Raw genomic sequence first — 55,180 nt, 5'->3', positions numbered from 1 at the left:
TCCTCCGGGTCAAGGATGAAGCCCGACTCCGGCGTGGTCGGCACGGGCACCGGCACCGCGCCCGTCAGCGCCACCATCTCCGGGTAGCTCACCCAGTACGGGGCGGGGATCAGCACCTCGTCGCCGGGGTTCAGCAGCGCGAAAAAGGCGTTGAAGAGGGCCTGTTTGCCCCCGCTGGTGACCGTCACGTCGCTCGGCGCGTACTCCAGGCTGTTCTCCCGCGCGAACTTGGCGCTAATCGCTTCCCGCAGCTCGGGGATACCGTTCACAGCGGTGTATTTCGTCTTCCCACTTTCGATGGCCCGGATAGCGGCGGCCTTGATGTGGGGCGGCGTGTCAAAGTCCGGCTCGCCCACGCTCATGCTGATCACGTCCACGCCCGCCCGCCTCAGTTCGAGCGCCCGCGACGAGACTGCCACCGTCGCCGAGGGCTTGAGGCTCCGGGCACGCTCGGACAGGCGGAAGGGGGACGGGGCAGAAGGCGCGCTCATGGGCTGAGGGTACAGGGCCAGGGTGGGGGAGGGGAGAGGCCGGGCTAGGGCGTGTCCTCAAGATCCTGAACCCGGCGCCCACTTCTCTGAGCAGCCTGTCGAGGTGTGAAGCCCCGTCTTACGGAACGGAGAACTGGCAGATGTTGACGCAGCATCCACAGCCCTCGTCTTTCGGGCCGCCAACGTCCAGTCCCGAACTCTGGGTCCATTCCTCGAAAACATGCACCTGACGGGGGTCGTCAACCTCGAGGACGACGCGCAGGGATACCCGCAGTTCGCTCACCCTTGAACTGTCGGCGGGGACGCTGCTTGGGTTCCCAGATGGGCGGCCTGCACCTCAAAAAGGCGAAGAGGCAGCTTTTATGGCTGCCCCTGACCTTTCCACTCTGCCTTGTCAATCCAGAAGCCCAATGGTCCTCGCGCGGCTCACCGCCTCGGTGCGGTCCCCCGCGTCGAGCTTGGCGTACAGGCGGGCGAGGTGGTCCTTCACCGTGTCGGGGCTCACGCCGAGGTTCTTGGCGATCTCCTTGTTGGAGAAGCCCTGGGCGAGCAGGGGCAGCACCTCGGACTCGCGGGGGGTCAGGCGGGGCACGTCGACCTGGGGCAGGCGGTCGATCTCGGGGTGGGCCACGATCTCGCGGATCTGCCGGGCCAGGCTCTCGGGGTCCGTCTCCTTGCTGACGTAGCCGCGCGCCCCGGCCAGCCGTGCGGCCTGCACGATGGCGGGCTCGGCGAAGGTGGTGATCAGGACGCTGGCGATCCGGGGATGGGTCAGGCGCAGCCGCTCGCAGACCTCCACACCGGTCAGGCCGGGCATCTTCACGTCAAGCAGGGCGGCGTCCGGCTGGTGGGTGCGGCAGGCGGCGAGGGCCTGGACGCCGTCGGCGGCCTCGGCCACCACGTCGAACCCCTGGTGCAGCAGGGCGTATTTCAGACCCATGCGGAAAAGGGGGTGGTCATCGGCGATCACGAGTTTCAAGGGGTCACCTCCGGGAGATGCAGGGTGAAGACGGACTGGGGGGAAGAGGCCGGGGGGGAAGGAGGAGTCGGGGAGGACGGGTCGGGGGGTGCGGGCGGAGTGCGGCGGTATGTGAGGCTGCCGCCGTGCGCTTCCGCGATGCGGCGGGCGATGAAGAGGCCCAGCCCGGTCGTTCCGGCGGTGTACTGCTGCCCGGCGATGGTGGCGGGCTGGGCGTTGAAGGGCTGCGCGAGTTCCGAGAGGGGGGCGCACAGGCCGGGACCGTCGTCGCGCACCTCCACCCCGGCGGGAGTGACGGCCAGGGTCACCTCATGGCGGGCGTAGCGCAGGGCATTCTCGGCGAGGTTGCCCACGGCCCGCTCCAGCACGGGTGCGTCGGTGGGCGCCTGGCCCTGGCCCATCACCTGCAGTGTCAGGCCGTGAGCCTGGGGACCCAGTCGGCGGGCCACCCCCTCCACGAGGGCCCGCAGATCGGTGGGCTGGGGCTGCACGCGCACCTCCTCGCGCTCGAAGCGGTGCGCGTCGGCCATCTGCCCGACGAGCGCCAGCAGCCGGGCGTTCTCGGCGAGGATCTGCGCACCCACCTCGCGCCGCTCGGCGTCGGGGAGGGGATGCTCGGTCAGGACGCGCGTGAGGTGCCCGGTGGCAATCAGCGGCGTCTTGAGGTCGTGAACGAGGGTCGCCATAAAGGCGTTGCGGCGGCCCTGCTCGGTCGAGAGCCGCCCCAGCAGATCAGCAAAGGCCCCGCGCAGGGCGAGGATTTCGCCGGGGTCGTCGCGGTGCGGCTGCGCGAAGTCGCCCCGCTGCACCTCCGCCTCCAGGCGGCTGAGGGGCCGCAGCAGCACCCCGCTGAGCAGGTAGCCGATCAGCGCGCACAGCGCGGCGACGACCACCATCCACGTCACGAGCGTGAGGATCGACACGTCGTGGCGCGCGGGCAGCGTCAGCGCCAGGTTGGGCAGGAACGCCAGCAGAAAGATGATCAGCGTGAACTGGGTCCGCAGGGTTCCCTGCTGCCCTCCCCGCTGGGTGGGGCGGGGGGCACTCACCTGGGCTTCACCTCCGTTCACGTCCCGGAGTGTAGGAGGCGGCTTCTAACAGAAACCCCACACCCGCGGCGACAGAGCGCGCCAGCAAAGAGGCGTGCTGGAGGGGCTGGTGGCCATGACGGTTCCTCCTCGCCACAGGACAAGGGGGAGACGGCTGCCCTCTGCCGTGCTCCCCCTTCTGCCTCTTAACCGCGGAGGCGGCCCGATGACATGGAATCAGCGCCGCACGCGGTCCAGCAACAGGAAGACGCCGACGGCGGCGAGCGCGCCCAGAACGATCCGCTTGAGGGGATCGGGTGTCCCCGCCTGCGGGAGCGCGACCGGCACCGGTCGGTTCAGATACCACCCGCGCAGGGGCCGCGCCGCGTCGTCGAAGTTGCGGGCCAGGCGCTGGAGGTTCAGGTCCATCTGCTCCTCGGTCATCGGGTGGCCGTGCCCGGTGGCGGCCAGGGCGGGATTCAGCGCCGCAAGGAGGCGCACCGATTCCCGCGCCGCGTCCCAGTTCGGTGTGTAGTACGCGGGCGGGCGGTGAACGACGGTCGGTTGCAGGGTCAGCGCCCCCACCGCGGACTCCTGCTTGGTCGTCACGAAGGCGTCCCCGGCGATCAGCGTGCGGTCCGAGTCGCGCCACAGCGACACGTGCCCCACGCTGTGGCCCGGCGTGTGCAGCCAGCGCCAGCCGGGGAGGAAGGGGACTTCTCCCGCCGAGGGGAGCGCACGCACGTGAGGCCGGAAGTCGAAGGGGCCGGGTACGAAGGCGGGCGAGAGCATACTCATCACGCCGCCCACCGTCGGGTCGGGGAAGGGATAGGCGACCTGCCCGGTGAGGTGGGGCAGCTCCAGTGGATGGGCGTAGACGGGCACCTGCCACTCGGCGAGCAACTCGTGCAGCGCCCCGATATGGTCAAGGTGCCCGTGCGTCAGCACGATGGCGGAGGGCGGCCTGCCCGCGTGGTATTTGTCCGCCGCCGCGCGGATCAGTCCCGCCGTCATCGGCATGCCCGCGTCCACCAGCACCCAGTCCTCACCGGGCAGGCCCAGCAGGTAGACATTCACCAGCGGCAGCCGCACCCGCACCACGTCGGGCCGCAGCACCTGCGTGCCGCCGAAGGTCGAGACGGGGGGGCCGGGCGGGCGAATCTGCTCGACGCTCTTGGTGAGGGGGCGGTCGGGGTGCGACTCGAAGGGCTGGGTCATGGCGGACGTCCTTTCGGGCGGGTGAGGGGGACGGAGGGTTTCTCACACGCTAGGCAGCCGGGATGAGGAGGCGTCGGTGCCTGCCCTAACCCGGGTTTAAATGGGAGGTCCGCGAGGATGAGCCGGACCACACACGCCGCTAAACTCCCGGGATGGGAGCCCCCGAACTGGCCAGCCGCATCACCGAGCGGATCGAACGTGAGACGGGGGTGCCGGGGCTGGCTGCCTTGCTGGCCGAGCGCCTCACGCCCGCCGACCTGGCCTCCCTGCTGCTGGAGATGTCCCGCCGCCGGGCCGCGGACCGCACGCCCGCGCAGGTGCTCGCCCAGTACGAGCGGGACCGCTTCGTCCGCCCGTCGGGAGTGGCGCCCGCACGGCTGCTCGACTGGGAGCGGGTGGCCCTGACAAGCCTGCCCGCCAGTTTCGAGGCGGTGGCGCTGTCCCCCGTCTGTCCCCTGGGCACAAGTTCCGTCGTCGCGGGAGTGCATCAGGACTGGGCAGTGACGACGAGCCGGGGCACGGAGGTCGTCTCGGACGCCACGAACGTCCTGGCGCTGGAGGCGGCATCGAGGCGGAGGCAACTCCTGCGGCAGGACGCGCGCTCAGCGCAGGCCGTCCACCTCGCCGCCTCCCACCGCCTGCTCCGGCCCCAGTTCTCCGGCGACCCCACCCGCTCGGCGCACTTCGCCCTCTTCGCCCTGGTGAGCGCCGGGCGGGCTGGAAGCGGGAGCACTTTCGAACTGGGAGCACTGGAAACCCACCTGCGCGTTCATCTCACGGCCCTGCGCGCCTTCCTCGGGTCGGAGGTGCCCCTACGGGTGACCATCAGCGATTTTTCAGGACGCGACCGTGAGCGGGAGGTGGAGGCGGTTCTCGCCTCGCTCCGGGCGTCGTTTGAAGGCGTCACTGCCCAGCCCGATCCCGGGCGCACCCACGGGCGGAGGTACTACCCGGGGCTCTGCTTTCACCTCTACGGACAGGCCAATGAACACGAGTATTTCCTCGCGGACGGCGGGGAGGTGGACTGGACGCAGCGCCTGTTGGGCAACGCCAAGGAGCGGCTTTTCGTGAGCGGCTTGGGGAGCGAGCGGGTCTGCACTATCTGGGGCGACGGCTGATCCATCCGCGCTGCCTAAACAAACGCGAACAGCCCCGACAACCGCCAGGGCTGTTCGTCCTCCCTCTACCTACTCCTCCGTGCTCAGCACCGCCAGGAAGGCCTCCTGCGGCACCTCCACCGTGCCGATCTGCTTCATGCGGGCGCGGCCCTTCTTCTGCTTTTCCAGCAGCTTCTTCTTGCGGGTGATGTCGCCGCCGTAGCACTTGGCAAGGACGTCCTTGCGGTACGCCTTCACCGTCGCGCGGGCGATGATCTTGCCGCCGATGGTCGCCTGTACGGGCACGGGGAACATCTGCCTCGGGATCACCTCGGCCATCTTGTCCACGATCTTGCGGCCCAGGGAATACGCCTTGTCCTCGTGGACGATGACCGCGAGCGCGTCGACGACCTCGTTGTTCACCACGATGTCCACCTTGCGGAGTTCGCCCTCGCGGTAGCCGATCTGCTCGTAGTCCATGCTGGCGTACCCGCGCGAGATGGACTTCAGGCGGTCGTGGAAGTCGTAGAGGATTTCCGCGAAGGGCACCTCGTAGATCAGCTCCACCCGCTTGCCGATGTAGTTCATGGTGACCATCGAGCCCCGGCGCTCCTGAAGAAGCTGCATCACCGGCCCCACGTAATCCTCCGGCAGCATGATGGAAAGCTTGATGTACGGCTCCTCCACCTTGTTGATCCGGTCGCGGGTGGGGAACTCGGCGGGGTTCTGGGTCTCGAAGACCTCGCCGTTCGTGAGGGTCACCCGGTACACCACGGCGGGTGCGGTGGCGATCAGGTCGAGGTCGTACTCACGTTCCAGCCGCTCCTGGATGATCTCGGCGTGCAGCAGGCCCAGGAAGCCGCAGCGGAACCCGAAGCCCAGCGCCTCCGACGTTTCCGGCTCGAAGGTGAAGGCCGCGTCGTTGAGCTTGAGCTTTTCCAGGGCGTCGCGCAGCTTGCGGTAGTCCTCGGTGTCGGTGGGGTAGAGGCCACTGAAAACGACGGGCTGCGCGGGCTTGAAGCCGGGGAAGGGCTCGGGGGTGGGGCGGTCCTTTTGCGTAATGGTGTCGCCCACCTGCGCGTCGTGAATGTCCTTGATGCCCGCCGCGACCCAGCCCACCGCACCCGCCGGGAGTGACTCGCCCACGACCAGGCCGGGGGAGAAGGTGCCCACCTTGTCCACCTCGAAGGTCTTGCCCGTCGAGAAGAGCATGATGGGCTGCTTGGGGGTCAGCGTTCCCTCCAGCACCCGCACGAACAGGATCACGCCCTGGTAGGCGTCGTAGAAGGAGTCGAAGATCAGGGCCTTGAGGGGCGCCTCAGGGTCGCCGGGGGGCGGCGGGATGCGCTCGACGATGGCCTCCAGGATCTCGGGGATGCCGAGGCCCGCCTTGCCGGAGGCGAAGACGGCGTCGTCGGCGGGAATACCGATGACCTCCTCCAGCTCCTGCGCGGCGCCCTCGGGATCGGCGGCGGGCAGGTCGATCTTGTTGATGACCGGGATGATCTCCAGGTTGTTGTCGATGGCGAGGTAGGCGTTGACGATGGTCTGCGCCTCCACCCCCTGCGAGGCGTCCACGAGGAGGAGCACGCCCTCGCAGGCCGCAAGCGAGCGGGAGACCTCGTAGTTGAAGTCCACGTGGCCCGGGGTGTCAATCAGGTTGAAGGTGTACTCCTCGCCGCCTGTTCCATCGGCCAGCACAGGCCGCCGGTAGTTCAGGCGGATGGGCGTGGATTTGATCGTGATGCCGCGCTCGCGCTCCAGCTCCAGGGTGTCGAGGGTCTGGTCGCGCTTGTCGCGCTCACCCATCGCGCCCAGCCGTTCCAGGATGCGGTCGGCCAGCGTGGACTTGCCGTGGTCCACGTGGGCGATGATGGAAAAATTTCGGATGTTGGCGGTCGGCCCTTCGGTCACCCCGGCAGTGTAGCGGGGGTCTCCCGGCGGGAATAGGACGCAGCCCTGCTACCCTCCGGGCATGCCCCACACGCCGCAATCCCTCGGGTACCACACCGACCTCGCCCTGCGGGTGCTGGAAGGCGCCCAGGTGGAGGACTGCGGCGCCTACACTATGGTCCGCTCGCCGACGAATCCAACCTTCTGGTGGGGAAATTTTCTGCTGCTGCACGAGGCGCCGCGGCCCGGGAGCCTGGAGGACTGGCTGGCCCGCTTCCGGGAGGCCCACCCCGGCGCCGCCCACATCACCTTCGGGATCGACACGACGGACGGGGAGGCGGGCGCGGCGGTCGAGTTCCAGGCGGCTGGGTTCCGCCTCGACCGGAATACGGTGCTCACCACGGGGCGAACTATCCCCCCCGCCAAGCCCCTGCCGGGTGAAGTGACCCTGCGGCCCCTGGAAACGGGCGCCGACTGGGACGCCGCCCTCCTCCTGCGCCTCGCGGTGAACGCGTCCGACGAGCGGCCCCTCGAGGAGGCGGGCTACCGTACCTTCGCCGTGCAGAAGCTGGCGGGGCTGCGGGCGTCACAGGAGGCCGGGCACGGCGCGTACCTGGGGGCCTTCCTGGAGGAGCAGATGCTCGCGGGGCTGGGCGTGTACGACGCGGGCGGAGGGGTGACCCGCTACCAGAACGTCGAGACGCACCCCGGGTGGCGCTCGCGCGGCCTGGCCGGTCACCTCGTCCACTTTGCCGGGGAGTGGGCGCAAAACCATCTGGCGGCGCAGACTCTGGTGATCGTGGCCGATCCCGAGTACCACGCCCAGCGGCTGTACGAGCGCGTGGGCTTCCGCCCGACTGAGGTGCAGACCGCGCTGGAGAGGCCGCCCGCGGGCTCCTAAACCCGCTCCAGCCGCTGATGCGGTTCCTCGGGCAGGTCCACCCGGATGGCGTCTCCCGGGCGCACCACCCCTCCCAGGCGGACCACGCCCATGACGCCCGCCTTGCGAATCAGGTTGCCCTGCTCGTCGCGGCCCAGGACGGCGGCGAGCAGGCCCGGCTGGAAGTTCTCGATCTGGGCGCAGGGGTTGCGCAGGCCCGTGACCTCCACCACCGCCGTGTCTCCCAGGTAGAGCAGCGTGCCGCCCGGCAGGCCCAGCAGGTCCACGCCACGCGTGGTGACGTTCTCGCCCAGATCACCCGGCCCTACCCGAAAGCCCTGAGCCTGCAAGTCTTCGAGCAGTTCGGCGTGGAGCAGGTGGACCTGGCGCAGGTTGGGCTGACGGGGGTCCTGGGCGACCCGCGAGCGATGCTTGACGGTCACGCCCGCGTGCGCGTCGCCCGCCACACCCACGCCCGAGAGGAGTTCGATCTCCGGCGCGGCAGTCTTGCTGAAGGTGTGGCCTTCACTGCGGCAGACGGCCTCGACGCTGACACTCAGGCGCATGATCGGCCCGTTATACCGTCTCCCGATCCTCCAGGGCGGCGCGGTTGTAGCGGTTGGCGAGGATGAAGAAGGTCGGCGCCCACAGCCCGACGAAGATGCCGAAGCGTTCGCCGTGTGCGCGGTCCTCGGCGGTGCTGCCCCGCCCGCCCTGGGTGGACCAGATGACGATGGAGCCCAGGATCGAGGCAATTCCGGCAAGCGTCAGCAGGTTGGCAAGGTTGCGGTTCATGGGCGCCTCCTTCGTCGGCCATGTTCCCGGCACGACGTGGGCACGGAAAGCCGTCCTGCCCGTCGCAAGGCGGTCCTTCCGCACAGATGGGTTCACTGTGGCCTGGCCCGCCCGCCGACTCTGCGGGATGTGAGACAACTCGGGGCCGGGGAGCGGGGGATAAACGTGCCTTTAAGACTCCTGGGCCACGGGGAAGAGGGAGCCCTCGCGTTCGGCCAGCAGTCGGGCAATCGGGGCGAAGCTGCGGCGGTGAACCCCCGAGACGCCCAGCCGTTCCAGCGCGGCGCGGTGGGCCGGGGCGCCGTATCCCTTGTGCGCCGCGAAGCCGTAGCCGGGGTACTCGGCGTCCAACTCGGTCATCATCCGGTCGCGTGCGGTCTTGGCGAGCAGGCTAGCCGCCGCCACGGAGTAGCTCAGCGCGTCGGCCCGTGGCGGGGCACTGAGGGGAAGCGGCGTGCGCAGCTTCAGGTAGTCGGTGACCAGGGCCTGGGGCTGGGGGTCCAGTTGGGCCAGGGCCCGTAAGGCGGCGGCGTGAGTCGCGCCCAGGATATTCAGCCGGTCAATCTCCTCCGGCCAGGCGTGTTCGACGGCCCAGGCGACGGCCACCCCCCGCACCTGCGCCGCCAGCGTCTCCCGCTGCGCTCCCGAGAGCTGCTTTGAATCCCGGAAGGGGTACTCGGTCGCCAACCCCGGCAGGATCACCGCCGCGACGGTCACCGGCCCAGCCCACGCGCCGCGTCCGGCCTCGTCCACCCCGGCCACGCGGAAGTACCCGCGCCGCCAGTGTTCGCGCTCGAAGGCCCAGTCGGGGGTGACGGCAGCCGTATTGCCGGAAAGGGGGGGCATGGGGGCAAGGTAGCAGCCTCGCCCCCATGCTCCCGCCCTCCGCCCGCCTACTGCGCCGGGTACTCCGTGAGGGCCGGGTAGCGCACGACCCGACCGCTGCCCGGCAGGCCGATGCCGTTCTCGGCCACGTAAGCGTCCCCGGCGGCATTGAAGGCGATGGAGGTGGGGTAGCTCAGGCCGTTCAGAACGGTTTCCTTGTCGCCGTTGGCCTTGAGACGGATCACCGACCCCACGTTCGCCACGAAGGGAACTGGGCCAGCCGCCGGATCGAAGCGCCCGAACGAGACCGCGTACAGGTTGCCGTCGGGCCCGCGCTCCACGTCGGTCAGCATGGTCATCCCGGTGGCGAAGTCGCTCACCGTCCCGCCCGTGATCTTGACGACCTTCGCCGCCCCGCTGGGGAAGGGCCCGCCACTCAGGAGCGAGACGTACATCGTTCCGTCATTGTCAAAGGCGATCCCGGTGGGCACCGACTGCGGCCCCGTCCCGGTGCGGCCTGCCAGCGAGGCGACCAGGCTGATCTGGCCGGTGGACGGGTTGACCTTCAGCACGTCGTTGCCCCCGGCGTCCGCGACGTAGAGCTGTCCGTCCGGCCCGGCGGCCAGCCCGTAGGTGTGCGAGTCGATGCCGCCCTGGTTCTCGGGCACCTTGTCCGGGTTGTTGGCCGCCTCGAAGGCGAAGGTGTTGGCGACCTCGGTGGCCGCGCTCCCGTCGATCCGCAGCACCGCCGAGGCCTGCGCGGGACGCGGGACGGAGAACCCGGCGTTCCAGACGGCGTTCCCGATATACACGTTGCTGCCGATCACGGCGATCTTGCCCCCGCCGCTGGGGCCGATCCCGGGCACGTTGACCGAGAGGGTGGAAGCGACCACACTCTGGGTGCCGTCCGGAGTCACGCGGATCACTCGGGCGCTGGGGCCGTAGTTGCCCTCGAGGGTTCCGCCCTGACCGTTCGCGGCCGTGAACGTCGTCGTGCCCCCCACGCCGTCGTCGGTCACCCACAGTGTGCCGTCCCCGGTCACGAGCACGCCCTGCGGCCCGTTGAGCCCGGTGGCGACGACCTGGGGCAGGGCGATCTGGGTGACCGTCCGGGTACACCCCGTAAGCAGGCCCGCAGTGACGAGGACGGCGAGCGGCAGGCTGCGACGGAACTGTCGGGGCGGGAACCAGTGCATAGCGCCTCCATTTCCAGCGGCAGGTGAGCCTCCTGCCGGGCCGGACGACCTGGGCATCGACTGTGACCAACCCTACGGTACTCCCGCGGGGGTGAGGCGCGTGGAGCCGCCTCTCACCCGCTCCCCGGCCCTGTGATAGACGGTGGGGCGTGACTGGCAGGAGCAAGCAGAAGATCAGACTGAATCGTCCGGCCCGCGCACCCGCGCCGGGGGGGCCGGACCCGGCCGGGGAGGGCGGATACTTCGGCGTGCGGCCCGCCCAGCTTCCCCCCCGCCTGGAAGACCTGCACGCCCTGACCAAGCCGGGGGTCCGCGGTTTTCCCGGGGTGGACGCAGCGCAGGCCCTGCTCGCCCAGACCCTGCGGAAGGACCGGGTGCGCGGCGAGGTGCTCGACCTGGCGGCAATGGGCGGCCTGCTGGGCCGCCTGCCCGGTGTGACCCTGCGCGCGGTGGAGGGGTCGGCGGCGGCCCTGACGGTGCTGAACGCGGCCGGGCTCGACACCGGGGCGGCGGTGCCCGGGGACGACCTGCGGGAGCACTGGCCCGAGCGGGCGCGGACGGTGGCGCTCGTGCTGGCCGGGGACCGGGGTAACGCCTATGCCCTCGCGCAGGTCGCCTGGGCGCACGCCTGCACGCCGCCGGGCGGAACCCTGTACCTGGCCGGGGACCGGGACAAGGGCTTCGACCGGTACGTGCGCGCCGCCGCAAAGGCCTTCGGCACGGGGGAGACCATCGCCCGCGACGGGGGGATGCGGGTGGCGAAGCTCGTGCGCCGCCCCGGCCCCACCCCGGCCTACCCCGAGCCGGAGGGCTACGAGGCGTTCGGCGTGCGGGTGGTGGGCCTGGCGGGCGTGTTCAGTGCCGCCCGGCCGGACAAGGCCACCTCCATCCTCCTGGGGACGCTCGAGAACCCGGACCTGAGCGGCAAGCGGGTGCTCGACCTGGGCTGCGGCACCGGCCTGATCGGGGCCTGGGCCGCCCGCCGGGGCGCGGAGGTCACGCTGGTGGACGGCGACCTCCAGAGTGTCCGCAGCGCGCGGGCGACGCTCGCCGCCAGCGGGTTGACCGCGGACGTTTTCCACAGCGACGTGGACGCCGCGCTGGGCGAGCGAACCTTCGACGTGATTCTCACCAACCCGCCCTTTCACGTCGGGCGTGGCGTGGTGCTCGATGTGGCGCGCGAATTCATCGCGGCGGCGGGGCGGCGCCTGAATCCGGGCGGCACCCTCTACCTCGTCGCCAACGAGCCCCTGCCCTACGAGTTGCCGCTGCGCGCCCTCGGCGAGGTGCGTGAGTTGCGGCGCGAGGGGGGCTTCAAGGTGCTGGCGGTGACGCGGGCGGGCTGAGGCCTACCGACCCGCCCCCAGCACGTGCCGCACCCGCTCGGGCAGGGCTGAGCGGTCCTCGCGCCTCAGGGCGCTGCGGGGCCTGCGGTGCGTCAGCGAGAGGAACACCTCGGCCTGCTGGGCAAGGAAGGCGCGGTAGCCCTCCTCGCCGCCGCTGCGGACGCATTCGAGCGCGAGGAGGTCGAGCTGCTCGCCGAGCAGGCCCAGGGCGATATACCGGGCAGCATTCGCCCCGCTGTCCCCCAGCCCCGCGGGCAGGGCGGCCAGGCGCTCGGGTGCGCGGGTGAGGCCCCGGGCTGCCCGCCGCACGTTGGGGTCCTCCAGCGTGAGGGCGCAGGCGCGGCAGGGCTGCTCCTTGCTCGCCTCCCCGCAGACCGGGCAGGGGCGCCAGCCCTGGGCCTCGCGCCACTTGCGGGCGCGGGTGATCGCCTCGGCAGCCCTCAGCGCCACGTCCTTCAGGTCGCCGTCCACGTTCCGCACCAGGTCCTGCGCGCGGGCACGGTCGGGGGCGGGCAGCGGGCTCAACCGCGGGGCGGGCGCGGGCGCGCGGACGCTGCCCACGCTGAAGCGGATCTCGGTCACCCGCTCCTCGCCCAGCAGGGCATTCAGGCTCTTCAGGAAATGGTGGCGCTGAAGGGTGAGGTGGTGCGCGGTGGCGCTGTCGCGGACCTCCACGAACAGGGTCCCGCCCTGCTGCGAGCGCGGCCGGGTCATCCGCGCGATCTCCGGCCCCACCGCCTGAGGCCAGGCGAGGATCGCGCGGGCCCGCTGCACGCCCTTCGCCAGCCGGGCCGTGCCCAGCGTCGCGCCCAGCAGCTCGGAGACACTGCGGGTGTCCCCGGTGCGGCGGGCCCGGCTCACGCCCCCACCTCCAGCGCGGCGGGCGTCTCCGCCGTGAAGCGGCCCGCGTGTGCCCGCAGCGTCAGCACCGCGCCCGGCGCCCGCTCGGTCCCCGTCACGATGGCCTGCGGGACGCTGGCCGCCAGGTCGAGCAGGAAGCCGCGCCGCCCCGGGTCGAGTTCCGCCGTGAAGTCGTCGATCAGCAGGATCGGTTTTTCCTCGAACTTCTCGGAGAGCAGTTCCAGCTCGGCGCGGCGCAGCGCGAGGGCAATCGTGCGCCCCTCGCCCCGGCTGGCGTACTCGCTGGCGGGGAACTCGCCCAGCGTCAGGGTCAGGTCGTCGCGGTGGGGGCCGGTCACGGTCGCGCCGCGCGCCAACTCCTCCGCGCGGCGGGAGGCGAGGTCCTGCGCGTACGTCTCGGGGGTGGTGGACTCGCTGAGCGTCAGCGTCAGGGGCTTGAGGCTACCCAGTGCCGCGTTCGCCTCACGGGCGAGTTCATCCAACCTTCCCAGGGCGCGGCGGCGAAAGAGCATGATGTCGGCCCCGAGTTTCACCAGCGCGTCGTCCCAGACGTGCAGCGCCCAGTCCTCCCCGGCCCGGAGCGCGGCGTTGCGCTGCGACACCGTGCGGTCGTAGCGGGCGAGCTGCTGCCCGTGGCGGGCGCTCAGCCGCGAGAGCAGCGCGTCGAGGTATGCCCGTCGCCCGGCGGGGGGGCCGAACACGAGGTCGCTGTCCTCGGGGCGAATCCACACGGCGCTCCCGCCCGGCAGGTCGCCCGTCCGCACCCGCACCCCGTCCACCTTGAGCTGCCGCCGCCCGCGCCCCAACCCCACCTCCCGGATGCTGAGGCTGCCGCCCTGCTGCACGTCCGCCCGCACGTACGCCTCGCGCTCGCCCGACTGCACGAGCTGCTCCAGCCGGGTCACCCCGGTCAGGCCAGTCAGGGCCAGGTACGCGGCCTCCAGCAGATTCGTCTTGCCCGCCCCGTTCTCCCCAAACACGCCCGTCACGCCCGCCGGGAAAGTCAGCGTGCCAGGCGCGAGGTTCCGGTAGTTGAGGGTGGAGAGCGACGAGAGCTGCACACCCATCATTCTACCGTCGGGGGGCGGCGCGGGGGTGCGTGGGCCTCAGTTGGATGAAGGTCCCGGCGTCCCCTGCCCCCTTATCCTCGCCCCATGCCCGAGGCCACCGACCGCGACCGCCTGCTCATCCTCACGCCGCACCCGTCCGGGGCCCTTCCTGCCGACGTGCTGCGCGACATGCTGGGCGAGGAGATCTTTGACCCCGGGAAGCGGGCGGCCTTCCTGCACCGCGTCTTTATGGAGGGTGATCCCTATACGGATTTGATCTACGCCGTGCCGGGGGCGCGTTTCCTGCAGGCGCCCTGGAGCCGCTTCGCCGTGGACCTCAACCGCGACCGCGACGACACCGACGACAACGGCGTGGTGAAGCTGATGGACTTCGCCCGGCGCCCCCTCTACCCGGGGGGCTTCGTCCTGACACCGGCCAAGCGGGAGGCCCGGCTGCGGCGAATCTGGGACGCTTTCGACGCGGGGGTGCGGGCGGAATTGGAGGGCGCCCGGCTGATGATCGTGGGACACTCGATGGCTTCGCGTGGCCCGGCGCTCGGCCCCGACACGGGAACGCCCCGCCCGGCCCTCACCTTGATGCTCGGTGCCGAGGACGCCCCCACCTTTCCCCGTGATCGCTGGGACGCCCTGCAAGCCGCCTGCGTGGACGCCTTTGCCCCCGTCCTGATGGGCGACCTCACCCATGTCGCGGTCGGCGACCCCTGGACGACCGACACCCTCAGCGCCCGGCACCACGCCCGCACTGGCATTCCCGCCTTCGGGCTGGAGATCAACGTGGCCCTCTACCTGACCGAGACGGGCGAGCCGAGGCCGGGGGACATTCGCGCCCTGGCCCACGCCTTCGAGCGCTTTGCGGACGCGGCGCTGGGGCTGGTGGAGGGGTAACCGCCAGGGCCGCCTTCCCGGCCGGGGCCGGTGCTGCTCTTCCCCCGGTGCCGGAACGGAGGTGTCCTCCCCCTTGTTCATGAAGGCCGCTGCCGGATATGCGGCGCGGGGTCGAGTGGAAAATGCCACACTCGACCCGAAGCCTGTGCCCATCCCCCTGCGTCCCGGGGCCGGAGGTTCTATGCACCCACGTCAGCGTCTCACCCGTACGCTCGCCTGCCTGAGTCTTCCCCTGCTCCTGTTCGCCTGCGGGGAGGGCCCATCGGCTGACCCCTACGCGAACGGGCAGAGTTACCCGTGGGAGTACCGCGCCGACGGCTCGGTGCAGCCGCAGACCTTGGGTGCGGGCACGAACACCCTTCAGTACGAACCCATCCTGTACGCCAAGAACGGCTGGGGCCCCGCCGAGAAGAACCGCTCCAACGGCGAGCAGGCTGCCGGGGACGGGAAGCCCCTCACCCTGAATGGCAAGACCTACGCGCTGGGCTTCGGCACCCATGCGGGCAGCGAACTCCGGTTCAGCCTGACCGGCGGCAGCACTGTTTCCTGCACGCGCTTTACCGCAGCCGTGGGGGTGGACGACGAGGTGGGCGACCGCGGCAGCGTCGTCTTTCAGGTCTACCTCGATGGGGTCAAAGCCTACGACTCGGGCACCATGACGGGCGCGAGCCTGACGAAGACGGTGGACCTCAGCGTGACCGGCAAGAAGGAATTGCGCCTGGTGGTCACGGACGCCGGAAACGGCATCAGCTATGACCACGCCGACTGGGCCGATCCCAGGGTGTATTGCGACTCCACCCCGCCCCCGGTGGACACCACCACCCACCACCTGGAATACGTGGCAGTGGACCGGGCGATCAAGGTATACGACATCGACCAGGGATACACGCTGGTCAAGACCGTTCCGATGCCCAGCATGTACGGCCTGCGGGGAATCGCGGCCAACGCCGTGACCGACCGGCTGTACATCCCCTACTGGGGCGACCGCAAGGACCCCAAGTACGCCGGACAGCCCACCTTCGGCTACCTCATGGCGTATGACCTCAAGACGGACACCGTGCTCTGGACGCGCAAGTATTCGCCCTCCATCGACAGCCTCTCGATCACCCCCGACGGCCAGAAGCTCTATATGGGCAGCGGCGAGGAGGCGGGCGGCGACTTCTGGTTCGTGCTCGACGGGCCGACCGGGAACGAGATCACCCGCATTCCCGTGTACAAGAACGCCCACAACACCATCGTCGGGGCGAGCGGCAAGCGGGTGTACATGGCGAGCATCTCCTCCAACTACCTGACCGTGGCGGATACGACGACCGACAAGGTGACCTTGAAGGTCGGCCCCTTCTTCACGAGCGGGGCGAACTCCGGCCTGCGGCCCTTCACGGTGAACCATGCCGAGACGCTGACCTTTGTCAACCCGGACCACTTCTCGGGCTTCGAGGTGGGGGACCTGACGACGGGCAAGAAGCTCTACAGCGTGCCGGTGCAGGGCTTCCCCTGGAAGGATGCCGCCTGGCCGGTTACGCAGAGCCACGGGGTCGCCCTGACGCCCGACGAGAAGGAGGTGTGGGTGCTGGACTCGTACAACCGCTACGTCCACATCTTCGACGTGAGCGGGTTGCCGGGTGTGGCCCCGAAGCAGATCGCGGACATCGACGTGCGCGACCCGAACGACGCGAACAACCAGCCCAAGTGGGTGAACTTCACCCGGGACGGGAAATACGCGCAGATTTCGACGGGGCATATCATCGAGGTGGCGACGCGCAAGATCGTCAAGAAGTTGGACAACACCCGCTATTTCCTGCAGGTGGACGTGCAGGGAGGGGAGCCGGTGCAGGCGTACTCCCGCCACGGGGTGGGGTACGGGGGAACGGCGGCGCCTTAAACAAGTGGGTTGAACGGGGCGGCTGGGGTAACCTGGCCGCCCTTTGGTGTGGATGGGATACCGGCACATTCCTGTCGCCGAAGCGGAGCCCTTCAGGCTTCCCGAGTCGCCAGCTCCCGCATCTGGCCGAGCAGTTCCCGCGCGGCCCCCTGGTCGGGTGCATCCGCCAGCGCCTCCTCCAGCAGGCCCAGCCCCTTGCGCGCCTGGGCGTCCGCGTAGTCCTGGGCGTACTGGACGCTCCCGCTCTCCAGCAGCCAGCGGTGGATGTCGGCAATGGCGGCGGGGTCCTTCTCGGCCCGGTCCCGCCCCATCTGTGTCAGGAAGACCCGCCGCTGCTCCTGGGGCGCCTGGGCCAGCCAGTGCAGCACGATCAGGGTACGCTTGCCCTCCAGCAGGTCGCCGCCGATCTCCTTGCCGTACTTGTCGGGATCGCCCCGCAGGTTGAGCACGTCGTCCCGGATCTGGAAGGCCGCGCCCAGAGCGAGCCCCGCCGGGGTGAAGTGTTCGTCCGGCGCGACTCCTGCCGCCCGTGCCCCCAGCCGCAGCGGCACGACGACCGTGTAGTGAGCGGTTTTGAGGCGCACCATCTCCAGGTAGTCGGCCTCCGACAGGTTCCACTCGCGGTGCTGGACCCAGGTGAGGTCGAGGTGCTGGCCCTCGGCGGTGCGGTGGATCATGGCGAGGAATTCCTCCAGGCCGCCCGGCACGCCTGCGCGCTGCACGGCCTCCCACATGTAGACGTGCAGCGCGTCCCCCGCGTTGATGGCGAGCGGCACCCCGTGCAGGCGGTGCAGCGCGGGTTGGCCCCGCCGCTCCTCCGAGTCGTCCTCGATGTCGTCGTGGATCAGGACCCAGTTCTGGAAGAGTTCCAGGGCCGCGGCGAGCCACCGGGCGCCCTCCCAGCCGGTTGAATGGGGGCTCAACCCGTGGGTTCGCGCCGAGGCGAGAAGCAACTCCGAGCGGATACCCTTGCCTCCGCGCCGGGGGTAGTCGCGCAGCATGGCGGCGTAGGCGCGCAGTTCGGGTCGCCCGCCGTCCTGGGGCAGCAGGGACAGCACGCGGTCGAGCAGTTCGGGGCGCATCGGGGGGCAGTCTAGCGGGAGGGGAGGGGCGCGCATGCCCCCGCCCTTCTCACCCGCTCCCCCTAGACTGGGGGGGTGACCCTCGCCGCCCCCCGGAAGGCCCAGCTCGTGCGCGTGCTGCTGCTGGGCGGCACCCTGGCCCTGCTGGTGGGCGTAAGCCTGACCCCGGACGTGCGGGACTTTTTGATGCGCGGCTACGCGGCGCTGACCTCCAGCGACCCCGCCGTCACGCGCGCCTTCGTGGCGGGCCTGGGGTGGGCCGGGCCGCTCGCCCTGATCGCGGGATTCATCTTCCAGGCCGTGCTGCCGGTCCTGCCCGCGCTGGTGATGACCGCTGTGACGGCCCGCGCGTACGGCCCGGTCGAGGGCTTTCTCATCGTGTACCTCGGCACGCTGCTGGGTGCAGCCGCCGGATACGGACTGGGGCGGGCGGTGGGCGACACACTCGTGCGGTTGCTTGCCGGGGAACGCGCGCGGGGCGCGGCCCACGCCTTTGCCGAGCGCTACGGGGTGCAGGGCGTCCTGCTCGTGCGGCTGATGCCCGTGCTTTCGGCGGACGTGATGAACCTGGTCGCGGGGGCGGCCCGCATGGGCTTTCGGCCCTTCATGCTGGCGACCGCTGCCGGGGCGCTCCCGGTCACGGCACTGGTCGTGTGGCTGAGCGGCAGCGCCCGGCGCATGGCCTGGGGGCTGGGCCTGCTCTCGGCGCTCGTGGCGGTGGCGGTCGCCCTCCGCTGGTGGCTCGCGCGCCGGGCGGCCGGAAAAGTCGGGTAGACTGCCCCACGGTCCCGCCTGTGCGGGAGGTTCCGGGAGGATCATGACGCAAGGCAACACGGACGCCGCCGAGGCCAGCACGGGGGCGTCAGCATACGAACGGGCGGGCGTGAGTATCGACGCGGGGCACCGGGCCGTCGCCCTGATGAAAGGCGCGGTGGCCCGCACCCACACACCCGCCGTGCTGGGCGGCCTCGGCGGCTTCGGGGGCCTCTTCCGCGCGGCGTTCGGTGACCTGGCGGACCCGGTGCTCGTTGCCTCCACCGATGGGGTGGGCACCAAGACGAAGGTGGCGGTGCGGACGGGCCGCTTCGCGGGCCTGGGCGCCGACATCGTCAACCACTGCGTGAACGACATCCTGGTGCAGGGCGCGCGGCCCCTCTTCTTCCTCGACTATGTGGCTATGGGGAGGCTCCTGCCCGAACGGGTCGCCGAGGTGGTGACGGGTGCGGCGCAGGCCTGCGAGGCGCTGGGCGTGGCCCTGCTGGGCGGCGAGACCGCCGAGATGCCCGGCGTGTACGTGGAGGACGAACTCGACATCGTGGGAACGATTGTGGGCGTTGTGGACCGTCCCCACCTGATCGACGGCTCGCGCATCGGAATTGGTGACGCCGTGATCGCCCTCCCCAGCACGGGGCTGCACACGAACGGCTACAGCCTGGCACGGATGGCGCTGGATGAGCTGGACTGGGCCAAGCCACGCGCCGACCTGGGTGGCGAGCGGCTGGAGGATCTGCTGACGGTTCCCCACCGGGCTTACCTGGGCGCTTTCGATGCCCTCTCGGCGGCGGGGGTGGACATCCGGGGTATGGCGCACATCACCGGGGGCGGACTCATCGATAACCCCCCGCGCGTGTTCCCGGCCGGGGTGGGGATGCGGGTGGACACCGCCTCCTGGACCGTGCCGCCCCTCTTCGAGCTGATCGTGCGGCGCGCGGGCGTGGAACGGCGGGAGGCCTTCCGGGCGCTGAATATGGGCGTGGGCTTCCTGTTCATCGTGCCTGCGGCTCAGCGGGAGGCCGCCCTCACCGCTCTCCGCACGGCGGGCGAGTCCCCCTGGATAATCGGCGAGATGGTGGCCGGGAGCGGCGTGACCCTGGCGGGGGAGCTTTCTTGACCCGCCGCCGTCCCCCCACCGGATTCCTGCCCCCGGACCGCCGCCGGGCCACAGAATTCTGGGTCGTGCGCCACGGCGAGAGCACCTGGAACGCCGACGGGCGCTACCAGGGGCAGACGGACGTGCCCCTCAGCCACATCGGGATTCTCCAGGCCGCCACCCTCGCCGAGCGGCTGACGGGCATGCACTTCGACGCCGTGTACTCCAGCGACCTCGCCCGCGCCTCACAGACGGCCGAGACGGTCGCCGAGCGTCTGGTGGGGGGGCCGATGGTGCAGCTCGAACCCGGTCTGCGCGAGATCGACGTGGGTGAGCTGAGCGGCCTGGTCGTCGCCGACATCGAGGCCCGCTTCCCCGAGTACCTGCGGGCCCTGCGCGCCGACCCCTGGACCACCCGCCGACCCGGGGGCGAGAGCATGGAGGACCTCTTTGCCCGCTGCGCCGTGGCCTTCGACCGGCTGCGAACTCGGCACGCGGGGGGCCGCGTCCTCGTCTTCACCCACGGGGGCGTGGTGCGGGTGGCAGTTGGCCTGGCGCTAGGTGGAGTGCCCAACCACGCCTGGGCGCGGCTGAGCGTGACAAACACTTCCATCACCCGGGTGCTGCTGGGTGAGAACAGTGGAACGCTCCTCGGCTTCAACGACGACGCCCACTTGGAGGACCTGATCGAGGCGACTGAGGCGGACGACGTGCTGGGGCAGGCGCCGTAGCTGAGAAGGCCCTGACGGATCCACACAACTTGCAGACAGGGACGGCCAGGTCTCCTAAGCTGATTCCAGGATGAAGCCTTTCTCAAGCAGGAGGTTTGTCACCCGCTGGCGGGCGAGGAACCCCGGATGAGCGGGACGGACGCCGTCTACGCTGCCTGGCTCCTCGCGGCGATGCTCACCGCCCTGCTCACGGCGGCGGTCGCCTGGCGGCGCCGGGGGGCGCCCGGGGCGCTGCCGCTGGTGCTGCTGCTGCTGGCGCTCGCCGAGTGGACCGGCACCTACGCCCTGCACTGGCTCGCCGTCTCCCTGCAGGACCGCCGCGACTGGCTGGACGCCACCTTCATCGGCGTGCCCCTCGCCCCGGTGTTCGTATACCTGATGACGCTGGAGCTGACCCGCCGCCCCCCGGGCCGAGTGGCGACCGCCGCCCTGTTCGGGGTGCCGCTGGTGACTCTCCTGCTGGTGCTCACGGGGGACAGGCAGGGCCTGCTGTTCGAGGAGCGGGTGCCCGGCGCGGAGAACCTGCTGCAGGGCGGGCCGTGGTTTCGCGTGCTCGTGGTGTACAGCTACGGCTTGATCCTGCTGAGCGCGGCGCGGCTCGTGCGGTTCGGCTGGCGCGCCCCCTCCCTCTACCGCAGGCAGGCGGGCCTGCTGCTGGCGGGGCTGTGCCTGCCGTGGCTCGTGAACCTCGTCAGCGTGCTGGGCCCGCGGTCCTTTCCGGCGCTGGACCTGACCCCGGTCCTGTTCCTGCTGACCGCGCTGGTGTTCCTGTGGGGCATCCTGGATTTCAGGCTGTTCGACGTGCGGCCCGTCGCCCGGCACCTGCTGGTGGAGCAGATGACCGAGGGCGTCGTCGTGCTCGACGCGCGGGGCCGGGTGATGGACCTCAACCCAGCGGCCCGCGCCCTGTGCTGCCCCCACGGCCCCTCGCCCATCGGCCAGCCCGCCGCCGAGGTCTTCGCCCAGTGGAGGCCCGCCCTGGAGGACGTCTGGGGACTGCGCGAGGCGCACACCGAGATCGTGCTGGCGGGTCCGCCGCCCCGTCACCTGGACCTGCGCGTCTCCCCCCTCTATGATCGCGGGCGCCTGGGGGGGCAACTCGTGGTCTGGCGCGACGTCACCGCCCGCCGTGAGGCTGAGGCCCAGCTCCGGCAGGCGCACGACCAGGTGCAGGCCCGGCTGGCGGACATCGAGCGCTTGCAACTCGCCCTCCAGGAGCAGAGCCTGCGGGACCCCCTGACCGGGCTGCACAACCGCCGCTGTCTCCAGACCGCCTTAGGGGACGCGCTGGTGCAAGCCGCCGCCATCCGGCAGCCGTTCAGCCTGGTGATCCTGGATGTGGACCACTTCAAGGCCATCAACGACGCCGCAGGCCATCTGGGGGGGGACGCAACGCTGCAGGCCATCGCGGGCCTGCTGCGGGGGGAGTTGCGCGCCGGGGAGACGGTTTGCCGCTACGGCGGGGAGGAATTCGTGCTGGTCCTCCCCGGGACCGGTGCCGATGCCGCCCTGCGCCGCGCGGAGGCCTGCCGGGCCGCCATCGAGGCGCACCCGGTGAGCTACCGGGGCCACGAGTTGCGCTGCACCGTCTCGCTGGGGGTGGCCGCCTTTCCCGAGCACGGCACGGACGCCGAGACCCTGCTCGTCGCTGCCGACGGGGCGCTCTACGAGGCCAAGCGCCGGGGCCGCAACCGGGTGGTGCTCGCGGGCGGGGCTGCCCCCTGCCCCCCGGGGTGGGAACAGGCGACCCCTTATCCTGAGACGGCATGACTGGCACGAACCTTGAAGCCCGCTTCCGCGCGGGCGACCCCCGCGCCCTGGCCCGCGCAATCACCCTCGCCGAGAGTGGCCTGGACGCCGCCCGGCCCCTGCTGCGCGCGGCCCGCGAGATCGCCGCCTCGCGGGGGCCGGGCGGCACCGTCGTCCTCGGCGTGACCGGCAGCCCCGGCAGCGGCAAGAGCACCCTGACCGACGCGCTGATCACGGGGTTACGCGGTCAGGACAGGCGGGTCGCGGTGCTCGCCGTGGACCCCAGCAGCCCCTACTCGGGCGGGGCGATCCTGGGCGACCGCATCCGCATGCTGCGCCACCACGCCGACAAGGGCGTTTTCGTGCGCTCGCTGGCGAGCCGGGGGGCGCTGGGCGGCCTGTCGCCGCGCACCCTGCCCGTTCTCGCACTGCTGGAGGGCTTCCAGTTCGACTGGGTCATCCTGGAGACGGTCGGGGTGGGCCAGTCGGAGGTGGACGTGGCCGCCGCCTGCGACCACACCCTGCTCGTGCTGACGCCCGCCGGGGGCGACGGGGTGCAGGCCTTCAAGGCCGGGATCATGGAGATCGCCGACGTGATCGCCGTGAACAAGGCCGACCTGCCGGGCGCCGACCGCACTGTCCGCGAACTGATGGCGGCGCAGGGGCTGGGAGCCCACGACGCCTCGACCTGGCTCGCCCCCGTTCGCCGCACGGTCGCGTCGCGGGGCGAGGGCGTGGACAAGATCGTGGACGCCGTGCTCGCCCACCGGGCGTTTCTCGGTGAGGCCGGACTCCACGCCCGCCGTGAGCGCCGCGCCGAGTTCGAGGTGCGGACGCTGGTGCAGGACCGGGTGCTGAGGCGGGCGCGCGAGATGAGCGGTGACCTTTACGCCCGAGTGGCCCGGGGAGAACTTGATGCCGACGTGGCGGCGAACGCGCTGCTTGCCGGGGGGTAGCCTGACCCATGAGCGAATAGGCCGCGCTGGGCGCTGGATCAGGGGAGGAGACTTCTTCACCGCGAGGACGTCCCCGAGCGCCTGCGCCACACCGGAAGACGGGCGGGGGCCGGGCCGGGTCATGTTCAGCGTGGGAAGCTCGTAAGCTGACGCCCATGCGTGCCCGCACCCTCGCCCCCCTGATCTTCGGCTTCCTGACCGTGCAGCGCCTCCTCGAACTGCGGGTGGCCCGTGCGAACGAACGCTGGGCGCGCGCGCACGGGGCGACCGAGTACGGCCGGGAACACTACCCCCTCTTCTTCCTGCTGCACCCGGGCTGGATGCTCTGCACGCTGCTGGAAGGGCGCCGCTCGGGGAAAGGGGTGAACTGGCCCGCCTTCCTGCTGTTCGTGCTCGCCCAGCCGCTGCGGTACTGGGTGATTCGCACGCTGGGCCGCTACTGGAACACCCGCATCCTGATCGTGCCGGGCGGGAAGCGGGTCACGGGCGGTCCCTTCCGTTTCCTGCGTCACCCGAACTACGCGGTGGTGGCGCTGGAGATGGCTTCCGCCCCCCTCAGCGTGGGGGCGTGGCGCACGGCGATTACCTTTAGCCTGCTCAACGCCGCGCTGATCCTGCTCGTCCGCCTGCCCGCCGAGGAGCGGGCGCTGCGGGCTTACCGCGCCGCGCAGTAGGTCAGGAGGACCGCTGCAGCAGCCCGGGCGGGGTGCGCCGCTCGAAGGTGAGCCCCCCCGGCGTGTCGGCGAGCCCGACGGCGGATTGAACCCGCACGTCGTGCAGTTCCAGCCGGGTGCGGCCCATCGCCCCCGTGCGCTCGATGGCGGCCACGGCCACCAGCACCCGCAGGCCGGAGCGCTCGGCGCGCATCAGGGCCTGCATCTCGGGCAGGCCATCCCGCAGGTGCCCAGTCACCAGGGCCACCTCTCCCGGGAACAGGTTGTGATCGGCGTTCACGGTCTGCAGCACCGGGATGCCGCGTGAGGCGGCGAGCGCCCGCGCGAAGGCCTCGCCCCCTTGCAGGGCGATCACCCCGTCGATCTCGGGCAGGGCCGCCGCGAAGAGCAGCGCCAGGTCCATCCAGGCGCGGTCGGGAAGACGCGCCAGCCGTTCCCGCAACCGCTCCTCCGAGGGGAGGGCGGCGGCGACGGCATCCCGGAACACGAGGGACATACCACAGGGTACTGTGTCGGAAACCTCACGTCATGGGAGCGCGGATGCCCCCCAGTGGGGGAGGGGGCGGCCCGCCCCACTGGACACCTCCCCGCCGGATGCGGAGCAGCGGGGTAGGGTAACCCAATGCAAGTGACCGCTGTCCGCGCCGCTACCCGCCACGCCACCGCCGTCGCCGTGGCGGTCACGGCGGGGCACTTTATCAACGACGCCTACGGCGCGATGCTCACGCCGCTCACCCCCGCCCTGCAAACCCGCTTCGGGGTGTCCATCGCCGCCGTCACCCTGCTCTCCAGCGTGTACAGCCTCACGAGCAGCGTGCTGCAACCCCTGCTGGGCATCCTGGGCGAGCGGGTGGACCGCCGCTACGCCGCCGCGCTCGGCCCGCTGCTGACGGGTCTGGGCCTCACCCTGATGGGCTTCGTGCCGTGGTTCGGGGCGCTCGTGCTGCTGGTCGCCGCCTCGGGCTTCGGGAGCGGCTTCTTCCACCCGGCGGGGGCGGCCTACGTCGCGCTGAACAGTCCGCCGCAAAAGCGCGGGTTGTGGGCCAGCTTATTTAGCGCGGGGGGCACGGCGGGCAGTGCCCTCGGCCCCGTCTTCGCCGGGGTTGGGCTGACACACCTCCCCTGGTTCGGGCTGATCGGGGTGGTGACCGCCGTCCTCACCTTCGCCGTCACGCCCCCCGGTCGGGCGGAGGGGCGCCGGGTGGGCTTGGCCGAGTACGGGCGCATCTTCCGGGGGCCGCTTGTGGGCTTGTGGGCGATGGCCGTGCTGCGCTCGCTTGCCAGCATGGGCTACAACGCCATGTTGCCTTTCATTCTGCTGGCCCGGGGATTCGGGACGCGGGAGGTCGCGGCCACGCTCGCCGTGTACGCCGTCGCCAGCGCCGTGGGCGGCATCATCGGCGGGCGGGCCAGCGACCGGTACGGGCGGGTGCCGGTGCTGCGGGCGGCGATCCTGAGCACCATCCCGTTCTTCGCACTGCTGATCCTGTCGAGTCCGGCGAACTGGTGGTTCTACCCGCTCACGTTTCTGGTGGGGGCGGCAGTCAACGCCAGCATCCCGGTCGGCGTGGTGGCCGCCCAAGAGTACGCGCCGGGGCACGTGGCCGTCGCCAGCTCGATCATGATGGGCTTCTCGTGGGGATTCGCGGGGCTACTGGTGTTTCTGGTCGGGGTCCTGGCAGACGCGACGACGCCGACGGTAGCGGCGCTGGTCAGCGTCACGCTGCTGATTCCCAGCGCGTTGATCGCGTACCGGTTGCCGGAGCCGCGGCGGGCGGAGTTTCAGTAGGAAGGAGTGAGGCCGGGCATCTGGAGGTGATTCGCCCCTGCCCCGGAGGGGGCAGGGGGGAGCTTTCCGCTGCGCTCGGCAAGAAGCTAACCCGCCGCGCCCGTGTCTATCTTCCTTGACGCGGAAGGGTTGATCTTGCCGTGATCTAAATCCCTGGCCCACCGTCTCGCTGCGCGGGCAAGGCAGGGTGAAGACCGCGCGAGAGCGGGCCGCATTCAGGAATGGGCCGTCCACAAGAGGCGGTTTTGAGAAGCAGAAGCTATGGGGCTGTTGCCCCTCTTGCGGGGGAGGCTGGGAGGGGTGGCAGGCGTCGGCTTGCCCTCCATCTGGGGCCTCTAGAACCCGAATGCCTCCAGCACCTCGCGCGGGGTGCGCTTGGGCCGCCCGGTTCCCGGGTCCACCCAGACCCACTCGGTCTGGCATTCGGCGAGGCGTTCGCCGTCGCTGCCGTCCTCCGCAGCGCGGTCGAGGGTGTAGGCGCGGATGCTGCGGACGCCCGCGCTGACGGTGATGGCGGTGCGGATGCGGATGCGGTCACCCAGCACGGCGGGGCGGTGGTAGTTGATGACATGCTGCCGTGCAACCGGCACGGCGCCCAGCGCCACGAGCGCGTCTGTACCCATGCCCAGGCGCAGGGCGTGAGCGCGGGCCACCTGCTCGCACCACGCGAGGTACACCGTGTTGTTCACGTGGTTCAGGTCGTCGAGGTCGCCGGGTCCCACCGTGACCTCCATCTCGTGCTTGCGCTGGGGCGCCAGGGCCGTCCACAGCACATCCGCGTCGGGAATGGTGAGTTTCAAGCGCCCGTCACCCCGGCCCACAACTCGTTCACGGCCCGCGCCCCCTCGATATCGAGCACGGTCACGCCGCCCACCACGTGGGTGAAGTAGTTGACGCGCACCCTGCGGTAGTAGATGTGGATATCGGGGTGGTGGTCCCGCTCCTCCGCGAGCGCCGCCACGCGCACGGCGAAGTCCACTCCTGCCTGATACGTGTCGAACTTGAAGTCGCGGGCGATCTTGCCATCGTCGCCCCACCAGCCCTCGGGCTTCAACTCCTGCACGTCGCCGTCGGTGAGTCGGCGCTCCGGGTCGTAGGCCATGCGCGGGTCGTAGGGGTGGTAGCTCATGGCGCCATGGTACGCGGTGGGAAACAGCGGCGAGGGCGACGTGGGACGCGGTGCAGGGCGGGTCCGGGCGCCCTACTGCCCCGCCAGCCCGATGTACTGCGCCCCACCCGAAACGCCGACGACCACCGTGATGGAGTGGCTGCCCCGCTCGAAGAGGTACACCTGGCTGCGGACCGTCTTGTTCTGCTTGACGAGCCGGTAGCGGCCCCGGCGGATGAGGGCCAGGAAGTCCGAGGTCCGGAGCTGGCCGACCCGCCCGGCCTTGACCTCGTACATCTCGGTCCACTTCACGCCCGCCATGCTGAACCGGAACGTCTGGTAGAGCGGCCCACAGATGGGCTTCGCCCCCGCCGTGTTTTTGAACAAGCCATTGGCGACGTAGCCCTGTTTCACCGGGCAGGCGAGGGCGGCGGAGGTCAACAGGAGCGCGGCGAGGCCGGACAACCTCTTCATGGGCGGAACCTTTTGAGGGAAAGAGGGGGCATGGCGGCAGTGTAAGGCCCGTTCGGTGAGAGAACGGCCTGGGGTGGGCACACTGCTTGCCGGACTCGGGACAGGGATGTACGGTGGGGGCGTCATGAAAAATCCCGCTGCTCTGGTGCTGGTCGGCTCCGCCCTCTTGCTCGCCTCCTGCAACAGGAATTCTGTTCCCGCGGTTCAGCCCAATGTGGCCTCCGGCAAGGTGGTCGAATTGGCCTTTGACCCACAGACTGGCTGGCCCTCGTACACCCCCTGGAGCGGTGGGGCGGGGAAGGTCGTGGCCTCGGTGGAGGGCAAGCCCGAGTTGGCGACCGCGAGCCTGGGGGCGGACGGCAGCTTCAGCCTGACGCTGCCGACCGTGGACAGCAACCTGCTCGTTACCCCTGATCCCGCAGACTTCTCAACTGAGCTCCCCGATAACTGCACAGGGAGCTTGACGTTCTCCGGTGCCAACGACGCCAAGAGTGCGACGGCAGCCTTCAGCGTTCAGGCCCAGAAGGGTGGTGAGATTGCGCCCCTGGCGTTGTCCGAGACGGCAGACTCCGCCACCTTTGCGGCTGGCCTGTACGTCTACTTCAACAAGGCGGTTGGCCTCTCGGGCAAGGTGACCTGCATCGAGAACAACACGACGGCAACGGGGGACGTGAACGTGCAATTCGTCGCGGGCTGGAACGTGGTGTCGGTCAGCGTCACGGGCACGGCCACGAGCACGCAGATCAGCATGAAGACGGGAACACTGCCCGGGAACTGGGTCTACCTGGGGGACGGCGCCACGCAGCTCTCCCTCAAGAGCCAGAATCTGGAGCGGCGAGCGCTCGGCGCGGTCAAGAGCATCGGGTTCCCCCTCTTCCGCTAACCCCTCCTCGACCTAGCCGCCCCGCCTCCCCGTGGGGCAATTTTCCTTGTGCCCCTCGCCCCAATTGCAATTCCCGTTCCGTCCACAACAGAACGGGGTGCGCTATGCTCGCGCCATGCCGGTGGGGGTGCCGCAGAGCGTCTTGAAGGGAACGGGGTCGGGGGTGCTGCCGCCGATGCTCGAACAGTACGTGGCGCTGCGGGACAAGCACCCCGATTTCCTGTTGTTGTTTCAGGTCGGGGACTTCTATGAGACGTTCGGGGAGGACGCGGAGCGAGCGGCCCGTTTGCTGGGCATCGCGCTGACCCACAAGAGCAGCCGGGACTTCTCGACGCCGATGGCAGGCGTGCCCGTCCGCGCGCTCGACAGCAACGTGGAGCGGCTGCTCGCGGCGGGCGCGCGGGTGGCGGTCGCCGACCAGATCGAGGAACCGGGGTCGGGGTTGGTGGAGCGCCGGGTCACGCAGCTCCTGACGCCGGGCACGGTGACCGAGGAACGCCATCTCACCGCTGACGAGAACTACCTGGGCGCGGTGGCGACGGGGGACGGGTACGCCCTCGCCCTCCTCGACGTGTCCACCGGGGAGTTCCGCTGCGCGGCCTTCCACACCCGCACAGCGCTGTACGACGAACTCGCGCGGCACCGGGCGCGGGAGGTGCTGCTGGCCCCCGAACTCTCGGGCAACGCCGCTCTCCTGGCCGACTTCCAGGCCCGCTTCCCGGTCATGCTCTCGCCCGCCAACTTCGACGAGGAGGGGGCGCGGGCGGAATTGAAGGCCGTGCTGGGCGAGGTGCCCGGGTCACTGGGCTCGGCGGCGCTCGTGCGGGCGTGCGGGGCGGTTCTCGGGTACGCGCGGCTGACGCAGCAGGGGCGGCTGGAGATGGTGCGCCGGGTGGTGCGCTTCGAGCCGGGGGCACACATGCGCCTGCCCGACGCGGCGGTGCGGGCGCTGGAGGTCTTCCAGGCGCAGTCGCCCCAGGGCGTCACCTTGATGGATGTGCTGGCGGAGACGCGGACGGCGGGCGGGCGGCGAAGACTTCGGGCGTGGCTGCGGGCACCGCTCCTCGATGAACTCAGCATCCGGTCCAGGCTGGACGCGGTGGAGACGCTGACCCGCGCCTCCGACCTGCGGGGGGCGGTGCGGGCGCTGCTGTACCGGGCGCACGATCTCGAACGCCTGGCGGCGAGGGTGGCGACCCGCCGGGCCTCCCCGCGCGAGGTGGCGTCGCTGGCGCGCACCCTCGACCTGCTGCCCGAGGCGGTGAACCTGCTGGACACCCAGGACGGGCTGCTCGCGGGCATTCGTGCCCGGCTGGGGGCGCTGCCCGATGTCGTCACCCTCATCCGCGCGGCCCTGGTGGACGACCCGCCCATCCGCGCGGGCGAGGGCGGCCTGATCCGCGACGGCTTCCACGCCGAACTCGACGGCCTGAGGAGCGAGGCGCTGGGGCACCGCGCCTGGCTCGCCGAGCTGGAGACCAGCGAGCGCGCCCGCACCGGCATCGGCAGCCTGAAGGTGGGGTTCAACAACGTCTTCGGGTACTACCTGGAGGTCAACGGGCCGCACCTGAGTAAGGTCCCCGCCGACTACCGCCAGATCGCCACCCTCAAGGACCGCGCCCGCTTCACGAGGCCTGACCTGCGCGAGCGTGAGCGCGAGATCGCCCGGCTGGAACTCGCCGCCCAGAGGCTTGAACTGGAAGTCTTCACCGAGCTGCGCGAGAGCCTGGCCGCCCATGCGGAAGGGCTGGCGGAGGCGGCGGGCGCGGTGGCGGAACTCGACGTGCTGACGGCCCTGGCCGAGATCGCCGTGGAGTCCGGCTGGGTACGGCCCCAGACCATCTCCGGCCGCGCACATCTGGTCCAGGCCCGCCACCCCGTCGTCGAGCGGGCGACGGGCGGGCGCTTCGTGCCCAACGACGCCGAGCTTGGGCCGAACCGCCACACCCTGCTGCTGACCGGGCCGAACATGGCGGGCAAGAGTACTTACCTCCGTACAGTGGCCCTGTGCGCCCTGCTCCATCAGGTCGGCTCCTTCGTGCCCGCCGACCGGGCCGAACTTCCCATCTATGACGCCATCCACACGCGGATCGGCGCCAGTGACGACCTCGCGGGGGGCCGCTCCACCTTCATGGTCGAGATGAGCGAACTGGCGAGCATCCTGCACGGGGCCACGCACCGCAGCCTGGTCATCCTCGACGAGGTGGGGCGCGGCACCTCCACCCTGGACGGCCTCGCCATCGCGCAGGCGGCGCTGGAACACCTGCACGGAACGGGGGCGCACACCTTATTTGCCACCCACTACTTCGAGCTGACGCGGCTGGAGGCCGAACACCCGGGCCTGGTCAACCTGCACGTCGCCGCTGAAGAGGACGAGGCGGCGGGCGGGCTCACCTTCTACCATCAGGTCATCCCCGGGGCCGCCCGGCAGAGTTACGGCGTGGAGGTGGCGCGCCTCGCCGGGCTGCCCGCCCCCGTCACCACCCGCGCGGCCCGGTTGCTCACCGCCCTGAACGCCGGGGGCGACGACCGCAAGCTGCGGCGCGAACTCGCCGCCCTCGACCTCAGCCGCCTGACGCCCATGCAGGCGCTGGAAATCCTCCACGGCTGGCAGCGGGAGGCCCAGCGGGCCGCCGAGGGCGAGGAGCGGGAGGTCAGAAACCTATGACCATCCACGTCCTCCCCCCCCACATCTCGCGGCTGATCGCGGCGGGTGAGGTCGTGTCGCGCCCGCTCGATGTGGTACGCGAACTCGTGGAGAACGCGCTGGATGCGGGGGCCTCGCGCCTTGAGGTGGAGGTCGAGAGCGGCGGCCTGGGGCTGGTCCGGGTGCGGGACAACGGGGCGGGCATCGCGGCGGACTCGGTGGCCCTCGCCCCCGTGCGGCACGCGACGAGCAAGCTGGAACCGGAGGCGGGCGCGGTGGAGCGCGTGACCACACTTGGCTTTCGTGGGGAGGCGCTGTGGGCGGCGGCGCAGGCGGGGGAACTGCATCTGGTGACGCGCCCGGCGGCGCAGGTGGGGGCGGCGGAGGTGTGCGCGGCGGGTGACAACGTGACGGTGCGCCGCACCTCCGCCCCGGCGGGCACGACGGTGACGGTCCGCAACCTCTTCGCACGCCTGCCCGCCCGGCTGCGGACGCAGGCCCCGGCGGCGGTCGAGGTGCGCGAGATCACCGCGCTCGTGGGTCGCTACATCCTGCACCACCCCGTCCTGCACTGGCGGCTGACGGTGGACGGCGAGCCCCGCCTCACCCACGCGCCCGCCGACCACCGAGGCGCAGTGGCGAGTGTGTACGGGCCGCTCAGCGCGAACCGCGTCCTGCGGGTGGAGGCGGAGGGCGTGAGTGGCGTCGTCTCCCGCCCAGAACTCACCCGCGCCCGCCGAGACCGGATGCACTTCAGCGTGAACGGGCGGCCCATCCTCGCGCCGCCGGAACTTGAAAAGGCTGTGATTGAGGGCTTTGCGGAGCTGCTGCCCTCGGGCGTGGCCCCGCTCTGTGTCCTCGACCTCACCGTGGCGCCGGAGGACCACAATCCCAACGTCCATCCGGCCAAGCAGGTCGTCGCTCTCGCCGACCTGCCCGCCGTGGCCGCGCGGGTGAGGGAGGCGGTGGCGGAGGCGCTGATGGCGCATCCCCTGGCCCGTTCCGCCCCAGCGCTGATCGCCCCGCCGGAACCCCAGGCAACCCCGGCGAGCGGCAACTTTCCCGCCCTCACCCTCGTCGGCGTCTATCAGGAGCTGTACCTCCTCGCGCAGGGGGAGGGCGACCTGTGGGTGGTGGACGCGCACGCCGCGCACGAACGCGCCCTGTACGAGCGCCTGACGCGCGACCTCACTGCCGCCCCGCCCGTCGAGTTGCCCGAACCCGAGTTGCTGCACCTCACACCCGAGCAGGTGGCGCGGCTGCACGAGCGGGACGCCGACCTGCGCGCCTGGGGTCTGACCATCGAGGACTTCGGGGCGGGACTGGCCCGGCTGCGGACGCTGCCCGCCGCCCTCGCCGCGCTCCCCGTGCCCCGGCTGCACGAGCAACTCGTCGAAGCGGCCCTGGGCGACAGCCCTGACCCCCGCCGTCACGTGCTGGCCCGCCTCGCCTGTGCCCCCGCGCTCAAGGCCGGGATGCTGGACGGGGAGAGGGGAGAGGCTGTTCTGACCGCCCTCTCCGCCTGCGACCAGCCCTGGTCCTGCCCGCACGGGCGTCCCACCACCCTGCGCCTTTCCGAGCGCGACCTGGCCCACGCCTTCGGGCGCCGCGGCGTGCGTGACGTGGCCCGGGGCCGGGACGAGGTGCCGGGTGGGAAAAGCGGCGGGAGGGAGGCTCCCGCAACTCCCCCCGCCCGCACCCCGTAACCGGCTCCATGAAGAAAGAACAGAAGCAGGCGGCCCCTGCCCCGTCCTCCGTGCCGCCGGGGTACGGCTGCCTGGGCGTGCTGTTGCTCCCCATCGGCCTGTGGTGGCTGACGGCGGCAAGGCGGCGGAGACGACGGTGGGGAGGGCGAGGCGGCTCAGTCCTCGAAGACCTCCGGTGGATAGACCTCCCGCCCCGAGGTCGTCGTGACGTAGGCGCTGCGCCCGAGGTACACGGCGGCCTCCCCCACGAACAGGCCCGCCGCGTCGTAGTGGGCGGGATCGAAGCGGACTTCTGACACCCGCCCGACGATCAGGTCGTGGTCGCCGGTGGGCACGACCTGGACCACCTCGCAGCCGTAGTGCAGATAAGCCTGCGCCACAGCCAGCGGTGCGTCCGGCAGCGGCGTCAGCCCCAGCCGCGCGAACTTGTCCGCCCCCGGACCGTCGTGCAGGCTCAGCACGCCCGCCCCCTGTACCGCCCGCGCCCACGCGAAGGGCAGGAAGTTCACGCCGAAGTGCCCGCTTCCCACGATCAGGGGGTGGCTCGCCCGCTCCCGCCCCACCGCCACCCCGTACAGGGGCGGGTCGGCGCTCAGGGCGGTGTGCCAGCCCACGCTCAGCACGTTGCGTGTCCCGGCGTGTTCGGACGCCACCAGGGCGACCGTGCCGGGGTAGTAGCCGAAGAAGCGTGTGGTGACCTCACTGAGCATGAGACCGAGGATAGGGTGGGGCCTGGGGTTAGGACCGGGCCTCGTTGGAAGGCGGCGCCATCCCCGCCGCGGCCCGGTCCCTTCCCCGTATCCTGTGCCCCATGCCCGTCGTCACCCGTATCGCCCCCAGCCCGACCGGAGACCCGCATGTCGGGACCGCATACATTGGCCTCTTCAACCACACCCTCGCCCATCAGGCGCGCGACCGGGGTGAGGAGGGCAAGTTCATCCTCCGCATCGAGGACACCGACCGCAACCGCTACGTCCCCGACTCTGAAAAGCGCATCTTCCAGATGATGCAGTGGCTGGGTCTCACGCCCGACGAGAGCCCCCTTCAGGGCGGCCCCAACGGCCCTTACCGTCAGAGCGAGCGCTTCGACCTGTACGGCGAGTATGCCCGGAGGCTGATTGAGTCCGGCCACGCCTACTACGCCTTCGAGACGCCCGAGGAGCTGAGCGCCCTGCGTGAGGAGGCCCAGAAGGAGGGCCGCGTGATCGCCGTCCCCAGCCGCGACCTCGACCCCGCCGAGGCGCAGCGGAGGGTGAAGGCGGGCGAGAGTGCCGTCATCCGCCTCAAGGTCCCGCGTGAGGGCGAGACGGTCGTGAACGACTTCCTCCGCAAGCCCATCGCCTTCCAGAACCGCGAGATCGACGACAAGGTACTCCTGAAGGCCGACGGCTTCCCCACCTACCACCTCGCCAACGTGGTGGACGACCGCCTGATGGGCGTGACGCATGTGATCCGCGCCGAGGAATGGATCACCTCCACCCCCATCCATGTGCTGCTGTACCAGGCGTTCGGCTGGCCCGAGCCCGTCTGGGCGCACATGCCGCTTCTGCGCAACGCTGACAAGTCCAAGATCAGCAAGCGCAAGAACCCCACCTCGGTCGAGTGGTACATGGAGCAGGGCTTCCTGCCCGAGGCCATGCTCAACTTCCTCGCCACCATGGGCTGGACCCACCCCGAGGGCCGGGAAATCTTTGATCTGGCCGAGTTCCAGCGGGTCTTCCAGCTGGAGGACGTGACGCTGGGCGGCCCCGTCTTCAGCCTCGACAAGCTGCGCTGGATGAACGGCAAGTACCTGCGCGAGGTGCTGACGGAGGAGGAGGTGGCAAAACGCCTGCACGACTACCTCGCCGGGCAGAAGCACGACCTCCCCGAGGACGATTACTTCCGCGCGGTCGTCCGCATGATGATCCCGCGCATGGACGTGTTCTCGGAGTTCCTGGAGAAGACGCCCTACTTCTGGTCCGAGGACTACCCGGTGAACGAGAAGGCGCAACAACTCATCGAGGAGGGCCGCCCCTTCCTGCCCGAACTCGCCGCGCGGCTGAAGAACCTGCCCGCCTTCGACCAGGCGACGACCGAGCCCGCCCTGCGCGCCTTTGCCGAGGAAAAGGGCCTCAAGCCCGGCAAGGTGATGCAGCCCCTGCGCGCTGCCCTCGCCGGAACGAGCGAGAGCCCCGGCATGTTCGAGATGCTGGAGGCCCTGGGGCGTGAGCGCGTGGTGGCCCGGGTGGAGCGGGTGGCGCGGGGCGGGTAGGGCGGCTCACTTCCCCGGCAGCGCGTAGATGTTCAGCCTGCCGTCGCCCGAGGCCACGGCCAGGCGGTCCCCCTCCCGGCTGACGGCCAGGCTGGGCCAGAGCCCGGGCTTGCTGGGGAAGGGCACCAGCGGTTCCAGCGCCTGTGCAGGCCGGTTCAGGTCCAGCCGGACGACCCGTCCATCGTCCAGGGCGGCGAGCAGGAGGTGTTGCGGGGTGACCTTCACGTCGGTGACCTGCACGTTCGGGGCGTCCAGCCGGAGTTGCGCGACCCGCTGACCGTTCCCCACATTCCAGACCGCGGCCCCGAACTGATCCTCGTCCGCTACCACAAAGCGGCCGTCGGGGCTGAAAGTGGGAGTGTCGGGGGACTCGCGCCTGGCCTCCCGCCCCAGGCTTTGCAGTCCTCCGTCGGCCACGTTCCACACCCGCACCTCCCGGTCACAGGAGAAGGCGAGTCGCGTGCTGTCCGGGCTCCAGTTCACCTCTGTCGGCCAAGCGCCCGGTCCCCGGAAGCAGTCAGCGGGCTGCGGGGGTGTCACCTTGAGGCGGCGGCTGAGGTCGGAGGCCCAGACCTCCACCCGGCGGTTCTGACTGATGGCCGCCACCCGGCGGCCGTCCGGGCTGACATTGACGCTCAGAAAGGTCCCCGGAAGATTCTTCAACAGGGTGCCGCGCCGGGCATCCCAGCGGCGCAGGCTTGCCGCATCCTGGGTCAGCAAGAAGCGGCCGTCGGGCGTGAACTGCGTGTTGAAGATGAACTCGGTGCCTTCAGCCCTGTCGCAGCCGAAGACCTTTGTGAAGTCGCCTCGCAGTGCCGTTACCTTTCGCCCGCCACTCACGTCCCACACGGCGACCTCACAGCGGGGAAAGTCCAGTCCCACGGCCAGGACTCGGCCCTCCGGCGTGACGAGGGGGGCGCGCAGCTTGCCGTTCTCAGTGAACTTTACCATGAGGGGCGAACCGTGGCGGGGAAAGAGCACCGCAGCCGCCCCGTCGTAATCCACAGCGACGGCTTTCTGTGAATCCACGTGGAAGGCCCAGTGAGCATTCGGGTGGGTCGCTGTCTGAAGGGGCGTGAGCGGCGCGGCCAGGGCAGCCGAACCCAGCAGCAGGGTGAGCAGCAGAGAACGCATTCCCGCCGAGTCTAGGCCCTGGCTCTGACCCCCCGCTGAAGGTTTGCCGCCGCCCAACCGCGTGGGCAGGGCCGCTACAATGCACCCAGAAGCAGGTTCAAGGAGTCAAGGAGGAACTCAACATGGAAGACCGCCGCATCAGGGTCCTGATCGCCAAGCCCGGCATGGACGGCCACGACCGGGGCGCCAAGGTGGTGGCGCGGGCGCTGCGCGACGCGGGGATGGAAGTGGTGTACACCGGCCTACGCCAGACCGCCGAGATGATCGTGAACGCTGCCATTCAGGAGGACGTGGACGCCATCGGCCTCAGCGTGCTCTCGGGCGCGCACATGCACTACTTCCGCGAGGTGATGGCCCTGCTGCGCGAACGCGGCGCTGAGGACATCATCGTGTTCGGTGGGGGCATCATCCCCGACCAAGACCTGCCGAGGCTGGAGGAACTCGGCGTGGGCCGCGTCTTCACCCCGGGGGCGAGCACCGAGGACGCCGCCGCGTACCTGAAGACCGCCGTCGCCCAACGCTGGGCCACGCAGGGTGCCTGAGCCCCGCCCGGTGAGCGCCGAGACTCGTTCCCCCCTCGCCGTCCCCGCCCTGCCGCTGGGACGGCTCGCCCCGTTGTATGGGGCACAGGCCCTTGCCACGGGCGCCACCACGGTCAGCACCGTCCTCGCCAGCCTGATCATGAGCAGCCTGGGCCGCGAGAGCCTGTCGGGGCTGCCCAGCACCCTGATCTCCGCGTCGGCGGCCCTCTCGGCGGGGCTGTTCGGCGCGCTGATGCTGCGGGCTGGGCGGCGGGTGGGGCTGGGGTCGGCGTTCGTGCTGGGGACCGTCGGGGCCGTCTTGGGCTTCCTGGGCGCGCGGGCCGGAGCCACGCCCCTCTTCCTCCTTGGGGCGTCGCTGATGGGCGCGGCGCAGGGCGGCTACCAGCAGGCCCGCTACGCCGCCGCCGAGAGCGTCCCCGAGTCGCGGCGCGGCACGGCCCTGGGCTTACTCATGCTGATGAGCGTCCTGGGCTCCTTCCTGATGACCGGCTTCTCGGGCGCGGTGGAGGGGCTGGGCGACCGTTTGGACACTTCCGCCGAGGTCGCCGGGTGGCTGGTGGGCGGTGGCCTGCTGGGGATCGCCGCCCTGCTGATCCTGGTCTGGACACCGCTGAAGTCCCCGGCGCAGGCCGGTCCCGCACGCCTCTCCCTCCGCGGGGCCTTCGCCGTTCCGGGCGTACGCTCGACCGCCCTGGCCCTCGCCACCGCGCAGGGGCTGATGATCACGCTGATGAGCCTCACGCCGCTGCGGGCACACCACCTGGGGATGGACCACGGGGGCATCGCCGCGCTGATCTCCGGCCACATCGCGGGCATGTTCGGCTTCGGCTGGCTGACCGGGCCGCTGATCGACCGGCTGGGGCTGCGGGTGGGCTACGTGGGCGGCGCCCTCCTGCTCGCCGCCGCCGCCCTCACCGCGCCGCTGCCCGGCCCCGCGTGGCTGGGTGCCAGCATGTTCCTGCTGGGGCTGGGCTGGAACCTCGCCTTCGTGACGGGCAGCAAGGCGCTCTCCCGCCACCCCGCCGCGCAGGGCGTGACCGACGGCCTGGGCTACGTCGCGGCGGGAACGGGCACGCTGGTCGGCGGCCTCGTGATCACGCATGCGGGCTTTCCGGCCCTGGCCTCGGCCTGTGCCCTCCTCGCGCTCCTGCCGCTGGTCAGCGCGTGGCGGGTGCGGCGGGGGTAGGGCGAATCGCGGAGTGCCCGGGACCAGGCTGGCTCAGGCGGCCGCAACCGGGCATCAGAATGCCCCTTTGCCCCCGCGTCTGCGTGGGGCGACTTCCCCAATCACCCCGCTCCGGCTGCCTCCTCCCGCTCCACGGCGACGACGAGGGCTTGCAGTTTGCCGTCCACCACGCCCGGCCCGAACCGGCTGGCTATGGCGGCGGTCGCCAGGTCGGTGGCCTCCGTAAGTCCTGTGGGTCCAAGCCGCTCCAATTCGGCCCGCATGGGCGTGCCCTGACAGAACGCCACCGCAGGAACACGGGGCGACTCCGCGTGGCTGCGCTGGGCCAGGGTGGTGACCGTGGGAGGCTGGGTGAACCCCGCGCGGGCCAGGTCTCGGGCGATGGCCGGAGCATCGTGATACCCATGCGGGATGCGGATCATGAAGGGCGTCCCACCGTCCGGGAGGATGGGCCGGACCGCCCGGAGGATGACATCGGGAAACTCGTTCTCCTCGATCCGGTCCCACACGTTGAAGATGAACCCGCCGCCCGGACGCAGGACACGCCGGGCCTCCGCGAACGCCCTCACCTTATCCGGGAAGAACATGGCCCCAAACTGGCAGACGACCACATCGAACGACCCGTCAGGAAAGGGGAGCTGCTGGGCGTCCGCCTGGCGCCACTCGACGGGCCGCTCGGTCCCCGCCGCCGCCGCCTGATCGAGCATGGGCTGGCTGAGATCGGTGGCGACGATGGGGACCCCGGGCGGCAGGACGCGGGCGAGGTGACGGGTCACCACTCCCGTCCCCGCGGCGATCTCCAGGACACGCGCAGGCTGCCTCCGCGCCACGCGGGAGGCGAGATCGGCGGCGTAGGGCTCGAAGATGAGCGGGACGAGGTGCTGCGCGTAGACCTGCGGGATGGAGCCTGCGAAGACGGGGCCAGTCTCGGGGGGGTGCATGGCTCTCCTTGTCGTGCCAGGGCTCCACGCAAGCGGCGGGGCTGATCCTGCACGCCGCCGGGGTGGACGGCCTCTGGAACACCCTGAGGGGAACTTCAGGGTACTGGAAGAAGCCCTCCTTTCTCAGGGGTCGGGTCCGGGGCAGAGCGCGTGGCAGGGGGTTACTCGCCTATCCTCAGCCCTGCCCGGCGTTCCCGGAGGCGGCCTCACCCTCGCTCTCGTTGAGGGGACCGCGTGTCGCCCACGTGAAGAGCAGGGCGACTAGGCCGCCCAGCACCGGGCCGAGCAGGTGCGGCCAGGCCTCTACCAGCCGTCCGGACACCAGCGCGGGGCCGAAGACCTTGGCCGGATTCATCGCCACGGCGGAGACGCTGTTCGTCAGGAAGTGGTCGAGCGCGACGGTGGCCCCGACCGCCAGGCCCACGGTCGGCCTGAGCTTCGCGTTGCGGTGCGCCGTCGCCAGGATTACGACGAGCAGCACGGTGGTCCCGCCCGCGTCCAGCAGGGCCGCCCCATCCGCCGGGAGACGCTCGGTCCCGTGGGGAAGGCGCGCGAACGACTCGATCAGCAGCGCCGCCGCGACCGAGGCGCCGAACTGAACGGCCCAGTAGGGAAGCACGCAGCGCCACGGGAAGGCGCCGCGCAGGGCGAAGGCCAGCGTCACCACCGGATTGATGTGGGCGCCCGACACGTCCCCCAGCGCGTAGATCATGGTCAGCACGACCAGCCCCGGCGGGATGGCCGAGGCCGCCGCTTCGGGCAGGAGGCCCAGGCGCGCCAGCAGCAGGGCACCCACGCTGGCAAAGGTCAGCAGGAACGTCCCGAACGCCTCGGCGACGAGGGCACGGCGGAGATGTTGCGCCGACCAGCCTTCCCCAGCCTCGGTCTTGTCGTGGCGGGTCGAGTCGCGCCCACCCTCCGCAGCCTGTGTGTCACCTCTCCCCGGGTTGATCATGTGAGTGTAGGATGTCACTCAATCGCTCGGCGCATGACACGGCCATGACAATTGGGCTTGGGCAAGTCCTAAGGGTCGGGGCGGATGGGGTGGGTGAGCCCCACAAACGACATGGGGAGCCATGCCTCCTCACTTGAACAGGACGTCTTGGCCCTGTCCGAGGAAGGGACGATTGCCACGCCGATGACGCTTTCACCACGATGCGGGCCACTGGCGGTAAGGTGATCCTGACCCCTTTTCCACTTGAGCCCCACAGGAGGAGCGCCATGCCGCCAAAAGTGGACCGGAGGACCGTCGATCTCTCCCCCTACCCCGATCTGGTGGTGATCTATCTCGGCATGCGCGTCAATGCCTGGACGGGCTTCAGGACTGTAGCTGGCCTGGGGCCGCAGATTGGCGCCTCTGTTCAGGACAGGCCCGACGGTCTTCTGCTGCACGAATCCCTGATCTTCTCGCTGTTCCCACCCCACATCGGAATGCGGCAGTACTGGCGCGATTTCGAATCCCTGGAACGGTGGTCGAGGTCCGAACCGCACCGCCGCTGGTGGAGGGACTTCCTGCGGGATTCCGGTGGAACGGGCTTCTGGCATGAAACGTACTTCATGCGCGGTGGGATGGAGGCGATCTACGACGACGTGCCGTACAGCATCGGCATGGGCCGCTTTGCCGTCCTGAAACCGGCACGCGGGGGCATGTTCTCCGCCCGGCAACGTGCGAAGGGCTCGGAGGAGGCGCCGCCCGGTCCGCTGACCGAGGACGAACTGTATACGGCAACCCCTTGAGCTGGCAGGGCGACCCGCTGACCGAGGAGGGTATGGCGCCGCCCCAAACGAAAGTGCCTGTGGTGTCCGGGAACACGCACAGGCACGAGCTTTGGCGGAACGGGAGGGATTCGAACCCTCGATAAGGTTGCCCCTATACACGCTTTCCAGGCGTGCCCCTTCAACCACTCGGGCACCGTTCCAGCGCAGAGCAGAGTAGCGGAGGAGGGCGGGAAAATCAAACGCTACGTATACGGGTCCTCCAGATATCCCCGTAGCACCTCCAGCGGCGCGTACGTCCCCGCCCTCAACCCCTCCTCTACCAATCGCGCGTGGGCCCAGGCGGTCTCGGCGAGGGTGGGGGAGACCTGCCCGGCCCGCACCGCCTCCTCCAACTCGTCGGCGTCGATGATGTGCGTCTCGGTCACCCGCCAGCCGGGCTGCCAGTTGGCGATCACGTCGAGGTACACGTCCTCGGTCCAGGGGAGGCCGTCTTCGCCCACCCCTTCCCCGGCGTGGATGTCCACGTAAAGCTGTTCGGGCTGGCCCGCCGCGTTCAATTGCACGGTGAGGGCGTCCCCGAGTGCGCCCTCGCCCGTGCCGGTCGGATGCGCCCGCACCCAGCGGAAGCCGTGGTCAAGAATGCGAACGGTGCGCTCCCCGAAGGGCACGTCCAGCGGGCGGGTGACCTCGTGCGCGGTGAGGTCCACGATGACGTAGCCGGGGATGTGGGTGACGGTCTGGGTGTGCCGGGCCACCCGGGGCCAGGGGCGGAGGTCGAAGACTTTGCGTTTCATAACCCTTGCGGTTGAGCAGCCGTCAGGGTGTTCAACCCGGGCGGTGCGAGAAGAAAAAAGGACGGGTTTCGGGATGGAGTTGTCTCCCTGGTGCTGTTCCAGAAAAACAACGGAATGGCAGGAATCCGGCTCACGCCAGGCCCCGCAGCGCCCCCAGCAGCAACTCGCCCTCGGTGGCCTGCACACGCGCCTTGAGGGTGGGCAGCGTGTCGTCGGGCAGCACGGGCACCCGCACCTGCGCCAGAATCGGCCCCTCGTCGATCCCGGCGGTGACCAGGTGAACCGTGGCGCCCGACTCGGCATCGCCCGACGCGAGGACCGCCTCATGCACCCGGTCCCCGTACATGCCGCGCCCGCCGTGCCGGGGCAGCAGGCTGGGGTGGACGTTCACCAGCCGCCCCGCATAGGCCGAAAGCACTCGCGGCCCCAGCGCCTTCATGTACCCGCTGAGGACCAGGGTATCCACCTCCGCCTCCCGCAGAAAGGCCAGGATCGCCGCGTCCAGCGCGTCCGGGTCGGGGTACTTCGCCGCGCTCAGGTGCGCCGCCCTCAGCCCCGCCTCCCGCGCCCAGGCGAGCGCTGGGCTGCCGCTGTTGTTGCTGGCAAGGGCGACGGGCGTGGCATCCAGCCGCCCCTCCCGTGCCGCCTGAGTGAGAAAGCGGGCCGCGCTGCCCCCGTGGGAGGCGAGGAAGCCGAGGATCATGCCTGGGCGAGTTCCTGAAGCAGATAGGCGCTCGTCAGAATGCCGTTGTGGTAGTCCTCCAGCGCGAAGCTCTCGTTGGGCGAGTGGGGGGCGTCCTCGTTCAGGCCGAAGTCCACCAGCAGGACGGGGGCGCCCAGCACGCGGCGGAAGTCGGCGACGATGGGGATGGAGCCTCCGGTGCGGCCAAAGGCGGCGGGCTTGCCGTACACCCGCGTCAGCGCCCGGTCGGCGGCCTTGATGTACGGCGAGTCGAGGTCCACCTTCACGGGCTGGCCGCCGTGCAGACCCTTCACCTCCACCCGCACGCCTTCGGGGGCCAGGGTCGGCACGTACTCCTGCACCAGCCGGGTGATGCGCTCGGGGTCCTGGCCGGGCACTAGGCGCATGGAGACCTTGGCCCCGGCCTTGGCGGGGATCACCGTCTTGCTGCCCTCGCCCTGGTAGCCGCCCCAGATGCCGTTCACGTCAAGTGTGGGCCGTGCCCAGAGGCGTTCCAGGGTGGAGTACCCCTTCTCGCCGGGCAGGGCGGGCACGCCGATGGAGGCGGCGAACTCCTCGTCCGAGTGGGGCAGTTTCGCCCACATCTCGCGCTCCTCGGGGGTCAGTTCCTCCACCCCGTCGTAGAAGCCGGGGATGGTGATGCGGCCCTGGTCATCCTTGAGCTTGCTGATGATCTCAGCGAGGGCGTTGATGGGGTTGGGCGCCGCCCCACCGTACGCGCCGGAGTGGAGGTCACGGTTCGCCCCCTGCACGTGAATCTCCACGTAGCTCAGCCCGCGCAGGCCGTAGGTCACGGTGGGTACGTTGGGCGCGAAGCGGCTGCCGTCGGAGATGACGATCACGTCCGCCTTCAGCTCCTCGGCGTGCTCGGCCAGGTAGGCGGCGAGGTTGGGGCTGCCGACCTCCTCCTCGCCCTCCAGCAGGAATTTGACGTTGACAGGCAACTCTCCCTGCGAGAGCAGCAGTTCCACGCCCCGCACGTGGGCGTAGGCCTGGCCCTTGTCGTCGGTCGAGCCGCGGGCGTAGATGCGCCCCTCACGCACGGTGGGTTCGAAGGGGGGCGTCACCCACTCCTCCAGGGGGGCTTCCGGCTGCACGTCGTAGTGCCCATAGATCAGCACCGTGGGCTTGCCGGGGACGTCCAGACGCTCGGCGTACACGACCGGGTGTCCGGACTGCCCGCCGTGCCCGGTGGGGTCCATCCGCGCGGTAAAGCCGAGGCTCTGGAGCTTGCGCTGGAGGAAGGCGGCGGCGCGGGCCATGTCCTCGGTGTGGGCGGGGTCGGCGCTCACCGAGGGAATCCGCAGCAGCTCGAACAGTTCCCCCTCGGCCTCCTGGCGGTTGAGGAGGGCGGAGAGGTCCGGGGCCTGGGGGTGTGTCATGGGCGGATGATAGCGGGAGGGTCCGGCGTGAGTGAGAAAAACGGGGCAGACGAAGATGGCCCGGCCTGTCACCCTGTGCGGAGTGAAGAGTCTTTGGTCAGGCGCCCGGGTACCTGAGCCCCGCCCAGCAGGGTACGGCCGCCGCCCGACCTCACCTTTGCCCACGTTCAGAAACCTTGCTCGCGGTATACTCAAGCAAGGTATGGCGACCGATTCCAAGCAACGCCCCGTCTACGTGATCTCGGTCGCGGCAGAACTCGTGGACATGCACCCTCAGACTCTCAGGCTCTACGAGCGCAAGGGTCTGATCCGCCCGGGGCGTTCCAGCGGCAAGACGCGGCTGTATTCCGAGCGCGACATCGAGCATCTGCGCGAGATTCGCCGCCTGACCCAGGAACTCGGCGTCAACCTCGCCGGGGTCGAGGAGGTCATGCGCCTCCAGCACCAGCTCGACGACCTTCAGGGCGAGTTCGAGGCCGAGATCGAGCGGCTGGAGGACGAGCTGCGTGAGCGCGCCGCCCCCCGGGCCCTGCCCGCCCCCGACTCGGAGGGCCGGATTGATCCCAAGGACCGTCCCGTCTACGTGATCTCCATCGCCGCCGAGCTCGTGGACATGCACCCGCAGACCCTGCGCCTGTATGAGCGCAAGCAGCTCATCCGCCCCGGCAGAAGCAGCGGCAAGACGCGGCTGTATTCCGAGCGCGACATCGAGCACCTGCGCGAGATTCGCCGCCTGACCCAGGAACTCGGCGTCAACCTCGCCGGGGTCGAGGAGATCATGCGGCTGCGGCACCGTCTGGAGGGGGCGCGGGCCAAGATGGAGGGCAACGTCCGGCGCATCCAGCAGGACATCAGCGACCGCATGACCGGCTGGCGCACCCTGCCCGCCCCGCAGGGTGGCGAGAGGGCCGAGGCGGAAGAGACAGAAGACGGGGACGAGGACGAATGACTGGGCAGGCCCCAGCCGTCCAGCGGGTGGGTGCGGGCGTGGCGACGCTGCGGCGTGGAGCGAACGGCCCCGAGGTTCTGCTGATCCGCCGCCGTGACGACGGTCACTGGGACCTGCCCGGTGGAGGCGTGAATGTCGGCGAGGAGGTCGAGGCCGCCGCCCACCGTGAACTTCGGGAGGAAACGGGGCTGGAGGCCGGGCCCCTGACGCTGCTGGAAGTGTTGAGTGGTCCCCACCACCAGCACACGTACCCGGACGGCAACGAGGTCGCCTGGGTGACGGTCCTGTACACCACCCGGCAGGTGGCGGGCGAGGCCCGGGCCGGGGACGACGCGGCGGAGGTGGCGTGGTGGCCCCTCGCCGCTCTGCCCTGTGACGTGAGCGCGGCGACCCGGGCGTACTTCCGCGCCCTCGTCAGCCCTGAGGAAGTGCCCGCATGACCGTCCACCTTCCCGGTGAACTCCTCCGCGCGCCCGTCGAGGGCCTGTGGGTGGTGGCCGACGTTCACGGCGCCCTTGACAAGCTCCGCGTGCTGCTGCGCCGGGCCCGCCTGATCGACGAGGGGGACCGCTGGACCGGGGGCACGTCGCACCTCGTCTTCCTGGGCGACTATATGGACCGCGGGCCCGACGGGGCGGGCGTGGTGCGGCTCGTTCGCTCGCTGGAGGCCTCGGCCCCGCTGGCGGGGGGGCGCGTCACGGCGCTGCTCGGCAACCACGAGGTGATGTTCCTGGCCGCGTTGCGCTTTGCCGGGTACGATCCCCAGGACCACTACGGCTTCCGCGAGTACTGGCTGGCGAACGGCGGGCAGCCGCTCGACACCGCCCGGTTGGGCGCCGAGGACCAGGCCTGGCTGGCGGCGCGGCCCGCCCTGGCCCGCGTGGGCCGCTGGCTGTTCCTGCACGCCGACAGCAGCCTGTACCTGCGGCTGGGGGGCAGCGTGGAGGCGGTGAATGCCCATGTCGTCCGGCTCCTCCAGAGCGAGGCGCCCGAGGTCTGGGGCCACTTCGCCAACGCCTTCGCCGACCGCCTCGCCTTCGCGGAGCCCCGGGGGGAGGAGCTGGCCCGGCGGCTGCTGCGGACCTTCGGCGGCGAGCGGCTCGCGCACGGCCACACGCCGGTGTCCCTGCTGCTCGACAATCCCGGCCCGGAGCCCGGCACGCCTGTCCTGTACGCGGGCCACCTGTGCCTCGCCCTCGACGGCGGGCTGGCCTACTACGAGGACGCGGGCTTCCTGGTGCGCCTGAGCGACCGGGGCGTGGCGGAGGTCGTGGGCTACGCGGGCACGGGGGCGCTGGGCTGAGGATTCCCCCCGCGCAGCGCGTTACACTCGGCGGGTGAGAACGTACAAGGTCGAGGTTGGGGACGTGACGCGCGAGCTGCCGGTGGTGCCGGTCGGGCCCGGGGTCAGCGTGGCCCTCTTCAACATGCTGGGCGACACCGAAGTCACCGAGGCGGCGGGCCGCGAACTCGCCCGGCGCCTGCCCGCGAACATCGACGTGCTCGTCACGCCCGAGGTCAAGGCGGTCTCGCTCGCGCACGTGATCAGCCGCGAGAGCGGCAAGCCCTACATCGTGATCCGCAAGACGCAGAAGCCCTACATGGTCGAGCCAGTCGCCCGCGAGGTCGTGAGCATCACCACGGGCAAGCCCCAGCTGCTCGTGCTCGACGGTTTCGACGTGGAGAAGATCCGGGGTCACCGGGTCGCCATCGTGGACGACGTGGTCTCCAGCGGCGGCACCCTGAACTCCCTGCGCCAGATCATCGAGGAAGTTGGCGGCGAGGTCGCGGCGGTCGTCGCGGTCTTCACGGAGGGGCAGGAGCGCCCGGAGGTCACCGCGCTGGGGCACCTGCCGCTGTTCGGCCCAGAGGCGGAGGCGTCGTGACGCCCCCCGGCCCGCAGGCCCTGCGCGTCACGATTGGTGCCGTGACCCGCGAGCTGCCCACCGTCCGCGTTGGCGCCGTGGGGCGCGTGCCGCTGGTGGAATTCATCGGGGACAGCGAGTTCACCAACGCCGCCGCCGAGGCGATGCTCCCCCTGATCCCGCCGGGCACCGACATCCTGCTCTCGGTCGTCACGAATGCGCTCCCGCTGGTGCACGAACTCAGCGACCGGGCGGGGCTCCCCTACGTGGTGGTCCGCAAGAAACGTCGCACGTACATGCAAGACCCCCTCATTCAGGACGTGCCCAGCCTCACCCTCGGCGTCGCCGAGACGCTGTGGCTCGACGGCCCGCACGCCGCCCGCCTCAAGGGGAGGCGCGTGACCATCGTGCAGGACGTGGTGGCGTCGGGGGGCACCGCGCAGGCCCTGGCCCGCCTGATCACCCGCGCGGGCGGCACGGTCGCTGGGTACCTCGCCGCCTTCAAACAGGGGGATTCGGTGTTGCCCCTGATCTACCTCCAGGAGTTGCCACAGACGATTTGAGCCGGAGCGGCGGCCCGGGGACGAGGCCGGGCAGCTCGCAGGGGCCCAGGCTCATCCCGCCCCGGCGGCCCGGCCCGCGCCCCGTTTTCCCGCCACGATGCCGGGCAGGTGGTCCTCCAGCCGCAGCATGGGCAGGCCGAAGGTGGAGCGGGCGGGCTCGTTGGGCGCCGTGTTCCCCTCCTTGAGCATCGCGTACTGGTCGCGCGTGATGGGGGGCCTGGGGAGGACCTGCATGGCGGGCACCATCAGATTCATCAGCGCGAGCGGCACGGGCACGATGGGCTTCCTGCGCCCGAGCGCGGCCAGTTCCATCTCCAGAAGCTGCCGGAAGGTGAACTCCTCCGGGCCGGTGAGGGGATAGGTCTGCCCCACCGTTCCCGGCTGCTCCAGTGCTCCCGCAAACGCGAGGGCCACGTCCTGCACGCTGACGGGCCGGAAGGGGAAGGCCCCGTCCCCGATCTGGGGGACGACGGGTGCGGTGGAGACCAGTTCGCGCAGCACCCGCCCGAAGAAGTCGTCCCCAACCCCGAAGATCAGGCTGGGCTCGAAGATCGTCCAGCTCAGGCCGCTCTCGCGCACCAGGCGCTCGGCCTGCGCCTTGCTGCGGCTGTAGCCGCTGGCGCTGTCCTCCCGGGCACCCAGGGCGCTCATGTGGACGTAGCGGGCCTGCCGGGGGGTGGCGGCCAGCATATGCCGGGTGCCCTCCAGATGGACCCGCTCGAAGGTCTGCGTCCCCTCCTCCGCGATGATGCCGACGAGGTGGATCACGGCGTCGGGGCGGGTCTCTCCCACCGCCCGCAGGACGCTGCCCGCGTCCGTCACGTCCAGCTTGACTCCGTCCGCACCGGGAAGGGAGGCGCCGTCCCGTGACCCGGCATAGACCGTGTGCCCCCGCCCCAGCAACTCCCCCACGACCGCCCGCCCGACGAAGCCCGTGCCTCCGGTGACCAGTACCCGCATGTCCTCTCCTTTCGCGTCCCCATTGGGCCATGCGGGGGGCGCGCAGACTGTACGCATTCCGGGACTGTCGAGCGGATATGGGGAAGCTGCCATCTGTCCCGGCGGCGGGTCGCCTTCCCCTCTACAATGCGGCCTGCCCGCGCCCTCCCCGCGCCCGCGAGAGCCCATGCGCCCCCTGACCCTGCCCGCCCGACTCCCCCTGCGCCGCCTGCTGACCGTGGCCCGCCCCGCCCTGTGGGTGAACACGGTGGGCACGCTGGTCATGGGCCTGTGGCTGACCGGGCACCTCTATACCCTGCGGCCCGACCTGCTGGTGCTGCTCGCGTACCTGACCCTGCCCTTCAACCTGCTGATCTACGGCCTGAACGACCTCGCCGACCGGGAGGAGGACGCCCTCTCGGCGCGCAAGGGGGGCTGGCAGGGCGCGCGGCTGACGGCGGGGGAGGGGGGGCCGCTGCGGCGGGCGATCCTGGCGCTCAATGCTCCCTTTCTGCTGGCGCTCGCGCTGCTGCTGCCACCCGCCGCGATTGGGGTGCTGCTGGTCGCCGCCGCGTTGTTCGTGGCGTACAGCCTGCCCCCCCTGCGGCTGAAGGGCCGTCCCTTTCTCGACGGGTTGAGCAACGTCGCCTACGCGCTCCCCCTCGTGCTGCCCGCCCTCGCCTTGGGGGTTCCCGTGCCCTGGCTCCCCCTCGCCGCGTTGATGGCCTACTCGGTGGGCAAACATGCCTTCGACGCCGCGCAGGATGTACCCGCCGACCGCCTGGCCGGGACGCGCACCGTCGCCACCACCCTGGGGGTGCGGGGGACGTCAGCTTACGCGCTGGGATGGTTCCTGCTCGCAGGGGGGCTGCTGTGGCCGCTCAGTCACCTCACCGCCCTTGCCCTGTGGCTGGTGTGCGGTGGCATGGCCCTCGCCCTGTTGTGGCGGCCCACCCCCGAACATGCGGCCCGGCTGTACCCCCTCAGCATCGTGACCCCGTGGATCGTGGGGACGATTGCGGGCGTACCCCTCGTGTACCTGCTGGCGCGCGGGCTGTGGCCGTGAGGGGGAGCGGTCAGCCGTCAGCGGTCAGCCGTCAGAAAGAGCCCGGTCCCTCCCGCTTTCCACTTTCCACTGTCCACTCCCGCTCCATCGGTATCCTCGGCGGCGGTCTCGCGGGACTCGCGCTCGCGGCGCTGCTGGCGGAACGGGGACACGCGGTCACGGTGTACGAGCGGGACCGGGCGGGCGGCAAGCTGCGGCGGGTCATGGTCGGCGGCCTGACCTTCGACACGGGGCCGAGCCTCTTCACCTTCCCGGAGGTGTGGCGTACGTATCTGAGACGGCTGGGCGAGGTGGACCCGCTCGACCTGCGTCCGCTGCCTGGGGGGCTGGGCGTGCATTACACGCCGTTCGGGGCGGTGCCGCTGCCCGTTCCGCAGGGTCATCCCCTGCACGCGGCCTGGGAGGCGTACGCCGAACCAGCCCGAATCCTCGCGCCGCACCTCGGGACGCTGCTGACCACTCCGCCCCGCCTCTCTGATCCGGCTTTCCGGCGGGCGAGCGCGGCCCTGTTCCGGGCGACCGGAGGTCACCTCACCGCCGAAGGGTGGGTGCGCGCCCGGCGGCTGCCCCCGGCCCTCGCCCACGCCGTGCGGACGCACGCGCTGAACGCGGGGCTCACGCCGTGGGACGCGCCTGCCCTGTATGCCCTGATTCCGGCGCTGGCTGCCGCGTCCGTTGCCCGGCCCGCGCGTGGTACGGGTGCCCTCTTGGATGCGCTGCTCGCCTTCGGAGCGGCCCGGAACGTGAAGGTGGTGGAGGGGGCGGAGGTCGTGCGGGTGGATACCACGGTGGCCCGCCTCATCCTCAAGGGTGGAGGGGTGCGCCTTCACGACCTGCTGGTGAGCGCCCTCGACCCGGCCCGGCTCGCCGCGCTGCTCGGACGGCCCGCGCGTTCACCCGTCGCCCGCCGGACGGTGAGTGGTCTCGCCCTGTACGCGGCGCTGCCCGGCCCCGCCCCGTTGCCCGCCACCTCCGTCCTGCCGCCCTCGGACTTTCGCCCCTTCCGGGCCGCCGTTCGCGCCGGAGCCCTCCCGCCCGACACCCTCGCCCTCGTCCACGCGGAGGGGGAGAGGCTGGCCGTGCTGCTCACCGCCCCCGCGACCGGGCATGATCTTCGGCCTGGTCATCACTGGGTGCGGGCGCAGGTGGAGCGGGTGGAGCGCACGCTGGGCGTGCCCGGCCTGCTCGCGTCCGCGCGGGAGGTCGTGGCCCTGCCCCCCAGCCACTACGCGGCGGGCGGCCATCCCGGCGGGGCGATCTACGGGGCCGCCCTCCCCGTCTGGCGCGGCGGCCCCCTGCATCCCCAGTCCTACCGGCCTCACCCGAAGCTCTGGCAGGTTGGCACGGGCGTTCATCCCGGCGGGGGCATTCCGGCCATCCTGGGCGGGGCGCTGATCGTGGACCGGCTGATGGGGGAGGGCGGGCCGTAGGGTCTAGGCGTCCGTGGCCCGCTGCAGGCCCAGATACCTGAAGCCCGGAAAGCCCGCCCGCCAGTCCTGCCAGAAGGTCTCCCGGAACACCTCCGGGCGCACGTCCAAACCCGCGAGGGCTTCCTCGGGCAAGAACCGCGCGTCCACCAGCTTGTCACTCACCCGGTGGTCGAGGGAGAGCTCTCCTCCCACCTCGGAGCAGAGCACGAAACTCTTGCAGATATGCAATCCCGGTTCGACGATCTCCTGAAGGTACAGCAGCCGCTCAGCCCGGACAATCAGCCCGGTTTCCTCGTGGACCTCGCGCTGGGCGGTCTCGAAGAGACTCTCCTCACCTTCCAGCCCCCCGCCCGGAGGCAGCCAGAAGTCGTACCGACCAGGCTGATGATGACGCACGAGGAGGAGCCGGTCACCCCTCAGGACGACCCCAGCCGCGCTGATGTGGTGCCTCACCCCCTGAGGATAACGGCCCCGACGTGCCACGGAAACGAAACAAGCCGCCCCCGTCCTGGGAGCGGCTTTGCCTGAAGGGCCTTACCGGCCGGTGATCGCCTTGAGGGGGTCGACCAGTCCGTACCCGAAGTTGTTGTCCTTGCCTGCCGTCCCCAGATCCCTGGCGGTGGAGGTGAGCAGGCTCAGAAGCTGGGTGTTCGTCAGGGTGGGCTTGGCCGCCCAGACCACCGCCGCGGCGGCGCTAACGTGCGGGGTCGCCATGCTGGTGCCATTGAAGTACTCGTAGTCCGCGCCCTTCACGCTGGCCGTGCCGGTGGTGGGGAGCTTGCCCAGCAGCGCCTGGCCGTCGGTCTGCAGGAGGCCCACGACGGGCACCGAGTAGCTGTTCGTCAGGCTCATGCCCAGCGAGCCCGCCGTGTTGTTGTAGATCATGACGGCCTTGGCGCCGCTGGCGACCGCATTGGCGGTCTTTTCCTCGAAGGAGCAGGTGCCGCGGCTGATCAGGGCGATGTTGCCCGTCAGGGCCGCGTTGCGGGTGCCCGTGCCGCAGAACTCGTTGTTCGTGCCGCCCGCCGCGACAATGGTGCCGCTGAAGGTGCCCCTGCCGCTCAGGTCGGCGGCCTGCACGTCGCTGAAGGTCACGCCGCCACCACTCGCGCTCGCCGCCGTGCCCTGGCCCAGCGGCACGCTGCTCAGGACATCCACGCCTGGGCCGACCAGATCGACCTGGGAGCCGAAGTTGGAGAAGTCCGCCTTGGCCTCGGAGGAGTCGATGGCGCCCACGCCCACCACGTTGGTGTACGCGGCGGGGTAGGAGACGGCGGCGCCGTCGTTGCCAGTCGCGGCGACGATCAGCGCGCCCTTGTTGTACACGCTGGTGTACGCGCGCTGCTCGGTCTGGCTGGCCCGGCCTCCGCCCAGCGACATGCTGATGACCACCTTGTTCTCGGTGCCGCCCTGGCTCTTGAGCTGCGCGGCACACCAGTTCACCCCGTTGATGATGCCGCTGGAGGCCCCCGAGCCATCGTTGCCCAGCACGCGCGCCATGTACAGGTTCACGCCGCTCGCCACGCCGCCCACCCCGTTGGGGTCCATGCCCGACTGCTGCCCGGTCGCGCCAGTCCCCGCCCCATACTGGGCGAAGATGGTGCCCGAGACGTGCGTGCCGTGGTGCGACACGTCGTTCTTCTGGTAGGGGTCGGTATACGTCTCGGTGGAGACGAAGTTCTTGAAGCCCTTCAGCTTCCTCTGGAACTCGGGGTGGTTGGCGTCGATGCCCGTGTCGGTCACACAGACGGCCACGCCCGCCCCGGTGTAGTTGCTCGCCCGCAGGCTGGGCACCTTGAGCGCGTTGTCACCCCAGGTGAACTCGCCGCTGGCGGAGTAGATCGGCGTGGCCTGCGCGGTGAGACCCTGAGCCCCGAGGTTCGCATGCGCCGGGCTGGCGTCCGTCACGCCGCTCCGCATCCCCATCGCGTGCCGCACGAGGTCGGGCTCCACGTACTCGACCGAGGGGTTGGCCTTGAGTTTCGCCAGCGCCTCGGGGCTCAGGTGCACGGCGGCGGCGCTGATCTCGGTCCACTGGGTTGTCAGCGTGCCCCCAGCGGCGGTAATGGCTTGCGCCTGGAGCTGGGCCTGCGCCTGGAGTGCCTGCGGGCTCAGGCTCTGCGAGCCCAGGTTGCTCTCCTTGAAGCCCACCAGGTAGGCGCCGTCCGCCGCGGTGGCCTGGTCGGGGCTGCTGGCGCTGGGCGCGGGCGTCTGAGCCTGCTGTCCGCAGGCAGCGAGCGTGAGGGCGAGGGTCGCGGCGAGCAGGGTACGGGTGTCCTTCATGGGGCCTCCGGGAACAGAGCAAAAGGCGAACGCAACCGCACCAGAAGGCGGCGCGGAGCTGCGAGAGGAACGGATACTCTGGGTTAGAGTTGGATTTGCGCCGGATGTTAGAGCCGGTCTCAGGCCCTTTCCAGGACCTGTCTAGGCTGATTTTGACCGCGTTTAAGGAGGATCCAATCACAGGTGATCACTGCTCGTGGATGGCGAAGTGCAAAAGGGTTGTCCCGCTGAGCGTCAACGAGGCATCTCATCGCCGGGACTCAAGGCTCGACTTCGACTGATAGGCCTGGTAGGGCCCATTCCATGCAGAAGCAAGGGTAAAAGAGCTGGGGGGCGGTCCCTATGCCCCGCCCTCCCCTGATTCCTGCCAAGTGTGATGACCAAGCAGAACGGGATGGGCCGGTCATGACCCATCCCGCCCCGAACGCCCTGAAGCGTTCCTTAATTGACCTTACCAGCGCTCGGTCACGCTCTTGAGTTGCAGGAAGTTCGCCAGGTAGTCGGGTCCGCCCGCCTTGGAGTCGGTGCCGCTCATGTTGTACCCGCCGAAGGGTTGCACGCCGACGATGGCACCCGTGATCTTGCGGTTGAAGTAGAGGTTCCCCGCCTCGAACTCGTGACGGGCCTGCTCCAGCCGCTCGCGGACGTTGCTGCACACGCCGCCCGTCAGGCCGTACTCGGTGGAGTTGGCGATCTCCAGCGCGTGCTGCCAGTCGTGGGCGCGGAAGACACTGACCACCGGCCCGAAGATCTCCTCCTGGGCGATGCGGGCCCGCACGTCCACGTCTCCGAAGATGGTGGGCTGGACGTAATAGCCCTTCTTGCCGTTCACCTCGCCGGGTGCCTCGCCGCCGAGGAGGAGCTGGCCTTCCTCACGCCCGATCTGGAGGTACTGGCTGATCTTCTCGAAGCTCTCCTCGTTCACGACGGCCGTGACGTTGGCGTTCTCCTCGCCCGTGCCGACCCTGAGGGTCTTCGCCCGCTCGACAAAGGCGCTCACCACGCGGTCGTACACCTCGTCCACCACGATCAGGCGGCTCATGGCCGAGCACTTCTGGCCGTTGAAGCCGAAAGCCCCCTGCGCGGCGGCCGTCACCGCCACATCGAGGTCAGCCGTCTCGTCCACGATCATCGCGTCCTTGCCGCCCAGTTCGAGGATCACCTTCTTGATCCACTTCTGGCCGGGCTGCACCTTGGCGGCGACCTCGTTGATGTGCAGGCCGACCGCCCGGCTGCCGGTAAAGGTGATGAAGCGCGTCTTCGGGTGGGTGGTCAGGTACTCGCCGACCTCCGAGCCCACGCCGGGCAGGAATTGCAGCACCCCGGCGGGCAGCCCGGCTTCGAGCAGGATGTCCACCACGAAGCCCGCGATCAGGCCGGAGTCCTCGGCAGGCTTGGCGATCACGCAGTTCCCCGCCACGATGGGCGCGGCGAGCATCCCCAGGAAGATCGCGCAGGGGAAGTTCCAGGGGGAGATGGAGACGCCCACGCCCAGCGGCAGGTACAGCAGGCCGTTCTCCTCGCCCTCGAACCACGTCGTCTCGGCGGAGCCGAAGCCCGCGTACTTCATCGCCGAACGGGCGTAATACTCCAGGAAGTCGATCGCCTCGGCGACCTCCACGTCGGCCTCGGCGTAGTTCTTGCCGACCTCCAGGCTCATCAGCGCGCAGGCTTCCAGGCGGCGGCGCTTGAGGATCGCGGCGGCCTTGAGCAGGATGCGGGCGCGGGCGTCCATGTCCCAGCGCTTCCAGCCCTCCCACGCCTCCCAGGCGCCGTCCAGCGCGCGCTGGGCGTCCTCGACCGTCGCCTTGGCCGTCGTCCCGACCACCTCACACGTGTCGCAGGGGTTCAGGGAGGTCAGCCGCTCCTCGGTGTCCACCCGCTCCCCGTTGATGACGAGCGGGTAGTGCTTGCCGAGCAGTTCGGAGCGGACCTTTTGCAGCGCGGCCTGGTAGGCGGCGACGTTCTCGGGCAGGGTGAAGTCGGTGAAGGGCTGGGGGCGGTAGTCCTGAATCTTAAGCATGGGTTACTCCTGGGAAAGAAGGGGGGCGACAGACCGCGCAAACTCGTCGAAAGAACGCGGCGGGCGGCCCAACAGTTGCGCGGTCTCGGGCGTCACGCGCGCCGCGAGGCCGAAGCGGGCGGTGGCGTAGATCGCCTCCATGACGAGCGTCTGGCTGGTGCTGATACCGCGTGCGCGCATGTGGCGGAAAAAGGCGAGCGGGGTGGGGTCGGCGTAGCGGATGGGGCGGCCCGTGGCGGCGGTGAGTTTGGCGGCGACTTCGGCGTAGGTGAGGGCCTCCGAGCCCGTCAGCTCGTACGCCTTGCCCTCGTGGCCGGGCTCGGTGAGGACCACGGCGCCGAACTCCGCAATGTCCCGCACGTCGATGAAGCTGGTGCGGCCCCCGCCCGCCGGAACGTAGACCTCGCCCCGTCGCAGCTCGGGCAGGTGCATGGTCGTCAGGTTCTGCATGAAAAAGGAGGGGCGCAGGAAGGTGTAGCCCGCCCCGCTCTCGCGCAGGTACGCCTCAAGCTGTGCGTGCGGCACGAAGGGGAGACGCTCGGCCCCCTGCAGGGAGAGCAGGACCATCTGCGTCACGCCCGCCCCCAGCGCCACATCGAGCGCGGGCACCATGTCGCGCCGAACTTGGCTGAGCTGGGGGGGACGCACGATGAAGAGGCGGTCCACGCCGCGAAATGCCTCGACGTAGCTGCGGCGGTCACCGAAGTCCAGCCGCTGCACCTCCACCTCGGGCGCGTCGGCAAAGGCGCCGCGGGCTTGTTCCGGGCGGCGGGCGAGGACACGCACCTGGGCGTCCCGCGCGAGGAGGGCGCGCACCAGCGGCGTCCCCACGTTGCCCGGCGCCCCAGTCACCCCGATCAGCGCCACGGCCTCAGCCCTTCAGCATGCCGCGCAGCACGAACATCACGTTGGCGGGACGCTCGGCGATGCGGCGGGAGAAGTAGGGATACCAGTCGCGGCCGTAGGGGATGTAGGCGCGGACGCGGTAGCCCTGCGAGGCGAGTTCCTTTTGCAGGTCGCGGCGGATGCCGTACAGCATCTGGAACTCGAACCGGTCCCGCTCAATGCCGTGCGCCAGGACGAAATGCTTCACATCCTCGATGATGGACTCGTCGTGGGTGGCGACGTTCACGTAATTCCCGGCCTTCATCTGGGCGTACACTAGGCGGCGGTAGCCCGCGTCCACATCCGCCTTGTCGGGCATGGCGACCGTCTCGGGCTCCAGATACGCACCCTTCACAATGCGGAGGTTGGGGCGCAGGTCGTCCAGGCTGTCCCGGTCGGCCTCGGAG

At 70.5% G+C, this 55,180-nt stretch carries 55 protein-coding genes and 1 tRNA gene (2 of these 56 only partly in view); 26 read left to right on the top strand and 30 right to left on the bottom strand.

The annotated features are described in order from the left end of the window. From F784_RS0102510 to F784_RS22180, 4 genes are all read right to left on the bottom strand, one after another. Positions 1-491 carry the beginning of a pyridoxal phosphate-dependent aminotransferase gene (locus F784_RS0102510; protein WP_026332212.1) on the bottom strand. It extends 688 nt beyond the left edge of the window, so the window shows 491 of its 1,179 coding nt (coding positions 1-491); the start codon lies at positions 489-491; its stop codon lies beyond the left edge, outside the window. A gap of 394 nt (positions 492-885) precedes the next feature. Further along, the gene (locus F784_RS0102505) at positions 886-1,470 is read right to left on the bottom strand and encodes a response regulator transcription factor (protein WP_019585116.1); all 585 of its coding nucleotides are present in this window, start codon (positions 1,468-1,470) and stop codon (positions 886-888) included. Continuing rightward, positions 1,467-2,519 carry a sensor histidine kinase gene (locus F784_RS0102500; protein ID WP_019585115.1) on the bottom strand — a complete coding sequence of 351 codons (1,053 nt, stop codon included), beginning with the start codon at positions 2,517-2,519 and terminating at the stop codon, positions 1,467-1,469. The genes F784_RS0102505 and F784_RS0102500 overlap by 4 nt, the downstream gene beginning before the upstream one ends. A 216-nt stretch (positions 2,520-2,735) precedes the next feature. After that, positions 2,736-3,716 carry an MBL fold metallo-hydrolase gene (locus tag F784_RS22180; protein ID WP_019585114.1) on the bottom strand — a complete coding sequence of 327 codons (981 nt, stop codon included), beginning with the start codon at positions 3,714-3,716 and terminating at the stop codon, positions 2,736-2,738. A gap of 152 nt (positions 3,717-3,868) precedes the next feature. Here F784_RS22180 and F784_RS22175 point away from each other — a divergent pair, with 152 nt between their 5' ends. Then, positions 3,869-4,834, top strand: a complete 966-nt coding sequence (locus tag F784_RS22175) for a hypothetical protein (RefSeq protein WP_019585113.1) — start codon at positions 3,869-3,871, stop codon at positions 4,832-4,834. A 69-nt stretch (positions 4,835-4,903) separates the two neighbouring features. Here the strand turns inward: F784_RS22175 and lepA are convergent, their stop codons facing one another. Further along, on the bottom strand, positions 4,904-6,727 hold the full coding sequence (gene lepA / locus F784_RS0102485) for a translation elongation factor 4 (protein WP_019585112.1): 1,824 nt from the start codon (positions 6,725-6,727) through the stop codon (positions 4,904-4,906). Between the two features lie 61 nt (positions 6,728-6,788). On the opposite strand from lepA, the gene F784_RS0102480 reads away from it, so the two are divergent. Then, entirely contained in the window at positions 6,789-7,607 is an 819-nt protein-coding gene (locus F784_RS0102480) for a GNAT family N-acetyltransferase (protein ID WP_019585111.1), read from the top strand. Here the strand turns inward: F784_RS0102480 and F784_RS0102475 are convergent. The 4 genes from F784_RS0102475 to F784_RS0102460 form a co-directional block, all read right to left on the bottom strand. Beyond that, positions 7,604-8,152 carry an MOSC domain-containing protein gene (locus F784_RS0102475; protein WP_019585110.1) on the bottom strand — a complete coding sequence of 183 codons (549 nt, stop codon included), beginning with the start codon at positions 8,150-8,152 and terminating at the stop codon, positions 7,604-7,606. The two genes, F784_RS0102480 and F784_RS0102475, sit on opposite strands and share 4 nt — an antisense overlap. A 10-nt stretch (positions 8,153-8,162) precedes the next feature. Then, positions 8,163-8,381, bottom strand: coding sequence for a hypothetical protein (locus tag F784_RS0102470; protein ID WP_019585109.1), 219 nt, complete (start codon positions 8,379-8,381; stop codon positions 8,163-8,165). Positions 8,382-8,552: 171 nt separating this feature from the next. Further along, positions 8,553-9,227, bottom strand: coding sequence for a ribonuclease HII (locus F784_RS22170; RefSeq protein ID WP_019585108.1), 675 nt, complete (start codon positions 9,225-9,227; stop codon positions 8,553-8,555). Positions 9,228-9,274: 47 nt separating this feature from the next. After that, positions 9,275-10,402 (bottom strand): ScyD/ScyE family protein, encoded by a 1,128-nt coding sequence (locus F784_RS0102460; protein WP_019585107.1) that lies wholly within the window; start codon positions 10,400-10,402, stop codon positions 9,275-9,277. Positions 10,403-10,551: 149 nt separating this feature from the next. Between F784_RS0102460 and F784_RS0102455 the strand changes: the two genes are divergently transcribed. Next, complete coding sequence (locus tag F784_RS0102455; RefSeq protein ID WP_026332210.1) at positions 10,552-11,748, top strand: class I SAM-dependent methyltransferase; 1,197 nt, start codon at positions 10,552-10,554, stop codon at positions 11,746-11,748. Between the two features lie 3 nt (positions 11,749-11,751). Here the strand turns inward: F784_RS0102455 and F784_RS0102450 are convergent, their stop codons facing one another. Further along, on the bottom strand, positions 11,752-12,609 hold the full coding sequence (locus F784_RS0102450) for a DciA family protein (protein WP_019585105.1): 858 nt from the start codon (positions 12,607-12,609) through the stop codon (positions 11,752-11,754). Then, positions 12,606-13,679 carry a DNA replication/repair protein RecF gene (gene recF, locus F784_RS0102445; RefSeq protein WP_019585104.1) on the bottom strand — a complete coding sequence of 358 codons (1,074 nt, stop codon included), beginning with the start codon at positions 13,677-13,679 and terminating at the stop codon, positions 12,606-12,608. The genes F784_RS0102450 and recF overlap by 4 nt, the downstream gene beginning before the upstream one ends. Before the next feature lie 84 nt (positions 13,680-13,763). Here recF and F784_RS0102440 point away from each other — a divergent pair, with 84 nt between their 5' ends. Both F784_RS0102440 and F784_RS25085 read left to right on the top strand, forming a co-directional pair. Continuing rightward, positions 13,764-14,564 carry an N-formylglutamate amidohydrolase gene (locus tag F784_RS0102440; RefSeq protein ID WP_019585103.1) on the top strand — a complete coding sequence of 267 codons (801 nt, stop codon included), beginning with the start codon at positions 13,764-13,766 and terminating at the stop codon, positions 14,562-14,564. A gap of 181 nt (positions 14,565-14,745) precedes the next feature. Continuing rightward, complete coding sequence (locus F784_RS25085; RefSeq protein WP_019585102.1) at positions 14,746-16,446, top strand: NPCBM/NEW2 domain-containing protein; 1,701 nt, start codon at positions 14,746-14,748, stop codon at positions 16,444-16,446. Positions 16,447-16,538: 92 nt separating this feature from the next. Here F784_RS25085 and F784_RS0102425 read toward each other — a convergent pair whose 3' ends face one another. Then, positions 16,539-17,528, bottom strand: coding sequence for a polyprenyl synthetase family protein (locus tag F784_RS0102425; protein ID WP_019585101.1), 990 nt, complete (start codon positions 17,526-17,528; stop codon positions 16,539-16,541). Between the two features lie 75 nt (positions 17,529-17,603). Here F784_RS0102425 and F784_RS0102420 point away from each other — a divergent pair, with 75 nt between their 5' ends. The 6 genes from F784_RS0102420 to F784_RS0102395 all read left to right on the top strand — a co-directional run bounded on the left by F784_RS0102420 (position 17,604) and on the right by F784_RS0102395 (position 23,508). Beyond that, entirely contained in the window at positions 17,604-18,302 is a 699-nt protein-coding gene (locus F784_RS0102420; RefSeq protein WP_019585100.1) for a TVP38/TMEM64 family protein, read from the top strand. Positions 18,303-18,345: 43 nt separating this feature from the next. Next, complete coding sequence (gene purM / locus F784_RS0102415) at positions 18,346-19,419, top strand: phosphoribosylformylglycinamidine cyclo-ligase (protein ID WP_019585099.1); 1,074 nt, start codon at positions 18,346-18,348, stop codon at positions 19,417-19,419. Further along, positions 19,416-20,129, top strand: a complete 714-nt coding sequence (locus F784_RS0102410) for a histidine phosphatase family protein (protein ID WP_019585098.1) — start codon at positions 19,416-19,418, stop codon at positions 20,127-20,129. The genes purM and F784_RS0102410 overlap by 4 nt, the downstream gene beginning before the upstream one ends. A 126-nt stretch (positions 20,130-20,255) precedes the next feature. Next, the gene (locus tag F784_RS0102405; protein WP_019585097.1) at positions 20,256-21,899 is read left to right on the top strand and encodes a histidine kinase N-terminal 7TM domain-containing diguanylate cyclase; all 1,644 of its coding nucleotides are present in this window, start codon (positions 20,256-20,258) and stop codon (positions 21,897-21,899) included. Further along, positions 21,896-22,834, top strand: a complete 939-nt coding sequence (gene meaB / locus F784_RS0102400; RefSeq protein WP_019585096.1) for a methylmalonyl Co-A mutase-associated GTPase MeaB — start codon at positions 21,896-21,898, stop codon at positions 22,832-22,834. Before F784_RS0102405 ends, meaB begins: the two co-directional genes overlap by 4 nt. 155 nt (positions 22,835-22,989) lie before the next feature. Continuing rightward, positions 22,990-23,508 (top strand): isoprenylcysteine carboxyl methyltransferase family protein, encoded by a 519-nt coding sequence (locus F784_RS0102395; RefSeq protein WP_019585095.1) that lies wholly within the window; start codon positions 22,990-22,992, stop codon positions 23,506-23,508. 1 nt (position 23,509) lies between these two features. Here F784_RS0102395 and F784_RS0102390 read toward each other — a convergent pair whose 3' ends face one another. Continuing rightward, positions 23,510-24,004 (bottom strand): hypothetical protein, encoded by a 495-nt coding sequence (locus tag F784_RS0102390; RefSeq protein WP_019585094.1) that lies wholly within the window; start codon positions 24,002-24,004, stop codon positions 23,510-23,512. A 126-nt stretch (positions 24,005-24,130) separates the two neighbouring features. Between F784_RS0102390 and F784_RS0102385 the strand changes: the two genes are divergently transcribed. Continuing rightward, a complete protein-coding gene (locus F784_RS0102385) occupies positions 24,131-25,297 on the top strand; it encodes an MFS transporter (RefSeq protein WP_019585093.1) in 1,167 nt (388 codons plus the stop codon). Between the two features lie 335 nt (positions 25,298-25,632). On the opposite strand, the gene F784_RS0102380 is transcribed toward F784_RS0102385, so the two are convergent. The 3 genes from F784_RS0102380 to F784_RS0102370 form a co-directional block, all read right to left on the bottom strand. After that, a complete protein-coding gene (locus F784_RS0102380; RefSeq protein WP_026332209.1) occupies positions 25,633-26,097 on the bottom strand; it encodes an acyl-CoA thioesterase in 465 nt (154 codons plus the stop codon). Beyond that, entirely contained in the window at positions 26,094-26,426 is a 333-nt protein-coding gene (locus F784_RS0102375) for a 4a-hydroxytetrahydrobiopterin dehydratase (protein ID WP_019585091.1), read from the bottom strand. Before F784_RS0102375 ends, F784_RS0102380 begins: the two co-directional genes overlap by 4 nt. A gap of 72 nt (positions 26,427-26,498) precedes the next feature. Then, on the bottom strand, positions 26,499-26,879 hold the full coding sequence (locus tag F784_RS0102370; RefSeq protein WP_157464940.1) for a hypothetical protein: 381 nt from the start codon (positions 26,877-26,879) through the stop codon (positions 26,499-26,501). A 124-nt stretch (positions 26,880-27,003) separates the two neighbouring features. Between F784_RS0102370 and F784_RS0102365 the strand changes: the two genes are divergently transcribed. From F784_RS0102365 to mutL, 3 genes are all read left to right on the top strand, one after another. Then, on the top strand, positions 27,004-27,762 hold the full coding sequence (locus F784_RS0102365) for a hypothetical protein (protein ID WP_157464939.1): 759 nt from the start codon (positions 27,004-27,006) through the stop codon (positions 27,760-27,762). 115 nt (positions 27,763-27,877) lie between these two features. Continuing rightward, complete coding sequence (gene mutS, locus F784_RS0102360; protein WP_019585088.1) at positions 27,878-30,430, top strand: DNA mismatch repair protein MutS; 2,553 nt, start codon at positions 27,878-27,880, stop codon at positions 30,428-30,430. Continuing rightward, the gene (mutL, locus tag F784_RS0102355) at positions 30,427-32,115 is read left to right on the top strand and encodes a DNA mismatch repair endonuclease MutL (RefSeq protein WP_019585087.1); all 1,689 of its coding nucleotides are present in this window, start codon (positions 30,427-30,429) and stop codon (positions 32,113-32,115) included. The genes mutS and mutL overlap by 4 nt, the downstream gene beginning before the upstream one ends. A gap of 155 nt (positions 32,116-32,270) precedes the next feature. On the opposite strand, the gene F784_RS0102350 is transcribed toward mutL, so the two are convergent. After that, positions 32,271-32,825 carry a flavin reductase family protein gene (locus F784_RS0102350; protein WP_019585086.1) on the bottom strand — a complete coding sequence of 185 codons (555 nt, stop codon included), beginning with the start codon at positions 32,823-32,825 and terminating at the stop codon, positions 32,271-32,273. Positions 32,826-32,926: 101 nt separating this feature from the next. Between F784_RS0102350 and gltX the strand changes: the two genes are divergently transcribed. Continuing rightward, entirely contained in the window at positions 32,927-34,369 is a 1,443-nt protein-coding gene (gene gltX, locus F784_RS0102345; protein WP_026332208.1) for a glutamate--tRNA ligase, read from the top strand. Positions 34,370-34,375: 6 nt separating this feature from the next. Here the strand turns inward: gltX and F784_RS0102340 are convergent, their stop codons facing one another. Continuing rightward, positions 34,376-35,503 (bottom strand): WD40 repeat domain-containing protein, encoded by a 1,128-nt coding sequence (locus F784_RS0102340; protein WP_019585084.1) that lies wholly within the window; start codon positions 35,501-35,503, stop codon positions 34,376-34,378. 122 nt (positions 35,504-35,625) lie between these two features. Between F784_RS0102340 and F784_RS0102335 the strand changes: the two genes are divergently transcribed. Beyond that, entirely contained in the window at positions 35,626-36,045 is a 420-nt protein-coding gene (locus F784_RS0102335) for a cobalamin B12-binding domain-containing protein (RefSeq protein ID WP_019585083.1), read from the top strand. Positions 36,046-36,055: 10 nt separating this feature from the next. After that, positions 36,056-37,231, top strand: a complete 1,176-nt coding sequence (locus F784_RS0102330) for an MFS transporter (RefSeq protein WP_040382315.1) — start codon at positions 36,056-36,058, stop codon at positions 37,229-37,231. A 101-nt stretch (positions 37,232-37,332) separates the two neighbouring features. Here the strand turns inward: F784_RS0102330 and F784_RS0102325 are convergent, their stop codons facing one another. Together F784_RS0102325 and F784_RS0102320 are read right to left on the bottom strand one after the other, a co-directional pair. Beyond that, positions 37,333-38,172, bottom strand: a complete 840-nt coding sequence (locus F784_RS0102325; RefSeq protein ID WP_019585081.1) for a class I SAM-dependent methyltransferase — start codon at positions 38,170-38,172, stop codon at positions 37,333-37,335. Positions 38,173-38,347: 175 nt separating this feature from the next. Continuing rightward, positions 38,348-39,127 carry an MIP/aquaporin family protein gene (locus tag F784_RS0102320; RefSeq protein ID WP_019585080.1) on the bottom strand — a complete coding sequence of 260 codons (780 nt, stop codon included), beginning with the start codon at positions 39,125-39,127 and terminating at the stop codon, positions 38,348-38,350. Between the two features lie 266 nt (positions 39,128-39,393). On the opposite strand from F784_RS0102320, the gene F784_RS0102315 reads away from it, so the two are divergent. Further along, complete coding sequence (locus tag F784_RS0102315; RefSeq protein WP_019585079.1) at positions 39,394-39,909, top strand: DUF4188 domain-containing protein; 516 nt, start codon at positions 39,394-39,396, stop codon at positions 39,907-39,909. A 92-nt stretch (positions 39,910-40,001) separates the two neighbouring features. Here F784_RS0102315 and F784_RS0102310 read toward each other — a convergent pair. From F784_RS0102310 to F784_RS0102295, 4 genes are all read right to left on the bottom strand, one after another. Continuing rightward, positions 40,002-40,091 (bottom strand) — tRNA-Ser (locus tag F784_RS0102310). A gap of 42 nt (positions 40,092-40,133) precedes the next feature. After that, on the bottom strand, positions 40,134-40,685 hold the full coding sequence (locus F784_RS0102305; protein WP_019585078.1) for a DUF402 domain-containing protein: 552 nt from the start codon (positions 40,683-40,685) through the stop codon (positions 40,134-40,136). A gap of 130 nt (positions 40,686-40,815) precedes the next feature. Continuing rightward, a complete protein-coding gene (gene purN / locus F784_RS0102300; protein ID WP_019585077.1) occupies positions 40,816-41,388 on the bottom strand; it encodes a phosphoribosylglycinamide formyltransferase in 573 nt (190 codons plus the stop codon). Further along, entirely contained in the window at positions 41,385-42,770 is a 1,386-nt protein-coding gene (locus F784_RS0102295) for a dipeptidase (RefSeq protein ID WP_019585076.1), read from the bottom strand. Before F784_RS0102295 ends, purN begins: the two co-directional genes overlap by 4 nt. A gap of 202 nt (positions 42,771-42,972) precedes the next feature. Between F784_RS0102295 and hspR the strand changes: the two genes are divergently transcribed. The 5 genes from hspR to F784_RS0102270 are packed head-to-tail and all read left to right on the top strand — an operon-like array spanning position 42,973 to position 46,147. Continuing rightward, a complete protein-coding gene (gene hspR / locus F784_RS0102290; protein ID WP_019585075.1) occupies positions 42,973-43,719 on the top strand; it encodes a heat shock protein transcriptional repressor HspR, fused homodimer type in 747 nt (248 codons plus the stop codon). Further along, a complete protein-coding gene (locus F784_RS0102285) occupies positions 43,716-44,159 on the top strand; it encodes an NUDIX domain-containing protein (protein WP_019585074.1) in 444 nt (147 codons plus the stop codon). Before hspR ends, F784_RS0102285 begins: the two co-directional genes overlap by 4 nt. Beyond that, positions 44,156-45,022 (top strand): metallophosphoesterase, encoded by an 867-nt coding sequence (locus F784_RS0102280; protein WP_019585073.1) that lies wholly within the window; start codon positions 44,156-44,158, stop codon positions 45,020-45,022. Before F784_RS0102285 ends, F784_RS0102280 begins: the two co-directional genes overlap by 4 nt. 34 nt (positions 45,023-45,056) lie before the next feature. Continuing rightward, entirely contained in the window at positions 45,057-45,605 is a 549-nt protein-coding gene (locus F784_RS0102275) for a phosphoribosyltransferase family protein (RefSeq protein WP_019585072.1), read from the top strand. Further along, positions 45,602-46,147: a phosphoribosyltransferase family protein gene (locus F784_RS0102270; protein WP_019585071.1), complete on the top strand. Its 546-nt coding sequence runs from the start codon at positions 45,602-45,604 to the stop codon at positions 46,145-46,147. The genes F784_RS0102275 and F784_RS0102270 overlap by 4 nt, the downstream gene beginning before the upstream one ends. Before the next feature lie 51 nt (positions 46,148-46,198). On the opposite strand, the gene F784_RS0102265 is transcribed toward F784_RS0102270, so the two are convergent. Next, on the bottom strand, positions 46,199-47,107 hold the full coding sequence (locus tag F784_RS0102265; RefSeq protein WP_019585070.1) for a complex I NDUFA9 subunit family protein: 909 nt from the start codon (positions 47,105-47,107) through the stop codon (positions 46,199-46,201). 166 nt (positions 47,108-47,273) lie between these two features. On the opposite strand from F784_RS0102265, the gene F784_RS0102260 reads away from it, so the two are divergent. Further along, positions 47,274-48,152, top strand: coding sequence for a UbiA family prenyltransferase (locus F784_RS0102260; RefSeq protein WP_019585069.1), 879 nt, complete (start codon positions 47,274-47,276; stop codon positions 48,150-48,152). Then, positions 48,143-49,582, top strand: coding sequence for a phytoene desaturase family protein (locus F784_RS0102255; protein WP_019585068.1), 1,440 nt, complete (start codon positions 48,143-48,145; stop codon positions 49,580-49,582). The genes F784_RS0102260 and F784_RS0102255 overlap by 10 nt, the downstream gene beginning before the upstream one ends. A gap of 3 nt (positions 49,583-49,585) precedes the next feature. Here the strand turns inward: F784_RS0102255 and F784_RS0102250 are convergent, their stop codons facing one another. The 5 genes from F784_RS0102250 to F784_RS0102230 all read right to left on the bottom strand — a co-directional run. Then, positions 49,586-50,035 carry an NUDIX domain-containing protein gene (locus F784_RS0102250; protein WP_026332205.1) on the bottom strand — a complete coding sequence of 150 codons (450 nt, stop codon included), beginning with the start codon at positions 50,033-50,035 and terminating at the stop codon, positions 49,586-49,588. Between the two features lie 81 nt (positions 50,036-50,116). Then, positions 50,117-51,865: a S8 family serine peptidase gene (locus tag F784_RS0102245; RefSeq protein WP_019585066.1), complete on the bottom strand. Its 1,749-nt coding sequence runs from the start codon at positions 51,863-51,865 to the stop codon at positions 50,117-50,119. Positions 51,866-52,316: 451 nt separating this feature from the next. Then, entirely contained in the window at positions 52,317-53,888 is a 1,572-nt protein-coding gene (gene pruA / locus F784_RS0102240; protein WP_019585065.1) for an L-glutamate gamma-semialdehyde dehydrogenase, read from the bottom strand. Between the two features lie 3 nt (positions 53,889-53,891). Continuing rightward, positions 53,892-54,755, bottom strand: coding sequence for an SDR family oxidoreductase (locus F784_RS0102235; RefSeq protein ID WP_019585064.1), 864 nt, complete (start codon positions 54,753-54,755; stop codon positions 53,892-53,894). A 4-nt stretch (positions 54,756-54,759) separates the two neighbouring features. Then, positions 54,760-55,180: the 3' end of a proline dehydrogenase family protein gene (locus F784_RS0102230; protein ID WP_019585063.1), read on the bottom strand. Its footprint extends 512 nt past the window's final position; 421 of the gene's 933 nt are visible here — the last part of the coding sequence; its start codon lies beyond the right edge, outside the window; the stop codon is at positions 54,760-54,762.

It is taken from the genome of Deinococcus apachensis DSM 19763 (assembly GCF_000381345.1).
Taxonomy (GTDB): domain Bacteria; phylum Deinococcota; class Deinococci; order Deinococcales; family Deinococcaceae; genus Deinococcus; species Deinococcus apachensis.
Note: the sequence above shows the minus strand (reverse complement) of the source record. Positions and strands in the feature narration are given on the sequence as shown.

Bases quoted from the DNA above. Each gene is read 5' to 3' on its own strand.
- F784_RS22180 (WP_019585114.1), bottom strand. From the start codon at position 3,716: ATGACCCAGCCCTTCGAGTCGCACCCCGACCGCCCCCTCACCAAGAGC.
- F784_RS22175 (WP_019585113.1), top strand. From the start codon at position 3,869: ATGGGAGCCCCCGAACTGGCCAGCCGCATCACCGAGCGGATCGAACGT.
- F784_RS0102480 (WP_019585111.1), top strand. From the start codon at position 6,789: ATGCCCCACACGCCGCAATCCCTCGGGTACCACACCGACCTCGCCCTG.
- F784_RS0102475 (WP_019585110.1), bottom strand. From the start codon at position 8,152: ATGCGCCTGAGTGTCAGCGTCGAGGCCGTCTGCCGCAGTGAAGGCCAC.
- F784_RS0102470 (WP_019585109.1), bottom strand. From the start codon at position 8,381: ATGAACCGCAACCTTGCCAACCTGCTGACGCTTGCCGGAATTGCCTCG.
- F784_RS22170 (WP_019585108.1), bottom strand. From the start codon at position 9,227: ATGCCCCCCCTTTCCGGCAATACGGCTGCCGTCACCCCCGACTGGGCC.
- F784_RS0102460 (WP_019585107.1), bottom strand. From the start codon at position 10,402: ATGCACTGGTTCCCGCCCCGACAGTTCCGTCGCAGCCTGCCGCTCGCC.
- recF (WP_019585104.1), bottom strand. From the start codon at position 13,679: ATGATGGGTGTGCAGCTCTCGTCGCTCTCCACCCTCAACTACCGGAAC.
- F784_RS0102440 (WP_019585103.1), top strand. From the start codon at position 13,764: ATGCCCGAGGCCACCGACCGCGACCGCCTGCTCATCCTCACGCCGCAC.
- F784_RS25085 (WP_019585102.1), top strand. From the start codon at position 14,746: ATGCACCCACGTCAGCGTCTCACCCGTACGCTCGCCTGCCTGAGTCTT.
- F784_RS0102425 (WP_019585101.1), bottom strand. From the start codon at position 17,528: ATGCGCCCCGAACTGCTCGACCGCGTGCTGTCCCTGCTGCCCCAGGAC.
- purM (WP_019585099.1), top strand. From the start codon at position 18,346: ATGACGCAAGGCAACACGGACGCCGCCGAGGCCAGCACGGGGGCGTCA.
- F784_RS0102405 (WP_019585097.1), top strand. From the start codon at position 20,256: ATGAGCGGGACGGACGCCGTCTACGCTGCCTGGCTCCTCGCGGCGATG.
- meaB (WP_019585096.1), top strand. From the start codon at position 21,896: ATGACTGGCACGAACCTTGAAGCCCGCTTCCGCGCGGGCGACCCCCGC.
- F784_RS0102395 (WP_019585095.1), top strand. From the start codon at position 22,990: ATGCGTGCCCGCACCCTCGCCCCCCTGATCTTCGGCTTCCTGACCGTG.
- F784_RS0102390 (WP_019585094.1), bottom strand. From the start codon at position 24,004: ATGTCCCTCGTGTTCCGGGATGCCGTCGCCGCCGCCCTCCCCTCGGAG.
- F784_RS0102385 (WP_019585093.1), top strand. From the start codon at position 24,131: ATGCAAGTGACCGCTGTCCGCGCCGCTACCCGCCACGCCACCGCCGTC.
- F784_RS0102375 (WP_019585091.1), bottom strand. From the start codon at position 26,426: ATGAGCTACCACCCCTACGACCCGCGCATGGCCTACGACCCGGAGCGC.
- F784_RS0102370 (WP_157464940.1), bottom strand. From the start codon at position 26,879: ATGAAGAGGTTGTCCGGCCTCGCCGCGCTCCTGTTGACCTCCGCCGCC.
- F784_RS0102365 (WP_157464939.1), top strand. From the start codon at position 27,004: ATGAAAAATCCCGCTGCTCTGGTGCTGGTCGGCTCCGCCCTCTTGCTC.
- mutS (WP_019585088.1), top strand. From the start codon at position 27,878: ATGCCGGTGGGGGTGCCGCAGAGCGTCTTGAAGGGAACGGGGTCGGGG.
- mutL (WP_019585087.1), top strand. From the start codon at position 30,427: ATGACCATCCACGTCCTCCCCCCCCACATCTCGCGGCTGATCGCGGCG.
- F784_RS0102350 (WP_019585086.1), bottom strand. From the start codon at position 32,825: ATGCTCAGTGAGGTCACCACACGCTTCTTCGGCTACTACCCCGGCACG.
- gltX (WP_026332208.1), top strand. From the start codon at position 32,927: ATGCCCGTCGTCACCCGTATCGCCCCCAGCCCGACCGGAGACCCGCAT.
- F784_RS0102340 (WP_019585084.1), bottom strand. From the start codon at position 35,503: ATGCGTTCTCTGCTGCTCACCCTGCTGCTGGGTTCGGCTGCCCTGGCC.
- F784_RS0102335 (WP_019585083.1), top strand. From the start codon at position 35,626: ATGGAAGACCGCCGCATCAGGGTCCTGATCGCCAAGCCCGGCATGGAC.
- F784_RS0102325 (WP_019585081.1), bottom strand. From the start codon at position 38,172: ATGCACCCCCCCGAGACTGGCCCCGTCTTCGCAGGCTCCATCCCGCAG.
- F784_RS0102320 (WP_019585080.1), bottom strand. From the start codon at position 39,127: ATGATCAACCCGGGGAGAGGTGACACACAGGCTGCGGAGGGTGGGCGC.
- F784_RS0102315 (WP_019585079.1), top strand. From the start codon at position 39,394: ATGCCGCCAAAAGTGGACCGGAGGACCGTCGATCTCTCCCCCTACCCC.
- F784_RS0102305 (WP_019585078.1), bottom strand. From the start codon at position 40,685: ATGAAACGCAAAGTCTTCGACCTCCGCCCCTGGCCCCGGGTGGCCCGG.
- purN (WP_019585077.1), bottom strand. From the start codon at position 41,388: ATGATCCTCGGCTTCCTCGCCTCCCACGGGGGCAGCGCGGCCCGCTTT.
- F784_RS0102295 (WP_019585076.1), bottom strand. From the start codon at position 42,770: ATGACACACCCCCAGGCCCCGGACCTCTCCGCCCTCCTCAACCGCCAG.
- hspR (WP_019585075.1), top strand. From the start codon at position 42,973: ATGGCGACCGATTCCAAGCAACGCCCCGTCTACGTGATCTCGGTCGCG.
- F784_RS0102285 (WP_019585074.1), top strand. From the start codon at position 43,716: ATGACTGGGCAGGCCCCAGCCGTCCAGCGGGTGGGTGCGGGCGTGGCG.
- F784_RS0102280 (WP_019585073.1), top strand. From the start codon at position 44,156: ATGACCGTCCACCTTCCCGGTGAACTCCTCCGCGCGCCCGTCGAGGGC.
- F784_RS0102265 (WP_019585070.1), bottom strand. From the start codon at position 47,107: ATGCGGGTACTGGTCACCGGAGGCACGGGCTTCGTCGGGCGGGCGGTC.
- F784_RS0102260 (WP_019585069.1), top strand. From the start codon at position 47,274: ATGCGCCCCCTGACCCTGCCCGCCCGACTCCCCCTGCGCCGCCTGCTG.
- F784_RS0102245 (WP_019585066.1), bottom strand. From the start codon at position 51,865: ATGAAGGACACCCGTACCCTGCTCGCCGCGACCCTCGCCCTCACGCTC.
- pruA (WP_019585065.1), bottom strand. From the start codon at position 53,888: ATGCTTAAGATTCAGGACTACCGCCCCCAGCCCTTCACCGACTTCACC.